The organism is Kitasatospora sp. NPDC056184 (assembly GCF_042268405.1).
In the GTDB taxonomy this organism is placed as follows: domain Bacteria; phylum Actinomycetota; class Actinomycetes; order Streptomycetales; family Streptomycetaceae; genus Kitasatospora.
This window is the reverse complement of record NZ_JBHJUI010000006.1, coordinates 209,657-263,909: the sequence shown is the minus strand read 5'-3', so window position 1 is coordinate 263,909 and position 54,253 is coordinate 209,657. Positions and strand designations below refer to the sequence as shown.

Annotated in this window: 53 protein-coding genes, 1 tRNA gene and 1 pseudogene (2 of these 55 cut by a window edge); 32 read left to right on the top strand and 23 right to left on the bottom strand. The window is 73.3% G+C overall.

Going from position 1 to position 54,253, the window contains the following annotated elements:
* A protein-coding gene (locus ACFC0B_RS15225; RefSeq protein ID WP_376086265.1) for a cyclase family protein crosses the window boundary here: on the bottom strand, positions 1-371 show its 5' portion. The gene continues 370 nt to the left of window position 1, outside the view; 371 of the gene's 741 nt are visible here — the first part of the coding sequence; it begins with the start codon at positions 369-371; its stop codon lies off the left edge, out of view.
* A 67-nt stretch (positions 372-438) separates the two neighbouring features.
* Between ACFC0B_RS15225 and ACFC0B_RS15220 the strand changes: the two genes are divergently transcribed.
* The 6 genes from ACFC0B_RS15220 to ACFC0B_RS15195 all read left to right on the top strand — a co-directional run bounded on the left by ACFC0B_RS15220 (position 439) and on the right by ACFC0B_RS15195 (position 6,427).
* The gene (locus tag ACFC0B_RS15220; protein WP_376086264.1) at positions 439-1,140 is read left to right on the top strand and encodes a UbiX family flavin prenyltransferase; all 702 of its coding nucleotides are present in this window, start codon (positions 439-441) and stop codon (positions 1,138-1,140) included.
* A 129-nt stretch (positions 1,141-1,269) separates the two neighbouring features.
* On the top strand, positions 1,270-1,731 hold the full coding sequence (locus tag ACFC0B_RS15215; RefSeq protein ID WP_376086263.1) for an Lrp/AsnC family transcriptional regulator: 462 nt from the start codon (positions 1,270-1,272) through the stop codon (positions 1,729-1,731).
* Positions 1,732-1,787: 56 nt separating this feature from the next.
* The gene (locus ACFC0B_RS15210) at positions 1,788-2,750 is read left to right on the top strand and encodes a threonine/serine dehydratase (protein WP_376086262.1); all 963 of its coding nucleotides are present in this window, start codon (positions 1,788-1,790) and stop codon (positions 2,748-2,750) included.
* A gap of 92 nt (positions 2,751-2,842) precedes the next feature.
* Positions 2,843-4,006 (top strand): aminofutalosine synthase MqnE, encoded by a 1,164-nt coding sequence (mqnE, locus tag ACFC0B_RS15205; RefSeq protein ID WP_376086261.1) that lies wholly within the window; start codon positions 2,843-2,845, stop codon positions 4,004-4,006.
* A 111-nt stretch (positions 4,007-4,117) separates the two neighbouring features.
* Positions 4,118-5,320 (top strand): L,D-transpeptidase family protein, encoded by a 1,203-nt coding sequence (locus ACFC0B_RS15200; RefSeq protein ID WP_376086260.1) that lies wholly within the window; start codon positions 4,118-4,120, stop codon positions 5,318-5,320.
* A gap of 162 nt (positions 5,321-5,482) precedes the next feature.
* Positions 5,483-6,427 carry a beta-ketoacyl-ACP synthase III gene (locus ACFC0B_RS15195; RefSeq protein ID WP_376086259.1) on the top strand — a complete coding sequence of 315 codons (945 nt, stop codon included), beginning with the start codon at positions 5,483-5,485 and terminating at the stop codon, positions 6,425-6,427.
* A 246-nt stretch (positions 6,428-6,673) separates the two neighbouring features.
* Here ACFC0B_RS15195 and ACFC0B_RS15190 read toward each other — a convergent pair whose 3' ends face one another.
* Complete coding sequence (locus ACFC0B_RS15190; protein ID WP_266311629.1) at positions 6,674-7,321, bottom strand: TetR family transcriptional regulator; 648 nt, start codon at positions 7,319-7,321, stop codon at positions 6,674-6,676.
* Between the two features lie 457 nt (positions 7,322-7,778).
* Between ACFC0B_RS15190 and ACFC0B_RS15185 the strand changes: the two genes are divergently transcribed.
* Positions 7,779-10,133, top strand: a complete 2,355-nt coding sequence (locus ACFC0B_RS15185; protein WP_376086388.1) for a serine/threonine-protein kinase — start codon at positions 7,779-7,781, stop codon at positions 10,131-10,133.
* Positions 10,134-10,166: 33 nt separating this feature from the next.
* Here ACFC0B_RS15185 and galE read toward each other — a convergent pair whose 3' ends face one another.
* On the bottom strand, positions 10,167-11,174 hold the full coding sequence (gene galE / locus ACFC0B_RS15180; protein ID WP_376086258.1) for a UDP-glucose 4-epimerase GalE: 1,008 nt from the start codon (positions 11,172-11,174) through the stop codon (positions 10,167-10,169).
* 209 nt (positions 11,175-11,383) lie between these two features.
* Here galE and ACFC0B_RS15175 point away from each other — a divergent pair, with 209 nt between their 5' ends.
* Positions 11,384-12,466 carry a S1C family serine protease gene (locus ACFC0B_RS15175; protein ID WP_376086387.1) on the top strand — a complete coding sequence of 361 codons (1,083 nt, stop codon included), beginning with the start codon at positions 11,384-11,386 and terminating at the stop codon, positions 12,464-12,466.
* A gap of 87 nt (positions 12,467-12,553) precedes the next feature.
* Here ACFC0B_RS15175 and ACFC0B_RS15170 read toward each other — a convergent pair whose 3' ends face one another.
* Positions 12,554-13,753, bottom strand: a complete 1,200-nt coding sequence (locus ACFC0B_RS15170) for a sensor histidine kinase (protein WP_376086257.1) — start codon at positions 13,751-13,753, stop codon at positions 12,554-12,556.
* 332 nt (positions 13,754-14,085) lie between these two features.
* On the opposite strand from ACFC0B_RS15170, the gene ACFC0B_RS15165 reads away from it, so the two are divergent.
* The 11 genes from ACFC0B_RS15165 (at position 14,086) to htpX (ending at position 24,950) form a co-directional block, all read left to right on the top strand.
* Complete coding sequence (locus tag ACFC0B_RS15165) at positions 14,086-14,502, top strand: NADH-quinone oxidoreductase subunit A (RefSeq protein ID WP_376086256.1); 417 nt, start codon at positions 14,086-14,088, stop codon at positions 14,500-14,502.
* On the top strand, positions 14,493-15,164 hold the full coding sequence (locus ACFC0B_RS15160; RefSeq protein WP_376086255.1) for an NADH-quinone oxidoreductase subunit B: 672 nt from the start codon (positions 14,493-14,495) through the stop codon (positions 15,162-15,164). Before ACFC0B_RS15165 ends, ACFC0B_RS15160 begins: the two co-directional genes overlap by 10 nt.
* Positions 15,161-16,081, top strand: a complete 921-nt coding sequence (locus ACFC0B_RS15155) for an NADH-quinone oxidoreductase subunit C (RefSeq protein WP_376086254.1) — start codon at positions 15,161-15,163, stop codon at positions 16,079-16,081. Before ACFC0B_RS15160 ends, ACFC0B_RS15155 begins: the two co-directional genes overlap by 4 nt.
* Positions 16,078-17,037 (top strand): NADH-quinone oxidoreductase subunit NuoH, encoded by a 960-nt coding sequence (gene nuoH / locus ACFC0B_RS15150; protein WP_376086253.1) that lies wholly within the window; start codon positions 16,078-16,080, stop codon positions 17,035-17,037. Before ACFC0B_RS15155 ends, nuoH begins: the two co-directional genes overlap by 4 nt.
* On the top strand, positions 17,034-17,606 hold the full coding sequence (locus tag ACFC0B_RS15145) for a NuoI/complex I 23 kDa subunit family protein (protein WP_376086252.1): 573 nt from the start codon (positions 17,034-17,036) through the stop codon (positions 17,604-17,606). Before nuoH ends, ACFC0B_RS15145 begins: the two co-directional genes overlap by 4 nt.
* Positions 17,603-18,334, top strand: coding sequence for an NADH-quinone oxidoreductase subunit J (locus tag ACFC0B_RS15140; protein WP_376086251.1), 732 nt, complete (start codon positions 17,603-17,605; stop codon positions 18,332-18,334). The genes ACFC0B_RS15145 and ACFC0B_RS15140 overlap by 4 nt, the downstream gene beginning before the upstream one ends.
* A complete protein-coding gene (gene nuoK, locus ACFC0B_RS15135; protein ID WP_376086250.1) occupies positions 18,334-18,711 on the top strand; it encodes an NADH-quinone oxidoreductase subunit NuoK in 378 nt (125 codons plus the stop codon). The genes ACFC0B_RS15140 and nuoK overlap by 1 nt, the downstream gene beginning before the upstream one ends.
* A complete protein-coding gene (locus tag ACFC0B_RS15130) occupies positions 18,708-20,729 on the top strand; it encodes an NADH-quinone oxidoreductase subunit L (RefSeq protein WP_376086249.1) in 2,022 nt (673 codons plus the stop codon). Before nuoK ends, ACFC0B_RS15130 begins: the two co-directional genes overlap by 4 nt.
* Before the next feature lie 50 nt (positions 20,730-20,779).
* A complete protein-coding gene (locus ACFC0B_RS15125; RefSeq protein ID WP_376086248.1) occupies positions 20,780-22,336 on the top strand; it encodes a NuoM family protein in 1,557 nt (518 codons plus the stop codon).
* 2 nt (positions 22,337-22,338) lie between these two features.
* Complete coding sequence (locus ACFC0B_RS15120) at positions 22,339-23,925, top strand: NADH-quinone oxidoreductase subunit N (protein WP_376086247.1); 1,587 nt, start codon at positions 22,339-22,341, stop codon at positions 23,923-23,925.
* Between the two features lie 161 nt (positions 23,926-24,086).
* A complete protein-coding gene (htpX, locus tag ACFC0B_RS15115; protein ID WP_376086246.1) occupies positions 24,087-24,950 on the top strand; it encodes a zinc metalloprotease HtpX in 864 nt (287 codons plus the stop codon).
* Positions 24,951-24,968: 18 nt separating this feature from the next.
* On the opposite strand, the gene ACFC0B_RS15110 is transcribed toward htpX, so the two are convergent.
* Positions 24,969-26,423, bottom strand: a complete 1,455-nt coding sequence (locus ACFC0B_RS15110) for a PLP-dependent aminotransferase family protein (RefSeq protein ID WP_376086245.1) — start codon at positions 26,421-26,423, stop codon at positions 24,969-24,971.
* On the opposite strand from ACFC0B_RS15110, the gene ACFC0B_RS15105 reads away from it, so the two are divergent.
* The gene (locus ACFC0B_RS15105; RefSeq protein WP_376086244.1) at positions 26,422-27,351 is read left to right on the top strand and encodes a DMT family transporter; all 930 of its coding nucleotides are present in this window, start codon (positions 26,422-26,424) and stop codon (positions 27,349-27,351) included. The two genes, ACFC0B_RS15110 and ACFC0B_RS15105, sit on opposite strands and share 2 nt — an antisense overlap.
* Before the next feature lie 54 nt (positions 27,352-27,405).
* Here the strand turns inward: ACFC0B_RS15105 and ACFC0B_RS15100 are convergent, their stop codons facing one another.
* Positions 27,406-27,912 carry a hypothetical protein gene (locus tag ACFC0B_RS15100; protein ID WP_376086243.1) on the bottom strand — a complete coding sequence of 169 codons (507 nt, stop codon included), beginning with the start codon at positions 27,910-27,912 and terminating at the stop codon, positions 27,406-27,408.
* 222 nt (positions 27,913-28,134) lie between these two features.
* Here ACFC0B_RS15100 and ctaD point away from each other — a divergent pair, with 222 nt between their 5' ends.
* The 5 genes from ctaD to ACFC0B_RS15075 all read left to right on the top strand — a co-directional run bounded on the left by ctaD (position 28,135) and on the right by ACFC0B_RS15075 (position 32,342).
* Positions 28,135-29,850, top strand: coding sequence for a cytochrome c oxidase subunit I (ctaD, locus tag ACFC0B_RS15095; RefSeq protein ID WP_376086242.1), 1,716 nt, complete (start codon positions 28,135-28,137; stop codon positions 29,848-29,850).
* Positions 29,851-29,886: 36 nt separating this feature from the next.
* Positions 29,887-30,327, top strand: a complete 441-nt coding sequence (locus ACFC0B_RS15090; protein WP_376086241.1) for a BlaI/MecI/CopY family transcriptional regulator — start codon at positions 29,887-29,889, stop codon at positions 30,325-30,327.
* A 9-nt stretch (positions 30,328-30,336) separates the two neighbouring features.
* Positions 30,337-31,287 (top strand): M48 family metalloprotease, encoded by a 951-nt coding sequence (locus ACFC0B_RS15085; RefSeq protein ID WP_376086240.1) that lies wholly within the window; start codon positions 30,337-30,339, stop codon positions 31,285-31,287.
* Positions 31,288-31,432: 145 nt separating this feature from the next.
* Entirely contained in the window at positions 31,433-31,720 is a 288-nt protein-coding gene (locus ACFC0B_RS15080) for a hypothetical protein (protein ID WP_376086239.1), read from the top strand.
* 220 nt (positions 31,721-31,940) lie between these two features.
* Positions 31,941-32,342, top strand: coding sequence for a YccF domain-containing protein (locus ACFC0B_RS15075; protein ID WP_376086238.1), 402 nt, complete (start codon positions 31,941-31,943; stop codon positions 32,340-32,342).
* A 49-nt stretch (positions 32,343-32,391) separates the two neighbouring features.
* Here ACFC0B_RS15075 and ACFC0B_RS15070 read toward each other — a convergent pair whose 3' ends face one another.
* Positions 32,392-33,060 carry an FMN-dependent NADH-azoreductase gene (locus ACFC0B_RS15070; protein ID WP_376086237.1) on the bottom strand — a complete coding sequence of 223 codons (669 nt, stop codon included), beginning with the start codon at positions 33,058-33,060 and terminating at the stop codon, positions 32,392-32,394.
* A gap of 75 nt (positions 33,061-33,135) precedes the next feature.
* Between ACFC0B_RS15070 and ACFC0B_RS15065 the strand changes: the two genes are divergently transcribed.
* A complete protein-coding gene (locus ACFC0B_RS15065; protein WP_376086236.1) occupies positions 33,136-33,987 on the top strand; it encodes a sigma-70 family RNA polymerase sigma factor in 852 nt (283 codons plus the stop codon).
* 76 nt (positions 33,988-34,063) lie between these two features.
* Positions 34,064-34,237 (top strand): annotated as a pseudogene (locus ACFC0B_RS15060) (LysR family transcriptional regulator); the annotation flags it as partial.
* Here ACFC0B_RS15060 and ACFC0B_RS15055 read toward each other — a convergent pair.
* Positions 34,218-36,107 (bottom strand): FtsX-like permease family protein, encoded by a 1,890-nt coding sequence (locus tag ACFC0B_RS15055; RefSeq protein WP_376086235.1) that lies wholly within the window; start codon positions 36,105-36,107, stop codon positions 34,218-34,220. The pseudogene ACFC0B_RS15060 and the gene ACFC0B_RS15055 sit on opposite strands and share 20 nt — an antisense overlap.
* 132 nt (positions 36,108-36,239) lie before the next feature.
* Between ACFC0B_RS15055 and ACFC0B_RS15050 the strand changes: the two genes are divergently transcribed.
* Together ACFC0B_RS15050 and ACFC0B_RS15045 are read left to right on the top strand one after the other, a co-directional pair.
* Positions 36,240-37,523 (top strand): sensor domain-containing protein, encoded by a 1,284-nt coding sequence (locus tag ACFC0B_RS15050; protein ID WP_376086234.1) that lies wholly within the window; start codon positions 36,240-36,242, stop codon positions 37,521-37,523.
* Positions 37,520-38,188, top strand: a complete 669-nt coding sequence (locus tag ACFC0B_RS15045; protein ID WP_376086233.1) for a response regulator — start codon at positions 37,520-37,522, stop codon at positions 38,186-38,188. The genes ACFC0B_RS15050 and ACFC0B_RS15045 overlap by 4 nt, the downstream gene beginning before the upstream one ends.
* Here ACFC0B_RS15045 and mug read toward each other — a convergent pair.
* The 7 genes from mug to ACFC0B_RS15010 form a co-directional block, all read right to left on the bottom strand.
* On the bottom strand, positions 38,185-38,775 hold the full coding sequence (gene mug, locus ACFC0B_RS15040) for a G/U mismatch-specific DNA glycosylase (RefSeq protein WP_376086232.1): 591 nt from the start codon (positions 38,773-38,775) through the stop codon (positions 38,185-38,187). The two genes, ACFC0B_RS15045 and mug, sit on opposite strands and share 4 nt — an antisense overlap.
* Positions 38,772-39,845 carry a phosphatase PAP2 family protein gene (locus ACFC0B_RS15035; protein WP_376086231.1) on the bottom strand — a complete coding sequence of 358 codons (1,074 nt, stop codon included), beginning with the start codon at positions 39,843-39,845 and terminating at the stop codon, positions 38,772-38,774. The genes mug and ACFC0B_RS15035 overlap by 4 nt, the downstream gene beginning before the upstream one ends.
* 145 nt (positions 39,846-39,990) lie before the next feature.
* Positions 39,991-41,109: a M24 family metallopeptidase gene (locus ACFC0B_RS15030; protein ID WP_376086230.1), complete on the bottom strand. Its 1,119-nt coding sequence runs from the start codon at positions 41,107-41,109 to the stop codon at positions 39,991-39,993.
* A gap of 76 nt (positions 41,110-41,185) precedes the next feature.
* Positions 41,186-42,538, bottom strand: coding sequence for a dipeptidase (locus ACFC0B_RS15025; protein WP_376086229.1), 1,353 nt, complete (start codon positions 42,536-42,538; stop codon positions 41,186-41,188).
* 99 nt (positions 42,539-42,637) lie between these two features.
* Entirely contained in the window at positions 42,638-43,075 is a 438-nt protein-coding gene (locus ACFC0B_RS15020) for a hypothetical protein (protein ID WP_376086228.1), read from the bottom strand.
* Positions 43,072-44,652, bottom strand: coding sequence for an APC family permease (locus ACFC0B_RS15015; protein ID WP_376086227.1), 1,581 nt, complete (start codon positions 44,650-44,652; stop codon positions 43,072-43,074). The genes ACFC0B_RS15020 and ACFC0B_RS15015 overlap by 4 nt, the downstream gene beginning before the upstream one ends.
* A 132-nt stretch (positions 44,653-44,784) precedes the next feature.
* A complete protein-coding gene (locus tag ACFC0B_RS15010) occupies positions 44,785-46,122 on the bottom strand; it encodes an MFS transporter (protein ID WP_376086226.1) in 1,338 nt (445 codons plus the stop codon).
* Positions 46,123-46,257: 135 nt separating this feature from the next.
* Between ACFC0B_RS15010 and ACFC0B_RS15005 the strand changes: the two genes are divergently transcribed.
* Positions 46,258-46,959 (top strand): ArsR/SmtB family transcription factor, encoded by a 702-nt coding sequence (locus tag ACFC0B_RS15005; protein WP_376086225.1) that lies wholly within the window; start codon positions 46,258-46,260, stop codon positions 46,957-46,959.
* 41 nt (positions 46,960-47,000) lie between these two features.
* Complete coding sequence (locus ACFC0B_RS15000) at positions 47,001-47,501, top strand: hypothetical protein (RefSeq protein WP_376086224.1); 501 nt, start codon at positions 47,001-47,003, stop codon at positions 47,499-47,501.
* A 73-nt stretch (positions 47,502-47,574) separates the two neighbouring features.
* On the opposite strand, the gene ACFC0B_RS14995 is transcribed toward ACFC0B_RS15000, so the two are convergent.
* Positions 47,575-48,063 (bottom strand): YajQ family cyclic di-GMP-binding protein, encoded by a 489-nt coding sequence (locus ACFC0B_RS14995; RefSeq protein ID WP_376086223.1) that lies wholly within the window; start codon positions 48,061-48,063, stop codon positions 47,575-47,577.
* A 216-nt stretch (positions 48,064-48,279) separates the two neighbouring features.
* Between ACFC0B_RS14995 and ACFC0B_RS14990 the strand changes: the two genes are divergently transcribed.
* Positions 48,280-48,360: transfer RNA gene (locus tag ACFC0B_RS14990), tRNA-Tyr, on the top strand.
* A 443-nt stretch (positions 48,361-48,803) separates the two neighbouring features.
* Here the strand turns inward: ACFC0B_RS14990 and ACFC0B_RS14985 are convergent.
* The 7 genes from ACFC0B_RS14985 to ACFC0B_RS14955 all read right to left on the bottom strand — a co-directional run.
* Positions 48,804-49,145, bottom strand: coding sequence for a hypothetical protein (locus ACFC0B_RS14985; RefSeq protein ID WP_376086222.1), 342 nt, complete (start codon positions 49,143-49,145; stop codon positions 48,804-48,806).
* Between the two features lie 38 nt (positions 49,146-49,183).
* Positions 49,184-49,591: a transposase gene (locus ACFC0B_RS14980; RefSeq protein WP_376086221.1), complete on the bottom strand. Its 408-nt coding sequence runs from the start codon at positions 49,589-49,591 to the stop codon at positions 49,184-49,186.
* A gap of 105 nt (positions 49,592-49,696) precedes the next feature.
* Complete coding sequence (locus ACFC0B_RS14975; protein WP_376086220.1) at positions 49,697-51,202, bottom strand: DNA sulfur modification protein DndB; 1,506 nt, start codon at positions 51,200-51,202, stop codon at positions 49,697-49,699.
* On the bottom strand, positions 51,199-51,654 hold the full coding sequence (locus ACFC0B_RS14970) for a hypothetical protein (RefSeq protein ID WP_376086219.1): 456 nt from the start codon (positions 51,652-51,654) through the stop codon (positions 51,199-51,201). Before ACFC0B_RS14970 ends, ACFC0B_RS14975 begins: the two co-directional genes overlap by 4 nt.
* 533 nt (positions 51,655-52,187) lie before the next feature.
* Positions 52,188-53,564, bottom strand: coding sequence for a tyrosine-type recombinase/integrase (locus ACFC0B_RS14965; protein ID WP_376086218.1), 1,377 nt, complete (start codon positions 53,562-53,564; stop codon positions 52,188-52,190).
* Positions 53,564-53,752, bottom strand: a complete 189-nt coding sequence (locus tag ACFC0B_RS14960) for a helix-turn-helix domain-containing protein (RefSeq protein ID WP_350561785.1) — start codon at positions 53,750-53,752, stop codon at positions 53,564-53,566. The genes ACFC0B_RS14965 and ACFC0B_RS14960 overlap by 1 nt, the downstream gene beginning before the upstream one ends.
* A gap of 255 nt (positions 53,753-54,007) precedes the next feature.
* Positions 54,008-54,253, bottom strand: the final stretch of a protein-coding gene (locus ACFC0B_RS14955) for a DUF3987 domain-containing protein (protein WP_376086217.1). 1,737 nt of this gene lie beyond the right edge of the window; only the last 246 of its 1,983 coding nucleotides appear in the window; its start codon lies off the right edge, out of view; the stop codon is at positions 54,008-54,010.

Below are 54,253 nucleotides of genomic sequence, written 5' to 3'. Positions count from 1 at the left end.
TAGGCGTCGGTGCCCCAGTGCCGGGTCCAGCCGGTGGCGAGCAGCAGGACGGTGCCCTCGCCGGCCCGCTCCAGCGCGGGGGCGAGCTGCTCGGCGGTGATGGCGGCGCGCGGCTCCAGTCCGCGCAGGTCGGCGATGACCGCCGAGCCGGTGAACCGCTCCAGCGGCAGGCCGTCCAGCGTCGGCCAGGTGACGTCGACGTGGTACGGCGCGTCCACGTGGGTGCCGGACTGCGAACCGAGGTGCAGGGCGAGCACGTTCACCCCGGCGGTGGCGGTGGTGAGGGCGGGCTCCAGGAGGACGGCCGGATCGCCGGGGTAGACCGGCATCGCGGTGGTCACCTGGTGGGTGAGGTCGACGAGGGTGGCCATGCCGCCCATCCTCGCAGGGCGGGCCGGGGCGGAGTGAGGGGCGGAGTGGGGATAGAAAGTAACCACTATGGAAAAGCCTGAACAGCCCGTCCGCCGTCCCTGGGTCGTGGGGGTCTCCGGCGCGTCCGGCACCCCGTACGCCGTCGCGGTGATCCGCGCCCTCCTCGCCGCCGGCGAGTCGGTCGACCTGGTGGTCAGCCGCGCGGCCCGGCTGACGATCCTCGACGAGACCGGCATCGCCTTCCGGGACGCGCACTGGCGCACCGACCTGGCCGCCTGGCTGCGGTTCGGGCAGGACGGGCCGGCGGGCGCGACGGCGGACGGGGCGGCGGACGGGCTGGACGACGTCCGGTACTGGCCGGCCGGGGACTTCGCGGCGGGCCCGTCCAGCGGCTCGTACCCCGCCAAGGGGATGCTGGTCGTCCCGGCGACCACCGGCGCGGTGGCCGGGATCGCGCTCGGCCTCAGCAAGGACCTGCTCCAGCGGGTGGCCAGCGTCACCCTCAAGGAGCGGCGTCCGCTGGTCGTCTGCGTCCGCGAGACACCACTCAACGGGGTGACGTTGAAGCACTTGGTGGAGCTGGACGCGCAGGGCGCGGTCGTGCTCCCCGCCTCGCCCGGGTTCTACGCCGGCGGCTCCACCGTCGGCGAGCTGGTCGGTTTCGTCGCCGGACGGGTGCTGGACGCGGTCGGCGTGCCGCACACGCTGTACCGCCGCTGGGAGGGCGAGTTGGGCGCGGCGGCGCGCGCGGCCGAACGGTCGGGCTGAGGGGGAGTGAGATACCGCAGGACGGGAGAGTATGTTCTCTGCGATATCCGGGTTGGTCCGAGCACGGCGCCTTTGAATCCGGATAATGATCTGTGGGTCTGGCGAGGTTCGGAAGGACGCGGACGGTATATGGACACGGTGGACAGACAGCTCATCCAGGCGCTGCGGGAGAACGGCCGCGCCTCCTACGCCGAGCTGGGCCGGCTGGTCGGCCTCTCCGGCCCGAGCGTCACGGACCGCATCAACCGGCTGGAGCAGGCCGGTGTCATCACCGGCTACCGGGCGACGGTCAACCCGGCCTCGCTCGGTTTCGGGGTCACGGCCCTGATCGGCCTCCAGCTGACCGACGCGGCGGACCACGAGGACGTCGCGTTCCGGCTCAAGGACCTCGGCGAGGTCGAGGACTGCTGGTTCATCGCCGGTGACGACTCGTACATGCTCAAGGTCCGGGTGCCGGACGTCGAGGGCCTGGAGTCGGTGGTGAAGCGGATCTCGGGCACGAAGGGTGTGGCCCGCACCCGGACGACCGTCGTACTCTCCACGAAGTGGGAGAGCCGGGTCAGCGAGCTGCCGCTCGCCGAGGCCGAGTAACGCGGTAACGCGGTAACGCGGTAACGCGAACGAGCGACGCACGGGGGAGTGGCGGTATGGCACTGGTCGGTCTGGAGGAACTGCGCGCGGCCCGGGAGCGGATCGCGGGCGTCGCGGTGCGCACCCCGCTGGTCCCCGCCCCCTGGGCGGCGGACGGCGAGCGCCGGCTCTGGCTCAAGCCGGAGAACCTCCAGCCGACCGGCGCGTTCAAGGCCCGCGGGGCGTACAACCGGCTCGCCGCGCTGAGCGGCGAGGAGCGCGCCCGCGGCGTGGTCGCCCAGTCCAGCGGCAACCACGCGCAGGCGGTGGCGTACGCCGCGGGGCTGCTCGGGATCAAGGCCGTGATCGTGATGCCGGACACCTCCCCGGCGGTCAAGGTCGACGCCACCCGGTCCTTCGGCGCCGAGGTGCTGCTGGTCGCGCCGGAGGAGCGGGACACCGTGCCCGCCGAGCTGGCCGAGCGGCACGGCTACGTCTGGGTGCCGCCGTACGACGACCCGTTCATCATCGCGGGCCAGGGCACGGTCGGCCTGGAGATCGCCGAGGACGCCCCGGCGGAGCTGGACACCGTGCTCGTCCCGGTCAGCGGCGGCGGGCTGATCGGCGGCACGGCGGCCGCGCTCAAGCTGACCCGCCCGGGCATCCGGGTGATCGGCGTCGAACCCGAGCTGGCCGCCGACGCCCGGGCCAGCCTGCGGGCCGGCGAGCGGATCACCTGGCCGGTCGCCGACACCTACCGGACGATCGCCGACGGCCTGCGCACCCCCTCGGTGGGCGTGCTGCCGTACGAGCACCTCCTCGCCTACGTGGACGACATCGTCACCGTCACCGAGGACGAGATCCGCGCCACGGTGGCCCTGCTGGCCCGGCGCGGGCGGATCGTGGCCGAGCCGTCCGGCGCGGTCGCCCCGGCCGCGTACTTCCACCGGGCCGCCGAGATCGGCGGGCGGGCCGTGGCGGCCGTGGTGAGCGGCGGAAACATCGAGCCGGCGCTGCTGGCGGAGCTGCTCGCCGGCTGACCCGCCCGGGGGCGGCTGCCCGCGAACCGCCCCACGCGGGGGCGTACGCTCGTTCCGGCAAGGATTCGAAGTCGGAGGAGGCGGGGCACCGCATGGACGCAGGGCTCAAGCGCGAGCTGGAGGCGAAGGTCTACGCGGGGGAGCGGCTGACCCGGGAGGATGGGATCGCGCTCTACGAGAGCGACGACCTGGCCTGGCTGGGGGGCCTCGCCCACCACGTGCGGACGCGGAAGAACGGCGACGTCGTCCACTTCAACGTCAACCGCCACCTCAACATGACCAACGTGTGCAACGCGTCCTGCGCGTACTGCTCGTTCCAGCGCAAGCCGGGCGAGAAGGACGCCTACACGATGCGCATCGAGGAGGCCGTCCGGCTCGCCAAGGCGATGGAGGTCGACTCCCTCACCGAGCTGCACATCGTCAACGGCCTGCACCCCACCCTGCCGTGGCGCTACTACCCGCGCTCGCTGCGGGAGCTGAAGGCGGCGCTGCCGAACGTCTCGCTGAAGGCCTTCACCGCCACCGAGATCCACTGGTTCGAGCGGATCAGCGGCCTGCCCGCCGACGAGATCCTCGACGAGCTGATCGACGCCGGCCTGGAGTCGCTGACCGGCGGCGGCGCGGAGATCTTCGACTGGGAGGTCCGCCAGCACATCGTCGACCACGACACCCACTGGGAGGACTGGTCGCGGATCCACCGGCTCGCCCACAGCAAGGGACTCAAGACGCCGGCCACCATGCTGTACGGCCACATCGAGGAGCCCCGCCACCGGGTGGACCACGTGCTGCGGCTGCGTGAGCTGCAGGACGAGACCGGCGGCTTCCAGGTCTTCATCCCGCTGCGCTACCAGCACGACTTCCACGACTCCAAGGACGGCGTGGTGCGCAACAAGCTGATGGCGCGCACCGAGATGGCCACCGGCGCCGAGGCGCTGAAGACCTTCGCGGTCTCCCGGCTGCTGTTCGACAACGTGCCGCACGTCAAGGTCTTCTGGGTGATGCACGGCGTCACCACCGCCCAGCTGGCGCTCAGCCACGGTGCGGACGACATGGACGGCTCGGTGGTCGAGTACAAGATCACCCACGACGCGGACAACTTCGGCACCCCGAACAAGCTGGGCCGCGAGGACCTGCTCGGCCTGATCCGGGACGCCGGCTTCCGCCCGGTGGAGCGCAACACCCGCTACGAGATCATCCGCGAGTACGACGGCCCCGACCTGACCCGCCGGGAGACCCCGCAGGCGATGCGCCTCTGACCGGACCTCCGACCACGGGCCGCCGCCCGGGCCCGGGCGGCGGCTTCTTCACGGGGCCCGCACAGGACCCCGGCTTTCGCAACCCGTCCTCCGTTTGGCAGGATCGGCCACATGTCCGGTCACCGTCGCACCTCCCCGTACCCGTCGTACGAGCCGGTGTACGAGGTGCCGCAGCAGTCGTACGAGGCGCAGCAGCCGCCCCACGGCGCTCCGCCGCAGCCGTACGGCGGCCACCAGGAGGACGACGGCCCGCTGTACGAGGGGCAGGACCCCGGGTACGGCTACCGGAGCCTGGCCGAGCACGACGTCTACGACCAGCCGTTCCAGACGTACCCCGTCGAACCGGAGTTCCGGCCGGAGCCGTCGCCGGCGCCGCTCCCGGGGCAGCGGCGCGCCGCCGCGCCGGCCGGTGGCCGCGCGGCCGCCCGGGGCCACCGGCGCAAGCCCAAGAAGAAGCGCACCGGCCGGGTCGCCGTGGCCGGCACCGCCCTGCTGCTGGCGGCCGCCGCCGGCTGGTACACCGTCGGGGAGGACGCCGCCAAGCCCGGTGTGACCACCGCCGACGGCCCCGGTCCGGAGGGCGCCGGCGCCCCGGACCGCCCCGCCGCGCAGCCGGCGGCCGACCAGGCCTCGCCGACCGCCGCCCCGGCCGCCCGGGCCGCCGACGACCGGCAGACCGAGACCCCCGCCGCGGGCCGCAGCGAGGCCCGCGCCGACGGTTCGGTCGAGGCGATCCCGGGCCTCGGCCCCGGCTTCGCCGGCCGGATACCCGCCGACACCAACCAGGTGGTGGTGGCCACCGGCGAGGGCAAGGACGCCAACCGGACCAGCGTCACGCTGTGGACCCGCACCCCCGAGGGCCACTGGCTGCACGGCGAGACCTGGCAGGGCCACAACGCGTTCAAGGGCTGGACCACCGACCACAACGAGGGCGACCTGCGCAGTCCGATCGGCGTCTTCTCGCTGACCGACGCCGGCGGCCGCAAGGCCGACCCGGGCAGCCGGCTGCCCTACGACAAGGACGCGAACTTCGTGGTCTCCGGGACGGGCTTCGCCGGCGAGCAGCTGGCCGGCTCCTTCGACTACGTCGTCGCGATCGACTACAACCGGGTGCCGGGCAACTCGCCGCTGGACCCGCGCCGCCCGAACGGCTCGACCAAGGGCGGCGGGATCTGGATCCACGTCGACCACGGCGGTCCGACGCACGGCTGCGTGTCCGTCCCGGAGGACAAGATGGCCCAGCTGATCCGTACCCTGGACCCCGGCGCCCGCCCGGTGATCGTGATGGGCGACGCGGCCTCGCTGGCGGTCTGACCGCCCCGCCGGGCCGGACGATTCCCTCGTGTGCCGCCTCCGGGCGGATTCCACGACCCGTCTGCCGCAACGGTCCTTGTCGGCCTCCTACAGCATCCCGGCACGGATCCTGTAGCCGGTCGCGACCCGCTGACCAGCGGGTAACCGGGTTGAGTGGGCAGTATGAGCGGTTCGCGCATCGTGGCACTCGGCCACTACCAGCCCCCCAAGGTCCTCACCAACGACGACCTGGCGAAGCTGGTCGACACCGACGACGAGTGGATCCGCAGCCGGGTGGGCATCCGGACGCGGCACATCGCGGAGGGCGAGACCGTCGTCGACCTCGCCACCGAGGCGGCCCAGAAGGCGCTGGCCAACAGCGGCCGGTCGGCGTCCGAGGTCGACCTGGTCGTGGTCGCCACCTGCACCGCGGTGGAACGCAGCCCCAACACGGCCGCCGCCGTCGCGGCCCGGCTCGGTGTGCGATCGCCGGCCGCCTACGACATCAACACGGTCTGCTCGGGCTTCTCCTACGCGCTGGCCACCGCCGACCACGCGATCCGGGCCGGAGCGGCCCGGACGGCGCTGGTGATCGGCGCGGAGCGGATGTCGGACACCCTCGACTGGACCGACCGGTCGACCTGCGTGATCTTCGGTGACGGCGCCGGCGCGGCGCTGGTCGAGGCCCAGGAGGAGGGCGCCGAGCCGGGGATCGGCCCGGTGGTCTGGGGCTCGGAGCCGGAGAAGGGCGACGCCGTGGTGATCACCGGCTGGGACCCGGTGATCAGCCAGCAGGGCCAGTCGGTGTTCCGCTGGGCGACCACCCAGATCGCCCCGCTGGCCCGGCAGGCCTGCGAGCGGGCCGGGATCGACCCGTCCGAGCTGAAGGGCTTCGTGCCGCACCAGGCGAATCTGCGGATCATCGACGCGATCGCGTCCCGGCTCGGGGTCACCGACGCGGTGGTGGCCCGGGACGTCGTGGACTCCGGCAACACCTCGGCGGCCTCCGTCCCGCTGGCCTTCTCCAAGCTGGTCGAGCGCGGCGAGCTGTCGCCCGGCGACCCGGTGCTGCTGTTCGGCTTCGGCGGCGGCCTGGCGTACGCCGGACAGGTCGTCCGCTGCCCCTGAGGCCCCCTGAGGCCCCGCTGGGAGCCCGCTGGGAGCCCCGGAGGCCTCCCGGGGCCCCGGCCCCGTCCGACTCCCGCTGACACGCCTGTGGGCGGTCACCCGTCGAGGGTGACCGCCCACAGGCGTGTCGTGGCGCGCTGCGGACCGTCGGCGGACCTCCCCCGAGGACACGGCCGCCGTCCGTCGTACCCCGGACAGGAGGCCGGGGCGCGCGCGAAGCGGAAGGTGGGGTCGAAGCGGATCGGTCTACTTGGGCGCCTTCTTGCCGGTGACGCCCAGGTACACCAGGGGAGCGAGGTTGGGCTTGAGGTCCTTGACCTTGACGCCCCAGGAGGTGAAGGCCTTCTGGTGCTCGGCCGCCGAAGCGAGCAGCGAGACCAGGGACCCGGCGACGGCGGCCGGATCCAGCGACTTGTCGGCCTGGCCCTTCGCCTGGAGTTCCTTGACGGCCTCCGTGAGCGGCTTGGCGACCGCGTTGAGGACGGTCATGCGGATCTTGAAGAACCGCTTGTCCCCTTCTGCGGCACCGAGCGTGACCACGCGGAGAATGGCGTCGTTCTTGCGCCAGAAGGCGAGGAATCCGTCGACCAGTTCTTCCGAAGTGGCCGTGCCGGACTTCCCTGCCCAGGACTTTCCGGCCACCAGCTCTTTGAGCGTGTCGGCGTCCTTGGCCATTTCCTCGGCGATTTCGAGGACGGCGCCCTCGACATCCGGGAAGTACTGGTAGAAGGTCGCGGGGGAGGTACCCGCCATACGGGCGACGTCGATGACCTTGACGTCCCGATAGGGCGACGTGCTGAGCATCTCGCGGAGGCAGTCGAGCAGCTTCTGCCGCGTCTCCTGTCCGCGTCGCCCGGCGACGCGACCGTCGACGGTGCGAACTTGTCCTGTCATGCCGTCAGCTTACCGTGGCCCGATCTTGGCGCGATTCGGTGATGTGACAATTACTCCGCACGGGGGTTGGTATAGCCGCTCCGGGCCCTTCGGAGGGATATTCATCGGCCTCTGCGGGCCCCCTTGACGCCCCCCCGTGCACCGGTGACGCCACAGGGTGACGAAGCCTTCGCTGAGGGGTTATCGAGTAACGGAGCGTGACCATCGGATCGGCGGTGTGACCTGCCCCTCTCGGCACTCCCGGGCGTGTCGGGTGCAAGTCGGAGCCGGAGCGGACGTCAGATTCCAGCCGTTCCGCTGCCGCTGACCGGCCAGTGGACCCGCCCGCCGGGCGGACACCGCTCTGGGCGGGGGAGGTTGGAGATGGGCCGGGCGGCATTGGAGAATCGGGTCCGGCACCACGCGGTGGGTGCGCGGCACCACGCGGGCGGTGCTCAAGACGGGGAGGTGGCAGCGGGTGGACCAGCTGACGGCGCACGATCCGAGGCGGATCGGGCCCTTCGAAGTGCTGGGGCGGCTCGGGGCGGGCGGCATGGGCCTGGTCTACCTGGCGCGGTCCGCGTCCGGACGGCGGGTGGCGATCAAGACCGTCCGGGGGGAGCTGGCCGAGGACGAGCTGTTCCGGGTCCGTTTCGCGCGGGAGATCGCGGCCGCCAAGACGGTCGGCGGCTTCTACACGGCGGCCGTGGTCGACGCCGACGCCGACGCCCGGGTGCCCTGGCTGGCCACCGCGTACGTCCCGGCGCCGTCCCTGGAGGACCTGGTCACCGAGTGCGGGCCGCTGCCGGCCGGGGCGGTGCGCTGGCTGGTGGCCGGCATCGCCGAGGCCCTGCAGTCCATCCACGCCGCCGGGCTGGTCCACCGCGACCTCAAGCCCTCCAACGTCCTGGTCGTCGAGGACGGACCCCGGGTGATCGACTTCGGCATCGCCGCCGGGGTCTCCAGCACCCGGCTCACCATGACCAACGTCGCGGTCGGCACCCCGGCGTACATGTCGCCGGAGCAGGCCCGGGACAGCCGGGGCGTCACCGGCGCCAGCGACGTCTTCTCGCTCGGGTCGCTGCTGGTCTTCTGCGCCACCGGCCACCCGCCGTACCGGGGCGCCAACCCGGTGGAGACGGTCTTCCAGCTGCTGCGCGACCAGCCCGACCTCTCCGGCCTGCCGCCGGAGCTGGCCGACCTGGTGCGCGCCTGCATGCGGCCGTCGCCGGAGCACCGGCCGACCCCGGAGCAGATCCAGGTCGAACTGGCCCCGCACCTGTTCTCCCGGGACGACGCCTCCGGCGAGGCCGGGGACTGGCTGCCGCCCGACGCGCTCGCCCTCATCGAGCGCAAGCGGGGCCGCCGCCAGCCGCCACCGGCCGCCCCGCCGCAGCACGTGCCGCCGCAGTCCGTGCCGCACCACCCGCCGCACCCGCCCGCCCCGCGGCCGCACCCCGGCCAGGACGACCCGCGCACCCGGGCGGTCGCCGGGCACGCCGCGGCGCCCGCCGGGCCGGTGCACCACGCGCCGCCCGGACCGGACACTGAGGCCGCCACCGAGAAGCTGGCCGCCCCCAGCCGGCACCGCCGGCCGGTCGCCGAGGAGGGCGACGAGGTGCGGCTGCCCGGCGCCTCGGTCCGGATAGGGCCGGGGCCGCGCGCCGAGCAGGCCGGCCCGGGCGCGCCGCCCGCCGAGACCGACTGGGTCCGGCGGATCACCCCGCCCCCGGCCCCCGCCGCCCGCTGGCGCCCCTGGCGGTTCCGGATGTCCAACGAGGTCTGGGGCACCCCGGTGGTCGCCGACGGGACCCTGTTCGTCTCCAGCTTCGAGGTGCACGCCTTGGACATCGCGTCCGGGCAGCGCCGCTACAAGACCCGGGACGTCGCCTGGGCGCTCGCCGTCGACGCCGGCCGGGTGCACGCGGCCGACGGCCCGCACCTGTACACGGTGGACGTCGCGGACGGCACCGAGCGCTGGCGGCACTCGCTGGACGGCTGGGTGTACTCGCTGGACGCGGCCGACGGGGTGCTCTGCTGCGGCGTCCGGGGCGGCGGCGTCCAACTGCGCTCGGCCGCCGGCGGCGCCGAGCTCTGGCGCGCCGACGACGCCCAGCAGGAGTTCGAGAACCCGCAGTCCGGCCCCGCCCTGGTGGGCGGCGCGGCGTACTACTACGGCGGCCGGCGGCTGCGCTGCGTGGACCCGCGCGGCTCCGGCCTGCGCTGGTCGGTCCCGGTCGGCGAGGACGTGCCCTCCCGCCCGGTCGAGCGCTCCGGCGTGCTGTACGTGACGGCCGGCACCCGGGTCTACGCGCTGGACGCGGCGAGCGGCGCCGAGCGCTGGCGGTTCGAGGCCCCGGTGGTGCTGTTCACCCCTCCGGCGCTGGACGCCGACGCGGTCTACGTCGTCGACTACCTGGGCACCGTCTACGCGCTGGACGCGGCCACCGGCCGGGACCGCTGGCGCGCGGCCACCGGGACCCGGCAGGGCGCCGAGCCGGTGGTGGTCGGGGACGGCATGGTGCTGGTCGGCAGCGGCGAGGTGCTGTACGCGTTCGAGGCGGGCAGCGGCCGGGAGCGCTGGCGGTACACCGCGCGCGGCGAGATCGTCGGCTCCCCGGCGGTCGCCGACGGGCTGGTCCACCTCGGCAGCCGGGACCACTCGCTGCACACGGTGGACCTGGCCAGCGGCCGGCTGCGCTGGGAGCTGGGCACCAAGGGCGAGCTGACCGGCTCGCCGGTGGCGGTCGGCGGGAAGGTCTTCGTCGGCAGCAAGGACCGCTGCGTCTACGCGCTGGACGCCTTCTACGGCACGGCGGTGCCCTCGCACTGAGGCGCGGCGGGCCGGGGGCCGGGGCGGGGCCCGTCAGGCCGGGTGGCGGGCCCCGGGGCGGCGGGCGCCGGGGTGGCGGGCGCACCAGCCCTCCCAGGCCGAGGCCACCATCTCCTCGACCCCGTGCCGGGCGGTCCAGTCCAGCTCGCGGTGGATCAGCTCGGCCGAGGCGACCACCCGGGCCGGGTCGCCGGGGCGGCGCGGGGCGATCTCGGGGGTGGTGTCGTACCCCGTGACCTCGCCGATCACGTCCAGCATCTCCCGGACGCTGACGCCCTCGCCGCGCCCGATGTTCAGGGTCAGCCGGGTCCGCCCGGCCGGATCGGCGGCCAGTCGGCGGGTCGCCGCGACGTGCGCCGAGGCGATGTCGGAGACGTGGATGAAGTCGCGGACGCAGGTGCCGTCCGGGGTCGGGTAGTCGGCGCCGAAGACCAGCGGCGCCCGGCCGGCGGTGAGCCGCTCGAAGACCATCGGGACCAGGTTGTGGACGCCCGCGTCGGCGAGCTCCGGCGAGGCGGCCCCGGCCACGTTGAAGTAGCGCAGCGAGACGGTGGACAGGCCGTGGGCCCGGCCGGCCGAGGCGACCAGCCACTCGCCCGCCAGCTTGGTCTCCCCGTACGGGTTCATCGGCGCGCAGGGGGCCGACTCGGTGACCAGGTCGGTGTCCGGCATGCCGTAGACGGCGGCGGAGGAGGAGAGCAGGAAGCGCCGGACCCCGGCGTCGACGGCCGCCTCCAGGACGTTCTGCAGGCCGGTGAGGTTCTCCCGGTAGTAGTGGAACGGGCGCTCGACCGACTCGCCGACCTGCTTCTTGGCGGCGAAGTGCAGCACGCCGCGCACCCCGTGCCCGCGCAGCGCCGCGTCGACGGCCGCCCGGTCCAGGGTGGAGCCGACGATCAGCGGGACGTCCTCCGGCAGCCGGGCCCCGGGCGCGGCCGTGCTGAGGTCGTCCAGCACCACGACCCGCTCGCCCGCCGCCACCAGCTGCCGCACCACGTGCCTGCCGATGTATCCGGCACCACCGGTGACCAACCAAGTCATGGCCGAGATCCTAGGCCCTGCGCGTCGAACCCGAGGATTCGGACATATCGGTGAAATGCTGACAAAGATCTCTGCGTCGCGTCCGAGCGGCCCGTCGTGGCCGCGCGCTGAGGAATCCGGAGGCCGTCACGGTGAACCGCAAGAAGGAGCCCACCCGACCGATCCCGGCCGGACCGCGTCCGACCGGGCCCGGGACGTCCGGCGGGCGGCTGCTCGCGCCGGGAGCCGTCGCGGTGCTGACCGCGCTCGTGCTGGCCGGGTGCAGCGGCGGCTCGTCCTCGGACTCGTCGTCGACGGAGAGCGGCTCCCAGGCCGCCTCCGCCGCGGCCGCCTCCAGCCCCACCGCCCAGCCGGGCAGCGGCAACCAGCTCCAGTCCGACTACCTGCGGGTGATCAAGGACGTGCTGCCCTCGGTGGTGCAGATCACCACCGCGAGCGGCCTCGGCTCCGGGATCGTCTACGACGACAAGGGCGACATCGTCACCAACGCCCACGTGGTCGGCACCGCCACCACCTTCACCGTCACCCTGGCCGGCAGCACCAAGCCGCTGGACGCCGCGCTGGTCGCCAGCTACCCGGACTCCGACCTCGCGGTGATCAAGCTGAGCAGCACGCCGGACGGCCTCAAGCCGGCCTCCTTCGGCGACTCCACCAAGGTCGAGCTGGGCCAGATCACCCTCGCCATGGGCAGCCCGCTCGGACTCTCCAGCAGCGTCACCCAGGGCATCGTCTCGGCCACCGGCCGGACCGTCACCGAGCCGTCCACCCAGGGCTCGCCGGGCGCCGTCATCAGCAACATGGTGCAGACCTCGGCCGCGATCAACCCCGGCAACAGCGGCGGTGCGCTGGTCAACCTGGACAGCCAGGTGATCGGCATCAACACGCTGGCCGCCACCGAGCCGCAGACCAACGGCGCCGCCGCCCCGGGCATCGGCTTCGCCATCCCGGCGTCCACCGTGACCAGCATCGCCGACCAGCTGATCAAGGACGGCAAGGTCACCAACTCCGGCCGGGCCGCCCTCGGCATCACCGCCCGGACCTTCTTCGACCAGAACTTCCGCCCGGCCGGCGCCGTGGTGGTCGCCGTCGCGGCGGGCGGCCCGGCCGACGCGGCGGGCCTCCAGGTGGGGGACGTGATCACCCGGATCGACGACACTGCGGTGGACTCGCTGAACTCGCTCACCACCGCGCTGGCCTCGCTCGCGCCGGGCAGCAAGGTGACCGTCACCTACACCCGGGACGGCCAGAGCAAGACCGCCGACGTCACCCTCGGCACCCTCGAAACGCCCTGACCCCACCAGCCCCCGGACGGCGGGCGGCCCGCACAACCGCGCAAGGGTTCCGCGGGGCCGTCCGCCGTCCGGGATCGGGGGGCGCCGTCAGCGGCGGGCGACGCGGGTCCGCCAGGGGAGCTCGACGGTCACCGTGGTCGGCCCGCCCTCCGGGCTCTCCACCAGGAACACCCCGTCCACCGCGCGGATCCGCTCGGCCAGGCCGCCCAGGCCGCTGCCCGGGTAGGGGGCCGCGCCGCCCTTGCCGTTGTCCTGGACCAGCAGCATCAGCTGGTCGTCGGCCCGCCAGACGTCCACCGCGGCGGAGCGGGCGCCCGAGTGCTTGGAGATGTTGGTCAGCAGCTCGCTGACCGTGAAGTAGGCGATGCCCTCCACCGCCGAGTCCGGCCGGTCGGTGCTGCCGTCCCGGGCCTTCAGGTCGACGTTCACCTTGACCCCCTCCGGCACCGTGCAGCGCGCCGCCACCGAGGAGAGCGCCGCGTCCAGTCCGCGGTCGGTGAGCACCGCCGGGTGGATGCCCCGGGCCAGGTCGCGCAGCTCCTGCAGGGCCAGCTTCACCTCGCCGTGGGCGTTGTCGACCATCTTCGCGGCGGCCGCCACGTCGTCCGGCGTCTCGGTCTCCCGCAGCCGCTCCTTGGCCATGCCGAGGTCCATCGCCAGCGCCACCAGCCGGGCCTGGGCCCCGTCGTGCAGGTCGCGCTCGATCCGGCGCAGGTCGGCGGCGGCGGTGTCGACCACGGTGCCGCGGTCGTCCTCCAGCTCGCGGACCCGCTCGGACAGGGCGCCCGGGTAGAGCAGGGTCTCCACCAGCATCCGGTCCACCTCCGACTGGGCGCGGATCGCCCACGGCAGGAGCGGCCAGCCGACCAGTACGAAGACCGTGGTCAGCGCGAAGCTCAGCACGCCCCAGGGCAGCATCAGCACGTTGTAGAGGGCCGCGCGCCAGGAGAGCGCGTCGGTCAGGTGGGCGATCGCGTAGCCGGTGATGCCCGGCCGGCGGCGCTGCACGGGCTCCGGCTCGTGCACCTCGGAGCCGTACAGCGTCCGGGCCCGGCGGCGGGCGAAGCCGCTCATCGACCGGCAGCCGGCCAGGCCGGCGGCCAGCAGCGGCAGGCCGACCACGGTGATCGAGAGGGCCAGGCCGACCGAGAGCGTCGCGACCGTGAAGACGAAGCCGGCGATGCCGAGCGGCAGGTTCAGCATCAGCCGCCCGGCCTGTCGCCACATCCGGGCGCCGTACAGCGAGGTGTGCTCGGCGCCCTCGGCCGTGCGGTCCGTTCGCTTCATCTCGGTCTACCGTCCTTTTTCCGGTCCAGCTGTGTCCCCTAGCTTGGCCGGTCGGGGGCGGGTGGGGCCATGGGGGTGATACGTCTCCCCGGGCGGGGGTTATCCCCACCCCGGGCGCCGTCGGCGGTTGTTGCCCGCCGGTGTCCGCGGGGTGACGCCGCGGGGCGCCGGGTGTCCACCGGTTGTCCATCGGGTGTCTTGCGGAGCGGGCAGGATGCGGGGCACCGGTGCCGTGCACTTAGACTCACGCACTGGCGATGGTTATGAACGTGTAAAGGAACGTCGTAGAGCCGCCCCGAGGGCGGGTTCCGCGGCCGATGTGGAGGCGAGGCATGGTGGGGCAGCGGGCGGCTTCGGTCGCGGCCGACCCGGCGGCCGGCAGCGGCTACTTCGACGCGTACGCCGCGATCGGCCTGCTCGCCGTCGTCGGCGTGCTCTTCGTGACGGTGGCGTTCACCGCGAACCGCCTGCTGCGGCCGGTGGTGTACTCGCCGGAGAAGCTCCTCGCCTACGAGTGCGGCGTGGACCCGGTGGGGGAGGACTGGGCGCACACCCAGATCCGCTACTACGTCTACGCCTTCCTGTACGTGATCTTCGCGGTCGACGCGATCTACCTGTTCCCGTGGGCGACCGTCTTCGCCTCCGCCGGGTACGGGGCCGGAACGCTGGTCGAGATGTTCGTCTTCATCGGCTTCCTCGCGGTCGGACTGCTCTACGCCTGGAAGAAGGGCGTTCTGGAATGGACGTGACGCACACCCACTCGCACGGGCACGGCGCCTCCGGCGGCCCGGTTCCGCTGGGCGTGCCGGACCCGTCGCGCCCCGGTGCCGCCGTCGAGCGGCGCGGCATCGGCCCGCTGGCCCGGCTGGCGCCGGACCCGGTGAAGGTCGTCCTCAACTGGGGACGGCGCTACAGCCTGTGGTGCTTCAACTTCGGCCTGGCCTGCTGCGCGATTGAGTTCATCGCGGCGTCGATGGCCAAGCACGACTTCATCCGGATGGGTGTCATCCCGTTCGCGCCGGGCCCCCGACAGGCCGATCTGATGATCGTCTCGGGGACGGTGACCGACAAGATGGCGCCCGCCGTCAAGCGGCTCTACGAGCAGATGCCCGAGCCGAAGTACGTCATCTCCTTCGGCGCCTGCTCCAACTCCGGCGGGCCCTACTGGGACTCCTACTCCGTGACCAAGGGCGTCGACCAGATCATCCCGGTCGACGTCTACGTGCCCGGGTGCCCGCCCCGTCCGGAGGCGCTGCTCCAGGGCATCCTCAAGCTCCAGGAGAAGATCGCCGCCGAGTCGCTGCCCGGCCGCTACACCGCGCCCGCGGCGGCGCTGCGGCGTCCGCCGGTGCCGGGGCCCGGTGCCGCCGGTGCGGCCGGCTCCGGTTCCGTCGAGGGAGGGGTCTCGTGACCACGGCCGAGCAGTACGCGGCGTCGGTCGGGGAGTGGGCGACCGGCGCCGAGGCGTACGGGCTGATCACCGTCGAGGTGCCGGCGGAGCACTGGATCGAGGCGCTCACCGCCGCCCGGGACACCCTGGGCCTCACCTTCTTCGACTGGCTCAGCGCCGTCGACGAGCTCGCCGAGGGCTTCTCGGTGGTCGCCCACCTCGCCGCCGTCGACGCCCCGGGCGTGCGCCACCTGGCGCTGCGCACCCGGGTGCCGCGCGACGCGGCCGCGCTGCCGACCGCCGTCCCGGTGTACGCCGGGGCAGGCTGGCACGAGCGCGAGACGCACGAGATGTTCGGCATCGACTTCACCGGGCACCCCCACCTGATCACCCTGCTCCTGCCGGACGGCTTCGAGGGGCACCCGCTGCGCAAGGAGTTCGTGCTCGCGGCCCGGGTCGCCAAGGCCTGGCCGGGCGCCAAGGAGCCGGGCGAGTCCGACCACGGCGACGGGCCGGCGCGGCGCAAGATGCAGCCGGCCGGGGTGCCGGACCCGAACGAGTGGGGACCGCTCAAGGGCACCCTGCCGCCGGTCGCCGAGCGGCCCGCGCGCGGGGCCAGGGCGGCCGGGGCCGCGGGTGCGGCCCGGACGCCGCGTGCGGCGGGTGCCGCCGGTGCCGCCGCCGGCGAGGGCGCCGCCGCGGTGCGGGCCGACCGGCCGCGGCGGACCAGGTCGGTCTCCGAGGGGTCGGCGAGCCAGGCGCCCGGCGAGGCCGCCGCGCCGCCCGCCCGGACGCGGTCCTCCGACGCGCCGTGGCACAACCCGGTGCCGGCCCACGACGAGCCCGGGAAGCCGGCCGCCGGGGAAGAGCCCGCCGCCGAGGAGAAGACGGAAGAGCCGCCGGCCGAGTCGGCCGGCCAGGACGGAGACGGCGCGTGAACCTGTTCGACACGGTGCTGCGCTGCGTCGCCACGCTGGTCGTCTTCCTCACCCTCCCCCTGGTCATCGGCCAGACCGAGCACAAGGTGATGGCGCACATGCAGGGCCGCCTCGGCCCGATGTACGCCGGCGGCTTCCACGGCTGGGCGCAGCTGATCGCGGACGGTGTGAAGTTCGCGCAGAAGGAGGACATCGTCCCGGCCGACGCGGACCGGCGGATCTTCCAGCTGGCGCCCGCCGTCTCGCTGCTGCCGTACCTGCTGGTGCTGCTGGTGATCCCGGTCGGACCGGGCGGCTTCGTCGGGCAGGCGGTGGACGCCGGCCTGTTCTTCGTGCTGGCCGTGATGGGCGTCGGCGTGATCGGCAAGCTGATGGCCGGCTGGGCCTCGGCCAACAAGTTCTCGCTGCTCGGCGGTCTGCGGACGGCCGCGCAGCTGATGTCCTACGAGCTGCCGATGGTGCTCGCCGCCGCCTCCGTGGCGATGGCCGCCGGGACGCTCTCGCTGACCGGGATCATGGACGCCTGGGAGTGGTACTGGATCCCGTGGCAGCTGATCGGCGGGTTCGTGTTCTTCACGGCCGGCCTGGCCGAGCTGCAGCGCCCGCCGTTCGACATGCCGGTCGCCGACTCCGAGATCATCTTCGGCGCGTACACCGAGTACACCGGGCTGCGCTTCGCGCTGTTCCTGCTCTCCGAGTACGCGGGCATCCTGGTGGTCTCCGCGCTGACCGCGGTGCTCTTCCTCGGCGGCTGGCACGGCCCGCTGCCGGACCAGCTCGGCTGGCTGTGGACCCTGCTGAAGACCTTCGCGCTGGCCTTCGTGGTGATCTGGCTGCGGGTCACCTACCCCCGGCTGCGCGAGGACCAGCTGATGCGCTTCGCGTGGACGGTGCTGATCCCGCTCGCGCTCGTCCAGCTGGCCCTCACCGGCATCATCAAGGTGGCGATCTCATGAGTTTCCCCGGTGCGGGCCTGGCCAAGGGCCTGGCCGTCACCCTGCGGACGATGACGAGGAAGAGCATCACCGCGCAGTACCCCGACGTGCAGCCGGTCCTCCCGCCGCGGTCGCGCGGCGTGATCGCGCTGCTGGAGGAGAACTGCACGGTCTGCATGCTCTGCGCCCGCGAGTGCCCGGACTGGTGCATCTACATCGACTCCCACAAGGAGACGCTGCCGGCCGCCGACCCGAACGCGCGCGCCCGCACCCGCAACGTGCTGGACCGCTTCGCCATCGACTTCTCGCTCTGCATGTACTGCGGGATCTGCATCGAGGTGTGCCCGTTCGACGCGCTGTTCTGGTCGCCCGAGTTCGAGTACGCGGAGACCGACATCCTGGAGCTGACCCACGAGCGGGACCGGCTGCGGGAGTGGATGTGGACGGTGCCGGTGCCGCCGGCGCTGGATCCGGCGGCCGAGGAGCCCAAGGAGATCGCCACCGCGCGCAAGGCCGCCGACAAGCTGGTCGCCGCGGCGGCCAGGGCGGCGGAGGAAGCGGAGACGGCGCAGGACGGTGGTGACGCGTGAGGGGCACCGCCACCCTGCTCGCCGCGACCGGGTCGCTGGACCCGGCCGCGCGCTCGTTCCTCTCCCCGACCGGGGTGGAGATCGTCTTCCTGCTGGTCGGCATCGCCGTGCTCGGCTCGGCCCTGGTCGCCGTCACCACCAAGCAGCTGGTGCACGCCGCGCTCTGGCTGGTGGCCGCGCTCGGCGGGCTGGCGGTGGAGTTCCTGCTGCTCACCGCCGAGTTCATCGCCTGGGTGCAGGTGCTGATCTACCTCGGCTCGGTGGTCGTGCTGGTGCTCTTCGGGCTGATGCTCACCAAGGCGCCGATCGGGCGCTCGCCGGACGCCGACTCCAAGAACCGCTGGGTCGCCCTGGTGGTCGCGCTGGCCACGGCCGGCACGCTGGTGACGCTGGTCGTGGACGCCTTCCGGACGTCCTGGATCGACCTCGGCGCGGGCGGCGGCTCGGCGGCGGTGACCGGCGCGAGCCTGTTCCGGACCTGGGTGCTGCCCTTCGAGGCGCTCTCGGTGCTGCTGCTGGCCGCGCTGGTCGGCGCGATCGTGCTGTCGCGCGGCAACGGCCGGCGGGTGCCGGCGCCCCGGGCCGGGCGGCTCCGGGCCGGCCGGCCGGTGGGCTCCAACGGGACGGTCGCGCAGACCGCGCCCAAGGCCGAGCCGGCGGTCGGGACGGCGGCCGGGCCCGAGGCCTCGTCCGCGCCCGCGCCGGCCACCACCGAGCAGGAGGGCTGATGCACCTCGCCTACCCCGTCGTCCTCGCCGCGCTGCTGTTCGGCGTCGGCGTCTACGGCGTGCTCGCCCGCCGCAACGTCATCCTGGTGCTGATGTCCGTCGAGCTGATGCTCAACGCCGTCAACCTCAACCTCGTCGCCTTCGACGCCTGGCTGCGCGACTCGCTGCACGCCGGGCAGGCGCTGACCCTGTTCACCATCACCGTCGCCGCCGCCGAGATCGGCCTCGGGCTCGCCATCGTCCTGCTGCTGTTCCGGGCCCGGGGCACCGCGGACATCGACCGGGCCACCGCGCTCGGCGATCCGGCCGAGTCCACCGCCGATACCGAGGAGGCGCCGGTCGGAGCCGAGGCGCTGAAGGGCCGGGCCACCGCATGAACCTCGCCCTGCCCGCCCTCGTCCCCGCGCTGCCCGCGCTCGGCGCGGCGGCCACCCTGGCCACCGGCCGGCGCGCACCCGGCCTCGCCCGGCCGCTGGCGATCGTGCCGGTCGCCGTCTCGGCGGTGCTGGCGCTGGTCGTCGCGCTCCAGCTCGGCACCGGCGGGACGCTGGACGCCGCCACCCGGCTCACCCCGACCGGCGGCCCGGACATCTCGCTCGCGATCCACCTGGACGGCTTCAGCTCGCTGATCTCGGTGCTGGTCGGCCTGGTCGCCACCTGCGTGCAGGTGTACTCGACCGCGTACCTCAAGGACGATCCGCGCTACCCCTCGTACGCGGCGCTGGTCTCGCTGTTCACGGCGGCGATGTTCCTGGTCGTCTACTCCGGCGACCTGGTCGTGCTGCTGGTCGGCTGGGAGGTCATGGGCATCTGCTCGTACTTCCTGATCGGCCACCACTGGGAGACCGAGGACGCCCGCTCGGCCTCGCTCAAGGCCTTCCTGGTCACCAAGCTCGGCGACGTGCCGTTCCTGTTCGGCGTCTTCCTGCTCGGCGCCGACGCCGGGAGCTTCCGGATCGAGGACGTGCTGCGGGCCGCCACCGAGGGGCGGCTCGGCCAACCGACGCTGGTCGCGCTGCTGCTGCTGGCCGGGGTGGCCGGCAAGAGCGCGCAGTTCCCGCTGCACACCTGGCTCCCGGACGCGATGGCCGGCCCGACGCCGGTCTCCGCGCTGATCCACGCCGCCACCATGGTCGCGGCCGGCATCTACCTGGTGGCCCGGCTGCTGCCGGTCTTCCTGCTCTCCGGCGCGGCGCTGGTCGTGCTGGCGGTGATGGCCGCCGTGACGATGATCGGCTCGGCGCTCTGCGCGCTCGCCCAGGACGACCTCAAGCGGGTCCTGGCCTACTCGACCGTCGGCCAGCTCGGCTACATGGCCGGCGCGCTGGCCAGCGGCGACCGCGAGGCGTCGGTCTTCCACCTGGTCAGCCACGGCGCGTTCAAGGCGCTGCTGTTCCTCGCGGCCGGTGTGGTGATCCACGCCGCGCACACCAACTCGATCTCCGCGATGTCCCGGATCCGCGGGCTGCGCAAGCGCGTCCCGGACGCCTACTGGACGATGGGCATCGCGCTGGTCGCCCTGGTCGGCCTGCCGCCGTTCGCCGGCTTCTTCAGCAAGGAGGCGGTGCTGACCGCCGCCGAGCACGCCGCCAACGGCGAGGCGCTGACCAACGGCCTCGGCCCGGCCTCGGCGGTGCCGCAGGCGGCCGGCTGGATCGTGCTGATCTCGGCCGGACTCACCGCGCTGCTCACGGCGGCGTACGCGGCCCGGCTGTTCCTGGTCGCCTTCCACAGCCCGGCGGGCGCGGCCGCGGCGGCGCCCGCGGTGCTGCCCGCCGCCGACCGCGGCACGGTCGCTGCCGACCACGAGGCCGGCGCGCCGTACTCGCCCGAGCTCGACGAGGCCGACCCGGCCGTCGCCGAGCCGCCCGCGATGCGCTGGCCGCTGTGGGTGCTGGCCGTGCCGACCATGGGCTTCGGCGTCGCCGGCCTGCGCTCGGACTGGCTGCCCGCGCTGCTGGACGGCGGCTCGCTGCGGCCCTCCGCGGTCACCGCCGTCATCGGCACCGGCCTCGCCGTGGTCGGCGCGCTGCTGGCCTACGGGGCCTGGCGCTCGGCCACCGCCCGGGTCCCCGGGCAGGACGAAGCCCCGGCCGCCGAGGTGGTCGTCGCCGACCCCGGGCGCGCCCTGCTCGGCCCGCTGTTCGGCCCGGCCCGGCACGGCTTCGGCGTCGACCGGCTGTACAGCGCGCTGTTCGTCCGCCCGGTCGAGGCCGCCGCCAGGCTCGTCCGCTTCCTCGACCGCGAGGTCGTGGAGACGTACGTGCGCGGCGCCGGCGCCGGGGCGGGCCTGCTCGGCCGCGCCGTGCGGCTCGCCCAGACCGGCAACGCGCAGACCTACCTCAGCGCGCTGCTCGCCGGCGTCGTCCTGCTGGCCGTCCTGGTGGCGGTGTAGCCGATGCCGTACCTCCCCTCCCCGTCCGCTGTCGTCGCTAGGAGCCCCCGATGAACGCGGTCCTCATCGCCCTCCTGGTGCTGCCGCTGCTCGGCGCCGCGCTCACCCTGGCCCCGGTGTTCGGCGCGGACCCGGCCGCCGCCGACCGCCGCGCGCTGCGCTTCAGCACCGTGCTGACCGGCGCCGTCCTGGTGCTCACCGTCGTCCTGGCCGCCGGCTTCGACCACGACGAGCCCGCCCGGATGCAGGCCACCACCGACGTGTCCTGGATCCCGGCCATCGGCGTGCGCCTCCACCTCGGCGTGGACGGCGTCTCGCTGCCGCTGATCGTCCTGACCTCGCTGCTCACCTTCCTCTGCGCGCTGTACTCGGAGCGGCGGCTGCCGTCCGGTGACACGGTTCCCTCGGCCCGGGCCTTCGTCGGGCTGTTCCTCCTCCTCGAAGTCGGCATGCTCGCCACCTTCGCGGTGCTGGACCTCCTGCTCTTCTTCCTGGCCTTCGAGATCGTGCTGATCCCGATGTACTTCCTGATCGCCCGCTGGGGCAGCGGCGCGAAGGTGCCGGCCGCCAACCGGTTCATCCTCTACACGCTGCTCGGCTCGGCCGTGATGCTGCTCGGCTTCCTGCTGGTCGGCGCCAAGGCGGGCACCTTCGACATGCAGGCCCTCGCCGCCGCCCACGGCTCCGGCCTGAGCCACTCCACCCAAGTGATCGCCGCGCTGGCGATCATGGTCGGGCTCGCGGTCAAGGCTCCCGCCTGGCCGCTGCACAGCTGGCTCCCGGACGCGCACACGGCGGCCCCGACCGTCGGCTCCGTGCTGCTCGCCGGCGTGCTGCTGAAGATGGGCACCTACGGTCTGGTCCGCGTCCTCCTCCCGGTCGTCCCCGACGGCACCACGACGCTCGCCCCCTACCTGGGCGCGTTCGCCGCCGTCGGCATCGTCTACGGCTCGCTGGCCTGCCTCGCGCTCGCGCGGCGCGGCGCCAAGGGCGATCTCAAGCGCCTGATCGCCTACTCCTCCGTCGGCCACATGGGCTTCGTCCTGCTGGGCATCGCCTCCCTCACCCCGGTCGGCGTCAACGGCGCGCTGTTCGCCAACATCGCGCACGGCCTGATCACCGGCCTGCTGTTCTTCGTCGTCGGAGCGCTCAAGGACCGCTACGGCACGGCGGACCTCGACACGCTCTCCGGCGCCACCGGCGCCGCCCTCTACGGACGGGCACCCCGGCTGGGCGCGCTGCTCGCCTTCGCCGCCGTCGCCAGCCTCGGCCTGCCCGGGCTGGCCGGCTTCTGGGGCGAGCTGCTCGCGATGTTCGGCGCGTTCGACCCGGCCGACGGCCTCTCGCGCCCCGCGTTCGTCACCTACATGGTCCTGGCCGGGCTCGGCACCCTCCTCACCGCCGCGTACCTGCTGATCGTGGTCAAGCGCGTCTGCATGGGCGACCCGAAGCAGCCCGCCCCGGTGGCCGAGCTCGCCGACCTGCGCCCGTACGAGGCCGCCAGCTGGACGCCGCTGGCCGCCCTCACCCTGCTCGCCGGTCTCTGGCCCGCGCTGCTGCTGGGCCTCTCCGACCCCGCCGTCAAGCACCTCCTCGGGGGTGGCTGATCATGCTCGGCACCGCACTCGGACCTCACTCCACGGGGCAGACCACTGTGACCTCCCTCGCCGTCGCCAACCCGGGCAGCCTGATCCAGTCCGTGGACTGGGTGGCGATCGCGCCCCCGCTGATCGCCGCCGTGGCCGCCCTCGCCGTGCTGGTCGCCGACCTCTTCCTGCCCGCGCGGCACAAGAAGTGGCTCGGCCGGCTCACCGCCGCCGGACTCGCCCTCGCGCTCATCTCGCTCCTCCCGCTCACCGGGGGATCACCCCGGGCCACCTTCTGTGCGCAGAACGTAACAGGAGCCACTGACAACGGCGGCTGCTCGTACGTCGCCGACCACTTCGCCCTGGTCTTCCAGCTGCTCGCGCTCGGCGGCGCGCTGATCGCCGCGCTGCTGTCCGCGCACACGGTGGACGAGGAGGAGCTGCCCCGCGGCGAGTACTGGTTCCTGCTGCTCTCCAGCGCCACCGGCGCCGCCCTGCTGCCCGCCTCCCGCGACCTCGCCACCCTGGTGATCGCCCTGGAGGTGGCCTCGCTGCCCGCCTTCGCCCTCGTCGCGCTGCGCCGGGACGGCCGGGGCGCCGAGGCCGCGCTGAAGTTCTTCCTCTCCTCCGTCACCGCGACCGCCGTGATGCTGCTCGGCATCGGCTTCGTCTACGCGGCGAGCGGCAGCCTGCACCTGGGCGCGGTCGCCACCGGCCTGGAGCAGGCGCCCGCGCAGCTGAAGCCGCTGGCCGAGGCGGGCGCCGTGCTCACCCTGGTCGGCTTCGCCTTCAAGGTCGCCGCCGTCCCGTTCCACTTCTGGGTGCCGGACACCTACACCGGCGCCCCGCTGCCGGTGGCCGGCTACCTCTCGGTGGTCGGCAAGGCGGCCGGCCTGGCCGGCCTGGCGCTGGCCGCCACGATCGCCTTCCGCCCCTACGCGCACACCTGGGGCCTGGCGCTCGCGGTGCTGGCCGCCGTCACCATGACGGTCGGCAACGTGGGCGCGCTGCGCCAGCGCTTCGACACCCGGTACAGCGCGGTCCGGCTGCTCGCCTGGTCCTCGGTGGGCCAGGCCGGCTACCTGCTGGTGCCGCTGGCCGCGGCCGGCTACGCGCCCACCGGGACCGACCCGCTGGGCGCCACCGCCGCGTACGCGCTGATCTACGGCGTGGTCAACCTCGGCGCCTTCGGCGTGGTGGCGGCGGTCGGCCGCAAGGCCGGGACCAGCGTGGACGACTTCCGCGGCCTGTTCGCGCGGAGCCGCTGGACGGCCCTGGCGCTGGCGTTCTTCCTGCTCTGCCTGGCCGGGCTGCCGCCGGGCGTGATCGGCCTGTTCGGCAAGGTGGTGGTGTTCCGCGCCGCCGTCGACGCCGGGCTGGGCTGGCTGGCCGTGGTGATGGCCGTCAACGTGGTCGTCGCCCTGTACTACTACCTGCTCTGGACCGCCCGGCTGTTCGCCCCGGCGGAGGAGGCCGCCGCGGCCCCCGCCCCCGAGCGGCGCCTGCCGGTGCCGCTGACCGCCGCCCTGGGGCTCACCGCCTCGGCCGCGGTGGTGCTCTCGGTGGCCCCCCAGCTGGTCCTCCAGGTGGTCGGCGGCTCGCTGTTCTGAGCCGCCTCCCGGTGTGTGCCGAGGTGACGGCCGGTGCGGCCGGGGCACCCGGCCGGGTGTCGCGCTGGTCACAAGGGAACAAGGCCCCCGGCCCCGCCCGTTGAGCGGGCAGGAGGGACGAGGCAGAAAGGGCTTCCCCACGCACCATTGGAGGGCCACCCGTGCACCGCCGGCACAACGGACTGAGGACGGCCGCCCTGCTCGGCGGCCTCTCGGCGCTGATCCTGGTGATCGGCAGCTTCTTCGGCCGCACGGGCTTCGTGATCGCCCTGCTGGTCGCCCTCGGCACCAACGCCTACGCCTACTGGAACAGCGACAAGCTCGCCCTGCGCGCCATGCGGGCCCGCCCGGTGAGCGAGATCGAGGCCCCGCGGCTGTACCGGATCGTCCGCGAGCTCTCCACCGCGGCCCGCCAGCCGATGCCCCGGCTCTACATCTCGCCGACCCCGGCCCCGAACGCCTTCGCCACCGGCCGCAACCCGCGCAACGCGGCGGTCTGCTGCACCGACGGCATCCTGCAGCTGCTCGACGAGCGCGAGCTGCGCGGCGTCCTCGGCCACGAGCTGAGCCACGTCTACAACCGGGACATCCTCATCTCCTCGGTGGCCGGGGCGCTCGCCTCGGTGGTGATGTTCCTGGTCAACTTCGCCTGGCTGATCCCCTTCGGCCGCAGCGAGGACGACGACGGCCCGGGCCTGTTCGGGATGCTCGCGATCATGATCCTCGGCCCGGTCGCGGCCTCGCTGATCCAGCTGGCGGTCAGCCGCTCCCGCGAGTACCAGGCCGACGCCGACGGCGCCCGGATCACCGGCGACCCGCTCGCCCTGGCGAGCGCGCTGCGCAAACTGGACGCCGGCACCCGGCAGCTGCCGCTGCCGCCGGAGCCGCAGATCCAGACCGCCAGCCACATGATGATCGCCAGCCCGTTCCGCCCGGGCGAGGCCGGCGCGAAGCTCTTCTCCACCCACCCGCCGATGGCCGAGCGGATCGCCCGGCTGGAGCGGATGGCCGGCCACCGGCCGTAGCGCCCGCGCGGCCCGCCGTCAGCCCGCGACCTCCTCGAAGGCCTGCCGTAGGCGGTGGACGCCCTCCGCCACCTGGGCGGAGCTCTCGGCGGCCGCGTAGCTCAGCCGCAGGTGCGGGGCCGGCGGCTCGGCGGCGTGGTACGGACGGCCCGGGGTCACCTGCACGCCGGCCCGCAGGGCGGCCTCGGTGAGGGCGCCGTCGTCGACGCCGTCCGGGAGCCGCAGCCACAGGTGGTAGCCGCCGGGCCGGTAGGTGGTGAGCAGGCCCGGCAGCTCGCGGTGCAGGGCGGTGACGGCGGCGGTGCGGCGGCCCAGCAGCTCGGCGCCGAGCGTGCGCAGATGGCGGGCCCAGCCGGGGTCCGCGACCAGCTCCAGGGTGGCCTCCTGCAACGGCCGGGGCACGAAGAAGCTGTCCACCACCTGGGTCGCCCGCAGCCGGGCGAGCGCCGGCCCGCGCGCGGTGAGCGCGCCCACCCGCAGATTGGGCGAGGCGGCCTTGGTCAGCGAGCGCAGGTGCACCACCACCCCGTCGCGGTCGTCGGCGGCGAGCGGGCGCGGCAGCGCGGGGGCGTCCGCGTGGACCAGCAGCCGGGAGAAGTCGTCCTCGACGACGAACGCGCCCGCCGCCCGGGCGATCCGCAGCACCTCGGCCCGGCGCTCGGGGGAGAGCACCGCGCCGGTCGGGTTCTGGAACAGCGGCTGGCAGACGAAGACCCGCGCCCGGGTGGCCGCGAAGGCGTCCGCCAGCAGGTCGGTGCGCACCCCGTCGGCGTCGACCGGCACCGGGACGGGCCGCAGCCCGGCCGCCCGGACGACCGCGAGGATCCCCGAGTACGTCGGCGACTCCACCAGGACCGGTGCGCCGGGCGCGGCGAGCGAGCGCATCGCCACGGTGAGCCCGCCCTGCCCGCCGGAGGTGATGAGGACGTCCCCGGTGGCGATCGGCCCGCCCTGGCCGCCGATGTCGCGGGCGAACCAGCCGCGCAGCTCGGTGAGGCCGTCGGTGGGCGGGCGCTCCCAGGCGCCCGGCCGCCGTCCGGCCCGGCCCAGGGCGGTGGCGAGCAGGCGCTCCGGCAGCAGTGAGGCGTGCGGATAGCCGCTGTTGAGATCGACGACGTCGGGCGGCGGCACGCGCAGGGTGGCGAACACCGGGGCGGCCAGCAGGTCGCGCGGGCCGGTGTCGGTGCTGAGCGCGATCTCCTGCCAGGAGAGGTCGCCCGGGCGTGCGGCGGCGGGCGTGGCGGCGCCCGGTCCGCCCGCGAAGGCCGCCGCCCGGAACACTCCGGCGCCCGGACGGGAGACCACCAGCCCCTCGGCGGCCAGCACGGCGACGGCGCGGGAGACCGTCCCCGGGCTGACCTGGTGGCGCTCCATCAGGGCCCGGCTCGACGGCAGCTTCCGTCCCTCCGGGTAGCGCTCGACCTCCCGGCGCAGCCTGTCGGCGAGTTCGGCCACACTGCTACGCTCGTTCATGAGAGCACAAGATAGCGCTACCCCTTCCCTGGCGGTAGCGGAACGACCCGCCGCGGCGGTCGCCCCCGCGTGGGCCCCGGGCACCGCACTGGCCGCCCTGGGCGTCCTCTCCTTCTCCTTCAGCTTCCCCGCGACCGCCTGGGCGCTGACCGGCTTCGGCCCCTGGACGGCCACCGGCCTGCGCGGCCTGCTGGCCGGGGTGCTCGCCGCACTCTGCCTCGCGGCCGCCCGCGTCCCGCTGCCCGAGCGCCGCCACTGGCCCGGCCTGCTGGTGGTCTCGGCCGGCTGCGTGCTCGGCTTCCCGCTGCTCACCACGCTGGCCCTGCGCACCTCCTCGACCGCGCACTCGGCCGTCGTCATCGGCCTGCTTCCGCCGGCCACCGCCGCGGTCGCCGCCGTGCGCTCGCGCGGGCGCCGCCCGTCGAGGCTGTTCTGGGGCGCGGCGCTGGCCGGGGCGGTCGCGGTGCTCGGGTTCACCCTGGTGCAGAGCCACGGGCGGCCCGGCCTCGCCGACCTCTACCTGTTCGCGGCGCTGCTGGTCTGCGCCGCCGGGTACGCGGAGGGCGGCCGGATCTCCCGGGAGCTGCCCGGCTGGCAGGTGATCGGCTGGGCGGTGGTCGCCGCGCTGCCGGTCACCGCGCTGACCACGGCGCTGGCGCTGCCCGCCGAGCCGGTGCGGCTCGGCGCCGAGGCGGTGGCGGGGCTGCTCTACACGGCCGCGGTCTCGCAGTTCGGCGGGTTCGTGGTCTGGTACCGGGGGATGGCGCTGATCGGGGTGCCGCGGGCGAGCCAGCTCCAGCTGGCCCAGCCGCTGATCACGCTCGTCTGGTCGGTGCTGCTGCTCGGCGAGGAACTGCCGGCCGCCGCGCCGGTGACGGCGGTGGTGGTGCTGCTCAGCATCGCGTTCACCCAGCGGGCCCGGGCCTGACGCCGCCGCCCGGTCCCGCCGGGTGGGCGCGGGACCGGGCGGCGGCGGTGGGGATCAGTGACCGGTCTCCGCGGGCCGGTGGACGCAGAGGGCCCAGATGATGAACACGTCCAGCGCGATTACCACGATCGACCAGCCCGGGTAGTACGGCATCGACAGGAAGGCGTCGACGGCGCTCACCGCGGTGAGGACGATACCGGCGTACCGGGCCCAGCCGGCGCCCTTGAGGAGGAAGGCGCCGACCAGCGCGACCAGGGCGCCGACGACGATGTGGATCCAGCCCCAGCCGGTGAGGTCGAAGCGGAAGACGTAGCGGTTGGTGCTCAGGAAGACCTCGTCCTCGTGGACCGCCATGATGCCCCGCAGCACCTCCATGATGCCGTTGATCAGCATCAGGACACCCGCGAACACCACGAATCCGGGCGCCCACTCACGGAAGCCGTGGTGCGAGGGCGGCGGTGGCGGCTGGCCGGTGCCGGAGCGCCAGGGCGGGGGCTGGTCCGCCGGGGGCGGCTGGCCGGGCGGCGGTTGGCCGGGCGGCGGGGACGACGTGCTGCTCATGGGTTCCTCCAGGACCGGACGCCGGGGCCGGTCAGGCACTCCCGGACAGGTGTTCGGAGAGACGTGCGGACTTCGACCGTCCAACCGCGGCCGGTGCCGGGCAACCGGGCCGCACCTGTTCGGGTGACCCGCCCCGCGCGCCCTCGCGTGCCCCCGGCCGGCGCGGCCGGGCGGCCGGTACTGGTGGTCCGACCCCTGCCCCGGATCCGGAAGGCGCAGCGCGTGACTCTCCTGCCGCAGGACACCGCGGAGCAGCCCCGGCCCCCGTCGGGCGGTACCGGGCGGGACCACCGCGCCGCGGCCCGCCGCCGGCGCGGCCGGGCCCTGGTCGGCTGGCTCACCACCACCGACCACAAGCGGATCGGCACCCTCTACATCACCACCTCCTTCCTGTTCTTCCTGCTGGGAGGGCTGATGGCGATGCTGATGCGGATCGAGCTGGCCCGTCCCGGGCTGCAGCTGCTCTCCAACGAGGAGTTCAACCAGCTCTTCACCCTGCACGGCACGATCATGCTGCTGATGTTCGCGACCCCGCTGTTCGCCGGCTTCGCCAACTGGATCATGCCGCTGCAGCTCGGCGCCCCCGACGTCGCCTTCCCCCGACTGAACGCGCTCGCCTACTGGCTGTACCTGTTCGGCTCGCTGATCGTCGTCTACGGCTTCCTCACCCCGGACGGCGCGGCCGACTTCGGCTGGTTCGCCTACGCGCCGCTGAACGGCCCGGACCGCTCCCCGGGCCTCGGCGCCGACCTCTGGATCATGGGCCTGGCCCTCTCCGGCTTCGGCACCATCATGGGCTCGGTCAACTTCATCACCACGATCGTCTGCTTCCGCGCGCCCGGGATGACGATGTTCCGGATGCCGATCTTCGTCTGGAACATCCTGCTGACCGCCGTCCTGGTGCTCTTCGCCTTCCCGGTGCTGGCGGCCGCGCTGCTCTGCCTGGAGTCGGACCGCCGCTTCGGCTCGCACGTGTTCGACGCGGCCAACGGCGGGGCGCTGCTCTGGCAGCACCTGTTCTGGTTCTTCGGGCACCCGGAGGTCTACATCATCGCGCTGCCGTTCTTCGGCATCGTCACCGAGATCATCCCGGTCTTCAGCCGCAAGCCGGTCTTCGGCTACTCCGGGCTGATCGGCGCCACCGTCGCCATCACCGGCCTGTCGATCACCGTCTGGGCGCACCACATGTTCGTCACCGGGCAGGTGCTGCTGCCGTTCTTCTCGATCATGACGATGCTGATCGCGGTGCCCACCGGGGTGAAGTTCTTCAACTGGATCGGCACCATGTGGCGGGGCTCGCTCAGCTTCGAGACGCCGATGCTGTGGGCCGTCGGCTTCCTGGTCACCTTCCTGTTCGGCGGCCTCACCGGGGTGCTGCTGGCCGCGCCGCCGATCGACTTCCACGTCTCCGACTCGTACTTCGTCGTCGCGCACTTCCACTACGTGGTGTTCGGGACGGTGGTCTTCGCGATGTTCGCCGGCTTCCACTTCTGGTGGCCCAAGTTCACCGGCCGGATGCTCGACGAGCGGCTCGGCCGGATCCACTTCTGGACCCTCTTCGCCGGCTTCCACACCACCTTCCTGGTCCAGCACTGGCTCGGCGCCGAGGGCATGCCCCGCCGCTACGCCGACTACCTGGCCTCCGACGGCTTCACCGCGCTCAACACCGTCTCCAGCATCGGCTCGTTCCTGCTCGGGATCTCCACCCTGCCGTTCCTCTACAACGTCTGGCACACCGCCCGGTACGGGGAGCGGGTCACCGTCGACGACCCGTGGGGCTACGGGCGCTCGCTGGAGTGGGCCACCTCCTGCCCGCCGCCCCGGCACAACTTCGTCACGCTGCCCCGGGTCCGCTCCGAGTCGCCCGCCTTCGACCTCCACCACCCCGGGATCGCCGAGCTCGACCGGCGGCAGAACGCCCGCGAACCACAAGCCTGATTCCCGGTCCTTTACCTCCTCGTTAGGATGACCGGCATGGCAGAGGACACCGCAGAGGGCGCAGAGGACACCAGCATCCCGGTGGCCGGCGACCCGCGGGCCCGCCGGCGCGGCCAGGGCGAGCTGGAGGCACAGGTGCTGGCGGTGCTCCAGCGGGCGCCCGGTCCGGTCAGCGCGGGCTGGGTCCAGGAGCGCCTCGACGGCGACCTCGCCTACACCACCGTGATGACCATCCTCTCCCGGCTGCACGCCAAGGACGCCGTCACCCGCACCCGCTCCGGCCGCTCCTACCTCTGGCAGGCCTCCTCGGACGCGGCCGGCCTCGCGGCCCTGCGGATGCGCCGGGTCCTCGACGGCGAGCCCGACCGGGACGCCGTGCTCGCGAGCTTCGTCACCGCCCTGCTCCCGCACGACGAGGAGCTGCTGCGCACCCTGCTCGACAGCGCCGGCGCCCCGGCCCCCGACCGCGAAGGCTGACCCCTCGCCGTGGGCGTCTTCGTCTTCCTCCCCCTCGTCCTGCCGCTGACGGCGCTGCCCATCGCCCGCCTCACCGAGCAGCACCTCCACCCGCGCGGCGCCGCCCGGCTGCTCACCGGGATCAGCATCGTGATGGCGCTGTGCAGCGCGGTCTGCCTCGCGCTGATCGGCGTCGTCGGCACCGCGCAGATCCCCGGCAACCCGCTGCCCGACAGCTGGTCCGACCCCGAGGTCCGGGCCGCCCTGCCGTACCACGAGACGGTCGGCACGGCGGCGCTGCTCGTGCTCGCCGCCGTGCTGTTCGCGGTCGGCCGCACGCTCGCCCGCCACCTGCGGATCCGCGCCCGCGCCCGGCGCGCCCTCGGCCGCGCGCTGCCCGGCTCGTCCGACGTCGCCCTGCTGCCCGATCCGGCCCCGTACGCCTACGCGCTGCCCGGCTCGCCGCGCTCGCCCGGCCGGGTCGTCGTCTCCACCGGCATGCTGGCCGGCCTCGCCGAGGACGAGCGCGCCGCCCTGCTCGCCCACGAACGCGCCCACCTGGCCCACCGGCACCACCGCCACCTGCTGGCCACCCAGCTGGCCGGCTGCGTCAACCCGTTCCTGCGGCCGCTGGAGCGCGCCGTCGCCTACAGCGCGGAGCGCTGGGCCGACGAGGAGTCCGCCCAGGCCGTCGGCGACCGCCGGGTCACCGCCCGCGCCGTCGCCCGCGCCGCCCTCGCCTCCCACCGCCCGCCCGACGCCTACGCGGCCTTCCCCGCCTTCGCCGCCCCGGGCCCCGTCCCCCGCCGCGTCGCCGCCCTCCTCGGCCCCGTCCCCACCGCCCGCAACTGGCCCCCGGCCCACACCCCCGCCGGCCTCGCCGCCCTCGTCGCCGCCCTCGGCACCGCCGCCTCCGCCCTCTCGGCCCTCAACGCCGCGGTGGCCCTCCTCCTCGTCCTCAAGGCCGTCACGCCGCTGTAGGTCCACCGCGCCCGGTGCGGAGGGTCGGGTGACATCGGCTCACGAACGGCCCCCATCGGTCGCGCTTCGTGTGCGGCCGTGCGCGAATGGTGATGGCCGGCGCCTTCCGCCGGGTCGATAACCGACGCCTCGAAAGGGCATATCCATGCGCACCATGCACCGCATCCTCGCCGTCTCCGCCGTCGTCCTCCCGCTCGCTGTCTGCGGCGCCACCGCCGCCTCCGCCGACGCCGGCGCCGACGACGTGGTCGTCCCCGTCGCCCACTTCGACAAGGGCGCCTTCACGGTCGGCCCCGACGGAAGCGCCCTGCACGTCACCGAGGTGAAGTTCGGCCCCGAGGGTGCCAGCTACTTCGAGGGCACCCTGGTCATCAGCGAGGACGGCGTCTCCGGCTCCTTCGTCGACACCGGCATCGGCCACTCGGCGGGCTGACCGTCCCCAGCCCCCTGCTCCGCGCCGCCCGGGCCACCCGGGCGGCGCGGAGCCGCATGTCCGGGCGCCCGCCGGTTCCGGGCCGGGACCGGTCTCCTCCGTGAGGAGGGGCGGTACCCGGAGGGATCCCTGAGGTGTGGCCCTGACGTGCGTAGACACGGTGGACGGCGGGCATCGGTGGTCGTAGGGGGCCGTCGTCGTCCATGAGAAGGTGCCAGGCATGAAGGTGATCGGATTCCTACTGAATGTGCTCTGGCTGGTCTTCTGCGGGTTCTGGATGGCGATCGGCTATGTGGTCGCCGGCATCATCTGCTGCGTTCTGATCATCACCATTCCCTTCGGCATCGCCTCGTTCCGGCTGGCGGGGTTCGTGATCTGGCCGTTCGGGCGCAAGGCCGTCGAGCGGCCGGATGCCGGGGCGCCGTCGTGCATCGGGAACGTGATCTGGTTGGTCTTCGCCGGGTGGTGGCTGGCGCTGATGCACCTGATCACCAGCATTCCGCTGTTCCTGTCGATCATCGGGATCCCGTTCGGGTGGGCGAACCTCAAGCTCATCCCGGTGTCGCTGACGCCGCTGGGGCGGGAGATCGTGTCGACGGACGAGCCGTGGGGCGGGCGGTAGCGGACGGAACGGAAGGGCCGGCGGGTGTTCCCGCCGGCCCTTCGGTGTTTCAGGCGGTCGCGAGGGTGGTCAGGGCGGTGCGGGCGGTGGTGAGGGAGGTGGTGGCGAGGTCGCGGTAGGGGGTGAGGGCGGGGACGTCGGCGGCGCGGGTGAGTTCGGCGTGGACGAAGCGGAGGTTGGCGTCCGGGATGCCGAGGTGCTCGGTGAACCAGGCGCGCAGGTAGGGGGTCTGGAAGTCGAAGGGCTCGCGCGGGGTGCCGGGGCCGTAGCCGCCGCCGCGGGCGGTGACGACGATGACGCGGGTGGCGGTGAGGCGGCCGGTGTGGGCGCCGGGGAAGGTGATGCGGTCGATCCAGGCCTTGAGGGCGGCGGGGACCGTGAAGTTGTACATGGGGACGCCGAGCAGGAGGGTGTCGGCGGCGTGGAGTTCGCTGATCAGCGGGTGGGTGAGGGACCACTCGTGGTGCTCGGAAGGGGTCGTGGCGAAGGAGCGGACGTCGGGGAGGGGGACGGGGGCGCCGTGGCGTTCGACGCGGACGCCGAGGGAGGCGTAGCCGGCGCCGATGAGGGGCACCGGGTCGGCGGCGAGGTCGCGGTAGCGGTGGTCGGCGCCCTCGTGGCGGGCCCGCCAGGCGTGGGCGAAGCGGGCGGTCAGGCGGCGGCTGACGGACTGGTCGGCCGGGCTCGCGCTGGAGTCCAGGTGGAGCAGGGTGGGCATGAGGGGGCTCCCGGTCACCTTCGGGGGGTGGGCATCGTCAGTCCCGTGACGGGGCCGCGGACGGAAAGGTGACCGATGGACGGGCGCGAGGAGCTGGCGGTGCGGTTCGAGGCCGAGCGGGGGCGGCTGGGAGCGGTGGCGCGGCGGATGCTGGGGTCGACGGCGGAGGCGGAGGACGCCGTGCAGGAGGCCTGGCTGCGGTTGGAGCGGGTGGACGCGGCGGAGGTGGAGAACCTGCCCGGGTGGCTGACCACGGTCGTGTCGCGGATCTGCCTCGACGCGCTGCGGGCTCGGAGGACCGAGGCGGTGGCGGGGGAGCCGGTGGTGGTCGAGGCGGTGGTGGACGGGCCCGAGAAGGAGGCGGAGCTGGTCGACGAGGTGGGCCGGGCGATGCTGGTGGTGCTGGACCGGCTGGGCCCGGCCGAGCGGGTCGCCTTCGTGCTGCACGACGGGTTCGCGGTGCCGTTCGAGGAGATCGGGCCGATCGTCGGGCGGAACACGGCGGCCGCCAAGAAGCTGGCGAGCCGGGCCCGGCAGCGGGTCAAGGGGGCGGAGGCGGAGCACGGCACGGGGCGGCGGGAGGTGGTGGAGGCGTTTCTGGCCGCCGCGCGCGGGGGCGATCTGGACGCGCTGCTCGCCGTGCTCGCGCCGGACGTGGTGCGCCGGGCCGACCCGGCCGCGCTGCCCGCCGGCCGTGCGGCGGTGCTGCGCGGCGCCGGGGCGGTCGCCCGGGAGACGCGGGTGATCGGTCGGCGGGCGCGGTTCGGCGTGCCGGTGCTGGTGGACGGCGCGGTCGGCGCGGCGATCGCGCCGGACGGGCGGCTGCGGTTGCTGCTGCGGTTCACCGTGCGGGACGGGCGGGTGGCCGTCTTCGAGGTGGTCGCGGACCCGGCCCGGCTGGCGGCGGCGGAGGTCGCCCTGCTGTAGCGGGGAGGCCGGGGGCTCGGGGAGCCGGCGCGGCGGTGGCGCGCACGATGAGGCGTCGCCGGGCCGGGCCGGCGCGGTCACCGACCTCGGGCCGCACCCGCCGAGCCGCTGCGTCGGGTACGTGACGACACCGGAGCCGGCGGGGACGGCGGTCGTCCGGGCGCTGGTCCGCGAGCTGCGGGAACTGCGCGGCCGGGCGCTGCCCGAGGGGCTCTCGGCGGTCCGAGGCCTCAGCGCGCGGCGGCGGTGACCGGCCGGGAGCGCAGTGCCCAGGCGGCCGCCGGGGCGGCGCAGACCGCGGCGAGCAGCAGCGCCCCGGCCGTCACCACGCCGACCGGCCGCCACGGCAGGACGAGCGGGGCGGGTACGCGCAGCACCGCCAGCGCGGCGCGCATGGAGCCGAGCTGGACGGCGGCGACCGCGCAGCCGAGCACCGCGCCGACCGCCGTCACCAGCACCGACTCGGCGGTGACCAGCCGGACCACCTGGGCGCGGGTGGCGCCCGCGAGGCGGAGCAGGGCGAGTTCGCGGCGGCGGTCGGCGGTGGCCATGAGCAGGGTGTTGGCGAGCGCGATGCCGGTGTAGACGAGGGCCAGGCCGAGCACGAGGACGGTCCGCAGCCAGGTGATCCGCGGGGACGCCCCGGCGGCGAGCCACTCCTCGCGGGTCAGCACGGTGGCGCCGTGGGGCAGGGCGGCGGAGCGGACGTCGGCCGCCCGGGCGGCGGGTCCGAGCCGGACGTCGACACGGTCGACGCGGGCGCCCGGGGCGTTGGCGGCGGTCACGTACAGGCCGTTGTCGCCGAGCCCGTCGCGCAGCACGGCGGCGACCCGCAGGGTCGTCCGGCTGCCGTCGGCGCGGACCACCGGGACCGGCTCGCCGACCGCCGTGTGCCCCCACTCGGCGGGCAGCACCAGGGAGCCGTCGTCGAGGCCGGCCGGCGAACCGGCCAGCAGGGGCAGCCGGGCGAGCGCCGCCAGTGCGGCGGGATCGGTGGTCGCGCGGGCCTCGGAGCGGACCGCCACGCCGTCCGCCTCGACGAGGGAGAGGGCGGTCGGCGCGGTGGCGGAGAGGGCGGCCACACCGGGGACGGCGCGCAGCGCGGCGAGCAGCGGGCCCTCGGAGCCGGCGGCCGGGACGACGACCAGGTCGGCACCCGTCCGGGCCCGCGCCTCGGCGGAGCGGGCGGCGCCCACCGTGGCCGGCGCGCCCGCGAGCGAACCCGTCAGCGCGACCGCGACCAGCACCGGTGCGGCCACCGCGCCCGTCCGGCGCAGCGCGGCGGCGGCGTTGGCGGGCAGCAGGCGGCCGGCGTAGCCGGTGGCCCGGCGGGGGAGGAGGCGGCCCAGCAGGCGGATCAGGGGCGGGGCGAGGAGCGGGGAGAGCAGGCCGGACGCGCAGATCAGCCACATCGGCCGGGTGGTGTAGGTCTTGCGGTGCAGGAGGTCGGCGGGGTCGGTGGCGAGCGCGGTGCCGGCCAGCGCGAGGAAGCCGAGCAGCAGGCCGAGGCCGGTGAGGAGCCGGCCGGCGGTCAGCACCCCGGTGTCGAGGTCGGCTGTGCGCAGGGCGTCCAGCGGGCCGACCCGCCCGGCCCGCCGGACGGCCGCGGCGACGCCGCCGAGGGCGACCAGCAGGCCGGTGGCGAACGCGACGGGGAGCGGCCAGACGACGGGGACGAGGCTGAAGCCGGTCGGGGCCATGCCGGCGTCCGAGAGCCGTCCGACGAACGCGGGCGCGCCGAGCCGGCCGAGGAGGCAGCCGGTGGCGGAGGCGGCGGCGCCGAGCAGCAGCGCCTCGGTGAGCACGGTGCGGCGGACCTGCGCACGGGTGGCGCCGGCCAGGCGGAGCAGGCCGAGTTCGCGGCGGCGCTGGGCGACCGCGTAGGAGTAGGTGGAGGCGACGACGAACGCCGAGACGAACGCGCTCACCCCGCCCGCGGTGCCGAGCGCGGCGACCAGCGAGACCAGTTCCTCCCCGTCGGCGCCGCCGCCCAGCGCGGCGGCGAGGCCGAGCAGCATGACGGCGGTCATCGCCACGCCGAGGGCCAGGGCGAGGAAGGCGCCGAGAAGGGAGACCGGGCGGGCCTTCAGGGACTTGAGTGCGATCCGCAGCATTCTCATGACGTCCAGCGAACCGCCGGGGGCCGGGGCGGCGCAGCAGGCCGGGGGCCACTTCGGAGGGTAGGGCGGGCCCTACCGACGGGCCGCGGCCCGGGTCCTAGGGTGGGCGGGCGGACAGGGGGGAGGAGCGCGATGGACGACGGGTGGTGGGGCGCGGTGCTGCGGCCGGGCTTCCTGCGCTCGGCGGCCCCGTGGCGGGCGGCCGGGTACCTGCTGGCGACCGGGCTGACCGGCCTGCTGCTCTGCGCCGGGCTGCTGGTGTCGGTGGCGGCCGGCGGGGTGCTGGCGGTCCTGCTGGTCGGACTGCCGCTGCTGGCCGCGCTCGCCCTGGTCGGGCTGCCGGTCGCGGCCTGGGAACGGCGGCTGGTCCGGTTCCTCGACGGTGCACGGGTTCCGGACCCGCACCGCGTCCCCGACCGCCCCGGCCTCGCGGCCTGGCTGCGGCTGCGCTACCGCGAGCGGGCCACCTGGCGCGAACTGGGCTTCACCGCGCTCGCCGGCTTCGTGCTCTGGCCGGTCGACCTGGCGGTGGCCGGCTCCGCCCTGGCCGTCCCCGGCTACCTGCTGGCCGCCGTCCCGCTGCTCCTGCTGGACGGCGAGCAGGTCAACGTCCTCAAGCTCTGGCAGGTCCACTCGCTGGGGACGGCCGCCCTGTTCGGGCTGGCCGGCCTCGTCCTGCTGCCGCTGCTCGGCTACCCGCTGGCGCTGGTGGCGGCCGCCCGGGCGGGCCTGGTCCGGCTGCTGCTCGGGCCCGGCGGGCAGGATCGGCGGATCGGTGAACTGGTCCGCTCCCGGGCCCGGTTGGTGGACGCCTTCGAGGCGGAGCGGCGCCGGATCGAGCGCGATCTGCACGACGGCGCCCAACAGCGCCTGGTCGCCCTGCGGATGACGCTCGGCCTCGCCCGGCTGGACGCGCCGGCGGACGGCCCGCTGGCCGCCCGGCTCGCCGAGGCGCACCGCGAGGCGGGCGACGTCCTGGCCGAACTGCGGGAGCTGATCAACGGCATCCACCCCCAGGTGCTCACCGACCGGGGCCTGCCGGAGGCCTGCGCGGACGCCGCCGACCGCTCGCCGGTCCCGGTCGCCACCCGCTTCGCGCTGCCCGGCCGCCTCCCGGCGCCGGTCGAGTCGGCCGGCTACTTCGCCGTCACCGAGGCCCTGGCCAACATCGCCAAGCACAGCGGCGCGCGCACGGCGAGCGTCGACGGCCGGTACGCGGACGGGCGGCTGACCATCGAGGTGGCCGACGACGGCCGCGGCGGCGCCGACCCGGGGCGCGGCACCGGACTGACCGGGCTGGCCGACCGGGTCGCGGTCGTGGACGGCACACTGACGGTCAGCAGTCCGCCCGGCGGACCGACCCTGGTGCGGGTGGAGATCCCGTGCGCCCCGGTGGACGGAGGAGCCCCCCGATGAACCCGCGAACCGGTCCGGCGGACCTGAGGATCGTGCTCGCCGAGGACGGCGTGCTGCTCCGCGAGGGGCTGATCGGCCTGCTCGCCCGGTTCGGGCACCGGGTGGTGGCCGCCGTCGGCGACGCCGGGGCGCTGCGCACGGCGGTCGAGGAGCACGAGCCGGACCTCGTCGTCACCGACGTCCGGATGCCGCCCGGCCAGACCGACGAGGGACTGCGCGCGGCCGTCGCCCTGCGCGAGCGGCGCCCCGGTCTGCCGGTCCTGGTGCTCAGCCAGTACGTCCAGCGCTCGTACGCGGCGGAGCTGCTGGACTCGGGGGACGGCTCCGGCGTCGGCTACCTGCTGAAGGACCGGATCGGCCAGATCGAGGAGTTCACGGCGGCCCTCGCCGAGGTGGCGGCCGGCGGGACGGTGGTCGACCCGGAGGTGGTCCGCCAGCTGCTGCGCCGCCGCCGGGACCCGCTGGAGCGGCTGACCCCGCGTGAGCGCGAGGTGCTGGCGCTGATGGCCGAGGGCCGGTCGAACGCGGCGATCTGCCGGGAGCTGGTGGTGTCCGACGCGGCGGTGGGCAAGCACATCGGCAACATCCTGATGAAGCTGGACCTGCCCCCGGCCGGGGAGACGCACCGCCGGGTGCTGGCGGTGCTGGAGTTCCTGCGGTCCTAGGACACGGCCTCGCGGCCCGGGCCCCGGGACACGGCCTCGCGGAGCCCGGCGAACTCCGCCGCCAGCGCGTCCAGGGTGTAGTGGGCGTTGAGCCCGCTGGGGTTGGGCAGCACCCAGACCTCGGTGTCCCCGATGGTCCGCTCCTGCCGCCCGATCGACGCCGTCCGCCGGCCGAAGGCCGTGCGGTAGGCGCCGATGCCGAGCACCGCCAGCACCCGGGGGCGCAGCCGCAGCACCCGTTCGGTGAGCGCGGCGCCGCCCGCGCGCAGCTCGTCGGCGGTCAGCTCGTCGGCCTTGGCGGTGGCGCGCGGGGCGACGTTGGTGATGCCGAGGCCGAGGTCGAGCAGCAGGCGCTGCTCGTCCGGGCGGAACTGGCGGGGCGTGAAGCCGGAGCGGTGCAGGGCGGGCCAGAACCGGTTGCCCGGGCGGGCGAAGTGGTGGCCGGTGGCCCCGGACCAGAGCCCGGGGTTGATGCCGCAGAACAGGACCCGCAGACCGGGGGCGGTGACGTCCTCGATCGTGGTGTCGCGGGCGGCGAGCAGCTGCTCGGCGGTTGGCCTCGGGGCCGTGGTCGGCTTCTCGGTCACCGCTCCAGTGTGCCGGTGGACGCGGCGGCCCCCACGCCCGCCCCCGCGGCCGCCGGCACGGCCGCCGCCGCCCGGCTCGCCGCCAGCGACCTGGTCCGGCGCCGCTCCCGCAGCCACCGCACGCCGTACACCGCCGCGGCCGCGTACGCCCAGCCGACGAAGACGTCCACCAGGAAGTGCTCCGCCCCGTACACCAGGGCGAAGGTCATCGCCAGCGGGTACGCCACCAGCAGCACCCGCACCCACCGCGCGGCCGTCGGCCAGAAGAAGAAGAGCAGCATCGCCGGGTACGCCGAGTGCAGCGAGGGCATCGCGGCGACGTCGTTGGCGAACTGGCTGCCGTTCTCGAACACCGACGCGGCGCGCGGCAGCCCGCTCTCGGTGAGCACGTCCGAGACCACCCGGGTGAGCTCCGGCAGGTGCCCCTCCTGGGAGGACAGCCACGGCGGCACCGCCGGGTAGAGGATGTACGTCGCGAAGCCCGCGAAGGTCAGCACCAGGTAGCAGGTGAGCAGGTGCCGGAACCGGTCGTGCCGGCGGCGCCACAGCACCGCGAGGATCACGAAGACCGCGAAGAAGTGCGACATGTAGACGGTGACCGCCGCGTAGTCCCACCACTGCGGCGAGCCGGGCGTGTAGAGCCCGTGCTGGAGCCGGACGGTCAGCGTCTCGCCGAAGCCGATGATCTCGTCGGCGCGCTGCTGCGGCCACAGGTACGGGCCCCAGGGGGTGTGCGCGCCGTAGCCGCGCAGCAGCGAGTACGTCCAGACGACGGCCATCACCGGGACCCAGTCGCGCAGCACCAGCAGGAAGCCGCGCGCGCCGTGCCCGCTGTGCAGCCCGGCGGCCACCAGGGCGCCCATCAGCCACAGGAAGACCAGGTCATTGGTGTACGGCAGGCCGTAGGTGCGCAGGTACCACAGCAGGGCGGCGAGGTAGAGCGGCCACGCCAGCAGCCGGAGCCGGGCCAGGGCGCCGGTGCGCGCGCCGGTCCGGGAGCCGGTCGCCGGACGCAGCCGCCCGGCGCTCGCGGGAGGGGTGGGCGGCGCCGGGCGGAGCATTCTGGTCATGCCGGTCGAAGCTAGCAAGGCATTCTTGGAGAACTCTCGGTGCGAACGGCGGTCCGTTCAGGAAGGGCTCAGAATTGCCCCGGCCGGCGCAGCGAACGGCCCGGCCCGGAGCGGCTCGGGGTGACTCGGGGCGGCCCGGGGTGACTCAGGACACGATGCCCAACTCGTGCGGGGTGTTGTTGAACCGCCGCCCGCCCTGCTCGGTGACCGTCACGATGTCCTCGATCCGCACCCCGAACCGGCCCGGCAGGTAGACGCCCGGCTCGATCGAGAAGCACATGCCCGGCACCAGCGGCCGCTCCTCGCCCTCGACCAGGTACGGCGGCTCGTGCGTGGTGATGCCGATGCCGTGGCCGGTGCGGTGGATGAAGAACTCGCCGTACCCTGCCCCGGTGATGACCCGCCGGGCGATCCGGTCGATCTCCTGGCAGCTCACCCCGGGCCGGACGGCCTCGAACGCGGTCTGCTGGGCCTGCCGGACGACGTCGTGGACCTCGCGCACCTCGGCCGGGACGTCGGCGCCGACGTGCACGGTCCGGGTGGTGTCGGAGCCGTAGCCGTCCTTGAGCCCGCCGAAGTCCAGCACGACGGTGTCGCCGGGCGCGATGACCCGGTCGCCGGCCTCGTGGTGCGGGTTGGCGCCGTTGGGGCCGGAGCCGACCACGGTGAAGTCGACCTGGCTGTGCCCGTACTGGATGAGCAGGGCGGCGAGGTCGGCGGCGACGTCGGTCTCCCGGCGGCCGGCGAAGGCGACCTCCAGGATGCCCCGGTAGGCGGCGTCGGCGGCGCCGCCGGCCGCGGCGAGGCGCTCCAGCTCGTCCGCGTCCTTGACCGCGCGCAGCATCGGCAGGGTCTCGGTGAGCGAGGTCCAGCCGGAGGCGGGCAGGGCGGTCTGGAGGCCGAGCAGGTGCATCGCCCAGGCGTTGTCGGAGATCCCGTACCGGCCGGAGCCGTCGATCAGCGGGACGGCGGCGGCGTACGGGTCCTGGCCGTCGGTCCAGTCGACCAGCCGGACGGCGGGGGCGCCGACGGCCTTCTCGGCGTCGGGGCGCTCCAGGGCGGGGACGATCAGCGCGGGTTCCCGGCCGGCGGTGAGGACGAGGGCGGTGAGCCGCTCGGTGATCGCGGTGGGCCGGTAGCCGGTCAGGTACACGAGGTCGGGTCCGGGGGCGACGACCAGGCCGGACAGCCCGGCTCCCGCGGCGGCGGCGGTGGCCCGCTCCAGGCGGGCGCGGTAGTCCTCGGCGGTGAAGTCTCGGGGCATGCGGGGGTCTCCTGGCGGGGGGAAGGCCGGCGAGGGCTCGGTGAGCTCCGCGATGACTTGGTGCGCGTCAACCTCATCACGGACGCTGGGAGTCGGCGTACTGCCGGAGGAACAGCGCTTCGACGTGGGCCATGTGCTCGATCTCGCCGGGGTCGACGCTCTCGTCGGGCGCGTGGATGAGGCAGCGCGGCTCCTCGACGCCCATCAGGATGATCTCGGCCTCCGGGAAGGCCGTGGCGAACACGGTGCAGAGCGGGATCGAGCCGCCCTGGCCGAGGAAGGACATCGGCCGGCCGTAGACCTCCTGCATGGCCTTGTCGAGCGCCGCGTACGCGGGCCCGCCGGTGGCGGCGCGGAACGGCGAGCCGACGCTCTCCGGCGCGACCGCGATGCGCACCCCCCACGGGGCCGCGGCCTCCAGGTGGGCGGTGAGCGCGGCCTGGGCGGCGCGCGCGTCGGTGCCGGGCGGGACGCGCAGGGAGACCCGGGCCCGGGCGGTGGCCGGGATCGCGGCGGCGGAGCCGACCACCGGCGGGCAGTCGATGCCGAGCACGGTGACGGCCGGCCGGGCCCAGAGCCGGTCGGCGACGGTGCCGGAGCCGGTCAGCCGGACGCCGTCCAGGACGCCCGCGTCGGCGCGGAACTGCGATTCGTCGTAGCCGACCCCGCTCCAGGTGCCGTCGTTGTCCAGGCCGTCGATCCGGGTGCCGCCGTCGGCGTCGCGCAGCGAGTCGAGGACGCGGATCAGCGCGGCCAGCGCGTCCGGGGCCGGGCCGCCGAACATGCCGGAGTGCATGTCGCCCCGGAGCGTGGAGACGGTGACCACGACGTTGGTGACGCCGCGCAGCGAGGTGGTGGCGGTGGGGACGCCGACCGCCGCGTTGCCGGTGTCGCAGACCAGCAGCGCGTCGGCGTGCAGCTCGCCGGCGTGCGGCGGCACGTAGGCCTCCAGCCCGCCGGTGCCCTGTTCCTCCGAACCCTCGACGACCAGCTTGAGGCCGACCGGCAGGTCGTCGCCGAGCGCCCGCAGCGCGGTGAGGTGCATGACGATGTTGCCCTTGCAGTCGGCGGCGCCGCGCCCGTACCAGCGGCCGTCGCGTTCGGTGAGCTCGAACGGAGGGGAGGTCCAGGCGGCGTCGTCGAGCGGGGGCTGGACGTCGTAGTGGGCGTAGAGCAGGACGGTCGGCGCGCCGGGCGGTGGCGGGCGGTGGCCGACCACGGCGTGGCTGCCGTCCGGGGTCTCCTCCAGGTGGACGTCGCGCAGTCCGGCGTCGGCGAAGGCGGCGGCGACCCACTCGGCGGCCTGGCGGCACTTCTCGGGCGGGTACTGGCGCGGGTCGGCGACGGAGGGGATGGCGACCAGCTCGGCCAGGTCGGCCCTGGCGCGCGGCATCAGGCCGGCGATCCGGCGGGCGAGTTCGTCGGTCATGGGGGCGGCTCCTCTGGGAACGGTGGGCCGGGGGCGTCGGGTGTCGAGGGTCCAGGCCGCGGGGGTGCCGGTCGCGGACGGCGTCAGTTGCGGACGGTGTCAGTTGCGGACGGTGTCCTCGAGCTTGAGGTCGTCGATCTTGTCCTTGATGGCGGCGAGCTTGTCCGGGCAGTACACCGAGAGCACGATCGTCTCCGCGAGGACCACCTCGCGGTCGGAGAGCACCGGGCGCTGGCCGGGGCCGCCCGCGCCGTTGGCCATGCCGTACTTCCACTGCGCCTGCTTCAGCGCGCCGGCCGGGTCCTCGCAGACGGCGCCGCCGTCCTCGCCCAGGGTGTGCACGATCTGGTTCTGCGAGGGCACCGGGTAGCCGGCGGCGGCCAGCGCCTCGGAGAGCTGCTTGGCCTTGCGGTTGGCCTCGTTGGTGTCGTGCAGCTGGGTGTAGGTGAGCAGGCCGGTGATCAGCATGCCGACCAGCAGGACGATCGCGCCGAGGTAGATCCAGCGGTGCCGGGAGGCCATCATGCCGCGGGTCATGACGCACCGCCCCGGTCCGGGCCCTCGGTGCGGTGCAGTTCGGCGGCCTCCTGCGCGGCGAGCTCGGCCTGTGCGTCGGGCGAGCGCCACTCCGGCTTGCGCAGCCGCAGGAACAGGTACGGGATCAGCAGGCCCAGGACGGCCAGGCCGCCGCCGACGATCGCCACGTACGACCAGGCCGAGCCGCTGCCGAACTGCGAGGAGGGCACGAACCCGATCGCCATCGCCGCCGCCGAGGCCACCAGGCCGGTCACGGAGATCGGCACGAGGGCGGGCGCCCGGTAGCCGCGCGGATGGTCGGGCCGGGTGCGGCGCAACCGGATCGCGGCGGCGAACATCAGCAGGTAGACGATCAGGTACACCTGCGTGGTGATCACCGAGAAGATCCAGTAGGCGCTGGAGACGTTCGGGATCAGGGCGTAGGCGAGGGCGATGACCGTGGTGACCACGCCCTGGGTGACCAGCAGGTTCTGCTGGATGCCCTCCTTGTTGAGCCGCTGCAGGAACGGCGGGAGGTAGCCCTCCTGGCGGGAGATCATCAGCAGGCCCTTCGACGGCCCGGCGAGCCAGGTGAGCATGCCGCCGAGCGAGGCGGAGACCAGCGCCACCGCGATCACCGGGGTGAGCCAGCCGATGTGGAAGTACTGGAAGAAGGCGTCGAAGGCCTGCATCACACCGGCCGTCAGGCTCAGCTCGCTGGACGGCACCACCCAGCTGATCGCCAGCGCGGGCAGGATGAAGATCGCGAGCACCATCCCGGAGGCGGTGAACATCGAGCGCGGGAACTCCCGGGCCGGGTCGCGCAGCGAGGAGACGTGCACCGCGTTCATCTCCATGCCCGAGTAGCTGAGGAAGTTGTTGACGATCAGCACCAGGCTGGCCAGGCCGGTCCACTCCGGGAACAGGTGCGCGGCGTTCATCGGGGCGGCGGAGGCGTTGCCCTGCCCGAGGAAGACGAAGCCGAGCACGACCAGCAGCGTGCCGGGGATCAGCGTGCCGATGACCAGGCCCGCCGAGGAGAGGCCGGCCACCGCCTTGGTGCCCCGGGAGGAGACCCAGACGCCGGTCCAGTACAGCACCATGATCACGATCGCGGTGTACGGGCCGTTGTTCGCCAGGGAGGGGTCGACCACGTAGGCGATGGTGGAGGCCACGTAGGCGAGCAGGGACGGGTAGTAGAAGATCGTCATCGCGAACTGGCACCAGACGGCCAGGAAGCCCAGCGGCTTCGACAGGCCCTCCGACACCCAGCGGTAGACGCCGCCCTCCCAGCCGGACGCCAGCTCGGCGGAGACCAGCGCGGTCGGCAGCAGGAAGACGATGGCCGGGAGCAGGTAGAGGAAGACGCAGGCGAGGCCGTAGACCGCCATGGTCGGGGCGGAGCGGAGGCTGGCCACCGAGGCCGTGGTCATGAAGGCGAGCGTCACCCAGGACATCCGGGGTGCGTTCGCCAGCCTGGTGGCCGCCGCTCCGGTGCGTTCCCGGGTGGCCGCCTCCCGGCCTCCGCCTGTGTCTCCGTCTCCGCCGGGGCCGCCAGGACGGCTTTGGCCGGACGACGGAACGTCCATCGAACTCATGCGTCCTCCTGGGATGGCCCGCCGGCGCTGGGCCGTACCCGGCCAGTTCACCCGGTTGGCGATGGAGCCGCATGCGGCGTGCACCCGCACGGGTGAGCGGACGTCAGGGGGACGGGACGGGGCGGTGCCGGTTCAGGTGGTGGGCGCCGCCGCCTGAACCGCCGACTGCTCGGGCCAGTCGGCGCGGCGCAGCGTCCGGCCGGCCGTCGCCGGGACCAGGCCCACCGCGAGCAGCGCGGCCACCGTGCCGAGCACCGTCGCGGGGGAGAGGTGGTCGAGCAGCAGCCCGCTGCCGACCATGCCGGCCGGCATCCCGACCGTGAACACCGTCATCGTGGCGGCGACCACCCGTCCGCGGAGCGCGTCGGAGACCCGGCCGAACACCAGCAGGTCGATCATCACCCGCAGCGTCGGCGTCCCCAGGCCCACCGTGAACAGCGCCACGAAGACGGTGACCGCCCCGCCCGGCAGCAGCGGCGCGAGCAGCACCGGGACGGTCAGCCAGGACACCGCGAGCAGCAGCACCCCGGGTCCGGCCAGCCGGTGCAGCCGGCCCACCAGCAGCGCGCCGGCCAGTGCCCCGACGGCCTCGCCGGCCAGTGCCAGGCCGATGCCGGCGCTGGAGGTGCCCTGGCTGCGGAGCAGGACCATCAGCGGCAGCAGCATCGCGCTGCCCGCGACGTTGATGAGCAGGACGACGGCGACGGTCGGACGGAGCAGGGTGTGGCCGGCCAGGTAGCGGTAGCCGGCCAGGGAGCCGCCATCGGTGCTGGCACCGGTGCTGGCACCGGTGCTGGCACCGGTGCTGGTGTCGGTGCCGCCGTTCGTGTCGACGGTCTCGGACTGCGGTCGGCCGGGGAAGCGGACCAGCAGCGCGGAGGTCAGCGCGAGCAGCGAGGCGACCGCCGTGCCGACGAACGGCGCGGCCCGGCCGAGCCCGAACAGCGCGCCCGCCAGCGGCGGCCCGACCAGGCCCGCCCCGCTCATCCGCGCCTCGTCCTGCGCCAGCGCCTGCCGCAGCTGCTCCGGCGGGACGACCGAGCGCACCGCGATCAGCCGGGTCGGGCCGGTGTAGGCGCTGGTCGCGCCGATCACCACGGCCACCAGGAGGGTGTGCGCGACGGTCAGCCGGTCCAGCGCCAGGGCGAGCGGGACGCTGGCGCAGGCGAGCAGCCGGACGGAGTCGCCGACGATCAGCACCCGGCGGCGGTCGTAGCGGTCGGCGGCCGCGCCGCCGTGGAGGCCGAAGAGGACGGCGGCGCCGATCTGCAGGGCCCCGAACGCCCCGGCGAGCGTCGAGGAGCCGGTGAGCGCGAGCAGCAGCAGCGGGTACGCGGTGTCGGCGATCTGCAGACCGAGTGTGGAGCCGGCCTGACCGGCCCAGAGGGCCTGGAAGCGCCAGTTGCGCCGCAGCGGGACGGGCGGCGCCGCGTCCGGGGCCGTTCGCGAGGTCGCGGTGTCGGTCCTCATCGTGGTCTCCCCCTTGCCGCCACTCACCATGGCGTCATCATTCACGATTTCGTGAATGATGACGCCCACGTGACCAATTTCGCAAGAGTGAATGCCCGATTGCCCGGGTCGGCGGACATCTGCGAGGGTGGGCCCGTGGTCGAGAACGCCAAGAGTGCCGTGAACGCCGAGGAGGGGCCCGTCGCCCCTTCCCTCCTCAAGGAGCGCCGGGTGGAGGACGCCGCCACCCTCAAGGCCCTGGCCGACCCGCTCCGCCTGGCGATCCTCGACGTCCTGCTGGCCGCCCGCGAGTCCGGACCGCTCACCGCCAAGGAGATCGCCGCCGCGCTGGATGAGCCGCAGACCAAGCTCTACCGGCACATCAAGCAGCTGGAGAAGGTCGGACTGATCGCCGTCGCCGGCACTCGGCTGGTCTCCGGCATCGTGGAGAGCCGCTACACCGTCGCCCAGACGTCGCTGCGGGTCGCCCCGGAGATCTTCGCGCCGGGCTCGCCGATCAGAGTCGACGCCTACGACGCCCTGCTCGCCGCGATGGACCGCGTCCGCGGCGACTTCCGCGCCCACGCGGCGGCCGACCGCATCGACTTCACCACCTCGCGGGAAGCCGGGGCGAGCGGCCTGCCGGGCATGTTCACGCACTTCACGTACCGGCTCACCCCTGAACGGATGCGCCGGCTGCGCCGTCAGCTCGACGAGGTATTCCACGAGTTGAGCGCTGAGGGGGACAGCGAGGCCGAGGACGCGGTGGAGGCGACCCTGTTCACCCTGCTCTACGGCGTCCGCCCCGAGCAGGAGGCCGACTCTCGGACTGATACCCGACCGGGCACGGAATCGTAAACGCCGGGCGGACTGTCGGTGCCATGGTTCACGATGACTGAATGTCATACGAACTTCAGGCGCTGATCGGCCCGGCGGAGCTGGTCGCGGTGGCGGCCGCCGAGGTTTCGGCGGCCCGCCCGCGACCGCTCGCCCAGGGCCTGGCACTGATCCCGGCCACCCCCGAGTTCCTGGCGGCCCTCCGGTTCGGCGACGTGGAGCCCACCTCCCCGGGCGCCGCCGGCTTCGGCTGGTTCTCCGACGGCCTCGAACGCCGGCTCGCCGCGTGGTCCAAGGCCGGGCCGATCGCCTGCGTGGAGGCCGACTTCTTCGGCGGCACCGGCACCCAGCGCGCCGCGCTCTGGGCCGACGGCCGACTCGCCCTCGGCCCGCTCACCAGTGCCGAGCTCGAACCCTTCCCGCCGGAGGGCAGCCCCATCTCCCGCGTCCTGCGCCGCCTCGGCGTCCGCCTGGCCGACACCGACCCCGCCGCCCACGACGAGTTCGACGCGGCCGGCCTCGGCGCCCACCGCGCCACCGCCGCCTGGGCCACGCCCCGCTGACGGCCCCGAGAACGACGGCGGCCCCGGTCGGAAGCCCCCTCCGGGGAGCTGCCGGCCGGGGCCGCCGCTCGGCTCAGCGGTAGTTCACGAACTGGATCGCGAAGTCCAGGTCCTTGCCCTTGAGCAGGGCCTGGATGGCCTGCAGGTCGTCACGGCTCTTCGAGCTGACCCGGAGCTCGTCGCCCTGGACCTGGGCCTTCACGCCCTTCGGGCCCTCGTCCCGGATGATCTTCGCGATCTTCTTGGCATCGTCCTGGGAGATGCCCTCCTTCACGTCCGCGAAGATCTTGTACTCCTTGCCGGACAGCTGCGGGTCCTTGGCGTCCAGCGCCTTCAGCGACAGGCCGCGCTTGATGAACTTGCTCTGCAGCACGTCCAGGATGGCCTTGGCGCGCTCCTCGCCGTTGGCCTTCATCTCGATCGTCTCGCCGGAGCGCTTGATGTCGGCGCCGACGTTCTTGAAGTCGAAGCGCGTGGCGATCTCGCGGGAGGTCTGGTTGATCGCGTTGTCGACCTCCTGCCACTCGACCTTCGAGACGATGTCGAAACTGGAGTCGGCCATGGGTGTTGGTCTCCTTGATGCTCTGGCTGCACTGACACGGCCCGCCCCACCGGGCGTCCGCCGCCCCAGCCTATCCAGCCGGCCCCTGCCCCCGCCCAGGACAGCCGCGCCACACCCGTCGATCGCGCCCCACGGAACCGGGTGGCGGACCACCCCCCGGCATCGGGTAAGGTTTACCCAGTCGAACGGGGCAAGACCCCGGACGGCAAAAATCCTGGCTGGTTGCCCGAGCGGCCAAAGGGAGCAGACTGTAAATCTGTCGCGCAAGCTACGCAGGTTCGAACCCTGCACCAGCCACAGGATAGAGAAACAGCCCCTGACATGCGGAAACGCACGTCAGGGGCTGCTTTCTTTTATTCGAACACTCGCGGCGCCGCTGTGGCCGTTTCGCGAGGTTTGTCCCACCTGATTCCACCCGGATCCCGGCGCTGACCAGCGGTTCCGGACCAGGCGCGGACCAGGATCAGCCGGGCCGGCGCTGGAGGCGTTCGGCGATCAGCTGGCTTCTGTGGTCTGTGTCACCGCAGATGCGCATCCACGTGGTCTGGACTAGCTGGATTTCGGCGGCCTGCGAGTTACCTGGCCGCCACTTCTGTTTGCAGCGACGTGGCGGTGCCGGCCGATGAAGGAGCGACCCTCGAAGTGGTCCAGCCCGAGGCGGGTCTTCGATTCGCGGTAGTCGTGTTCGACCTGCCAGCATGACTTCGCTAGCCGGGCTAGACGAGTAGTTCCGAAGTCGGTCAGTGGTCGTAGGCGATAAGCGAGCGGGTGACGGTTCGGCCGGTGGTGCGGTTGTGCCAGATCGCGCAGGTCATCGCCAGCAGCCGCTGGCCGACCCGCGCGCCGACGCCTTCGATGGTGCGGCCTCCGTGCTGTTCGAGGCCGAGCTGGCCCTTGAGGGTGTCGTTGACGGACTCGATCAGCTGGCGGACGGACTTCAGCAGCCCCTCACCGGGGCGAGGGGCGAGGTTGCGGTAGGACGGCCGCAGCAGCTGGACGCCGTACTGGTTGAGGAAGCGGTCGAGTTCGGCGGACACGTAGCCCTTGTCGGCGAGGATCAGCAGGCCGGGCCGCTCGCGCACCGGGAGGGGTGGGGTGGTCGCGCGCGAGTGGCCGCGGTTCAGGCTCCGTAGGGAGGCTGGTGCGGTTCGGCGCCCTCGGCGTGGGCGGGCCAGGATAGTGAGCAGGATGCGTGGCCGCTGGTGCCGATCTGACAGGTGCCGACCTTGCCCAGCGTTCCGGAGCACCGCCGGGGCGGCCCTGGGCGGGCCTTGTCGTCCTCGGGGAAGCCGGCGCCGTTCATGGCCCATGCGTTGGGTTGCAGCGCCAGTACGGTCCGCTGCGCCAGGTGGGCCCAGACATCCTCGACCGGCCAGGGCGAGAACGTCATAAGGCTGCCACTGATGATCGACCCCGAGCCGCTCGGCCATCGGCTTACGCACGTGCGTTGGCTCTCCAGCGATAGCCCCTGCAGATACAGCGCGCCCTTGGCCCGCTGATCACAGCGGGCCAAGGGCGCGAACACCATGGCTGCGAACTTCCCCCACCTCCCCACCACAACGCAAGCTCCCCAGCCCCACACAGTCGGGGAGCCACGGGCATACGATGCGACAAGCCTCACAGCAAGGCAGTGCTAGTCGATGGGCTCGGATTCGCCACTAGTAAGTTCGGTCCAGGTATCGGAGAGGATCTTGTTCTCGACCTGGCTGATGTGCGCTGGCGTGTTGGAGGCTGCCGCCGCGACGACGGTCTCCCCAGTGCTCTTCAGTTTCACTGTCTTCTTGGTGCCGTCCTTCTCATGCAGGCAACCTGTGATCCGAATCCAGTGTCGGCGGTCGCGCCGCCAGTCGATGGCGGCCAGGCGCTGCTTGAAATCATCAATGGACACCGCTGGAACAGGCGCCGACTGTTCCGCAATGATCTCGGTGAATCTCTTCACCAGTTGGTCAGTTGTGTCGTCTCCGGTTACAGTCTCCTTCTGCATGGCGTCCATGATCGGGCCGAGCTTGTCGCGGCGAACCTGGTTGTAGGCCAAGGCGAGGGCCTTCAGCGTGAATGCCCACCCGTGCACGTAGAGCCGTCGATAGGTATCGGCCTTCTTGGAGTCGTTCCAGGCATCGCCGAACTGGCCTTCCAGAATTTGCAGGAATTCGCGGCAATATGGCAGTACGGCCTCGATATGGTGGTGCTTGATGTGCTCACGCTTGCGGTTGCCGTGAGACACGACGTTGAGCAGGATCTGCTCGAGTGTTGACGCATCGACGATATTCTGAACCGCTGTGAGTGTGGCTCCCGTGCTGCGACCATCAGCGACCCGGTTCTCGAAAATAGTGCCCTTTACGGACTGGTTGCGCAGCTTGGCCAGGGCGGACGAAGTGTCGAAGGTTGCCACCAAGTTGGTGTTCTTCTTAGTCCCGCGCCCATTGCGATCCGCGAAGCTCTGGGCGGCCGCGTCGACGCCAACCTTCAGTTCCACCTCAAGCGTCACGAAGAAGGTGTCGAGTGCACCACTTTGGAGGGCGAGACGGTTCTGCGCTGCGTCAAACAAGGCGGCGGTCTGAGTCTGCCCGTCGGCCTGCATGATGGGCCGCTTGGGTAGGTAGATCTCGCCGTATATGGCCGCCGGGTTCGCTTCATCGAACGCGACGAAAATGGGCTGAGGATCCTCCTCGAATTCCTCAACTGACTGCCAACCGGTGACGGTTGGAAGGTATGCAATCCGTTCGCCCCGGACAGCCTCCAAGATGTACCGGCAGAAGTCGCCACGGTTGCTGGCCTTCGCGCCCTTGAAGTCACTCTGCGTCTTGAGGTGGGCTGCTTTCATGCCGTTGGCTTCGTGATCGACAGCGCGTGGCGGATCGGAGGGATTGTACCTCACAAGGTCCGCGAACTGCCGCAGGGTGGGGTGAACTGTGACGCAGATGCGATATCCTTCCGCCGCACCTTTCAGGCACAAGGTGCCACGGATAGCATGCCGCTTCTCGCTCTCATGTTGAAATCGGTAGCGATGTTGCTCGAAGTTTTCTCGCGCCTCCGCATCGGAACTGACACGGAGTATGCGCAAGCCCCCATATCTCGCGTCCTCGGCGATTTCTTCGGTGTTGATCAGCTTCTGTTGGCTGATGAATGGTGTACTCATGGCGTCTCCTGCTTATAGGGCTTAGCGCCCGTTGGGTCGAGCAGTCCGGACTGCCGGGGAATCGCCGGAAACGTTCTGGGTTCTGCTAGGGGTGGAATACCGCCTGCGTAGGCAAGAATGGGCGGCATAGTGACTAGCTCGATCGAAAGGTTCAGCCTCTCGACGGTGTAGGCAATCTCAGATTGAAAGCTGAACGCCGCGATGACGCCGCGAATCACGCATTCGCTACCGGCGGCCTCCTCGGCCCGGCGAGCCATGGCTACATAGACCAGGATCTGTCCAAGGGCCTCGTAGCTCGCATTGATCTTGAACTCCCATAGGCGAGTGACGTTGCTCCGATCGATCGTGCGCATGTCTGCGCGCACGGCTGTGCCGTCGTAGCTGTTCTCCCGGGCGATGAGCAGCTCGCCCGGCCGGTGCTGGGCCAGTTCCGAAGCGTAGTAGTCGCGCACTTTGCACTCACGTTCATGCGGCATTACTCGATCTCGCGTCATTGCGCCCAACTCTCGCCCCTGTCAAGATCTGCCTCCGAGAGGCTATCTGATACCTCGCCAGATGGCAAACACATCTCAGAGATAAGAAGCCTTGGCGCTGAGACGGCAGTGCGCGAGCCGGATACTTGCCAGCGGTTGACGTGATGTGTTGCGCCTACTGCTCCACTCTCCGCAGGCGTCGCAGGCCTCCGTTCCGTCCTAAGGCGCTCAGGCTTATCGGGGGATTGAGGTTGTCGGCGCAGGCCGCGACTGAGGGCATGCAGTGGCCTCGTGCTGGTGAGGCACGCGGTTGTGTCGGCCGGAGGTGCTTCTGCGGCGTGTGTCAGTGTTGGTCGGCTGGCTAGGACCAGTCGGCAGCGGGGTGTACCTGCACGGTTCGGCAGATCCTCGAATGGTTCAAGAGGGAGTCCCGTGCCAAGCAGGGAGCAATGAATGGCGTCTGATCTGCGATGATGCAGATCAGACGCCATTGAGTGCCCACACGAACCCGGTCAGCCGGGCCGGCGCTGGAGGCGTTCGGCGATCAGCCAGTTGGCGTGGTCCTCGTCACCGTGGATGCACTTCGCGTAGACGCGGAGGAGGACGGCGATGCTGTGCCCGGCGCGCCGCGCGCACTCGGCGGGCGCCACCCCGGAGGCCAGCCATAGGGAGATCCCGGCGTGGCGACCGTCGTAGGGACGCTTCGCGAGCGGGGTGGCCTGCTCGTCCGGGCTCAGCACCTCGGCCCGGGCGGCGGCCCAAACCACTCCGTAGCCGCTCTCCTGCACCATGCCGTCGTGGAAGGTTCGGAACAGCCGGCCGTCCGGCGCCGTGCCGTACGCCTCGATGTGCTCCCGGAGCAGCTGCACGAGTTCCGGCGGGATCGGGACCGGTCGGGTGGCCTTCTCGGCGCGGTGCTTCAGGCCCCGGGGGTCGTGCGAGGCGCCGGTGTCGGTCCAGGCCGACCCCACCCGGGGGCTGTTGCCGTTGAGGTTGAGCTTTCCCCACCCCTCCGAGGGGAGCACGCACCGGTCCTTGCGGAGGTGGACGACCTCTCCGGGGCGCATGCCCGCGTAGTAGATGCACCCGAAGAACGCCACCAGCCGCGGCCCGCGTCGTCTCTGCCGCCCGACCGCCTCCAGCATCGCGGCGGCCTGCTCCGGGCTCATCACGTACTCGGGGCCGACCTCCTCCTCGACCTGCGGCGGCTGCCACTGGACCTGCGGCAGCGGATTGGCGGTCAGCAGCCCGTCCTCGACGGCTCGGCCGATGACGTGGTGAAGGATCCGGCGCTTGCGCAGGATCGTGGACGCGGCGGCCTTCGTGCCGTCCAGCTTCACGGACAGGGCGGCCAGCAGCTTCCGGACCACCTTCGGGTCCTCCAGCTCGGAGACGTCCACCGAGTGCCGCGCGACCCATGCGAGCGCCCTGGCGACGTCGGTCGGCGGCTCCTCCGTCCACCGGTTCACGTTGAAGGCCCAGCCGTAAAGCGCCCGCCGGACGACCCGCTTGTCCGGCATCCCGACCTTGCTGCTGACCAGCTCGAACGTCACGCTGGCCAGTGCGTCGGCCCACGTCGTCCGCGTCTTCGCCGGCGCCCCGTCCCACCGGGCCTCCACGTAGTTCCGGCCGTGCTGGTACCAGCTGACGGCGTTCTCCTCCTGCTGGCGCTTCCGCAGCTCGGCCAGCGGCAGACCCGTCTCGACGTCGAACGGCTGGTGCGAGGCGACGGCGACCAGCAACTCGGCCTTCCGGCCGTCGGCCTGGGTCTTCGTCAGGTACGACTCGGAGAACTCCCGGCCGTCCACCGTCCACCGCACCATCCACGGCGTCCGCCGGTCCGGCCGGTGACGGTGCTCCCAGAACTTCACCTTGTACGAGGTGGGCATCAGGCGGCGACCTCCTGCTCGGCCCACCACGCGTCGAGGGCGCTGCGGCGGACGCGGATCTGGTTGTTGGGGAGCTTCATGAGCTTCGGGCCCTTCCCGCGGGCGACCATGCGGTAGAAGGCGGAGCGGGACATCTCCAGCTCTTCGAGCACCTCGGCGAGCTTGAGCTTCGGGTCCTGCGTGGGCATGGCGGCGACTCCATCGGCGAGTGCGAATGGTGGTTGCGGAGTGTTGCGGGCCCTCTCGCGGACGGGCGCGGAGGGCGGAGAGCGTCAGGGATGTCAGGGGAAACCGCTGACCTGCGACTTTGGATCCGGGCAGGGCGTCAGGGGTTGTCAGGGCTGTCAGGGGATCTCGGTTATCCATGACAGCCCTGACGTTCCCTGACGGGCCGTCCAGAAGTGTTTCTGCTGGTCAGGGCTTTGTCCTGACACTCCTGACGGTCACGTGATCGTTTCCGTGTCCGTGGGGGTGCTCACGGCCGGGTGGACGCGGTAGGTGACGGCCTGCGGGCGGCCGCGCTGACCGCCGGCCGGGGGCTGGTCGGTGCGGAGCCAGCCATGCTGTTCGAGCAGCTGCAGGGCGGGCTCGACGTCCGCAACCTTCTTGTACCGGCGGCTGCTGGCGACGGCGTCATGGGCCTTGATGTGGGTGCGGTGGGTGCCGTCCCGCTTCGGCCGCTGGAGCCA

What these genes read in the sequence shown, in the direction of transcription:
- ACFC0B_RS15220 (WP_376086264.1), top strand. Translation starts at nt 439, where the DNA reads ATGGAAAAGCCTGAACAGCCCGTCCGCCGTCCCTGGGTCGTGGGGGTC.
- ACFC0B_RS15215 (WP_376086263.1), top strand. Translation starts at nt 1,270, where the DNA reads ATGGACACGGTGGACAGACAGCTCATCCAGGCGCTGCGGGAGAACGGC.
- ACFC0B_RS15210 (WP_376086262.1), top strand. Translation starts at nt 1,788, where the DNA reads ATGGCACTGGTCGGTCTGGAGGAACTGCGCGCGGCCCGGGAGCGGATC.
- mqnE (WP_376086261.1), top strand. Translation starts at nt 2,843, where the DNA reads ATGGACGCAGGGCTCAAGCGCGAGCTGGAGGCGAAGGTCTACGCGGGG.
- ACFC0B_RS15200 (WP_376086260.1), top strand. Translation starts at nt 4,118, where the DNA reads ATGTCCGGTCACCGTCGCACCTCCCCGTACCCGTCGTACGAGCCGGTG.
- ACFC0B_RS15195 (WP_376086259.1), top strand. Translation starts at nt 5,483, where the DNA reads ATGAGCGGTTCGCGCATCGTGGCACTCGGCCACTACCAGCCCCCCAAG.
- ACFC0B_RS15190 (WP_266311629.1), bottom strand. Translation starts at nt 7,321, where the DNA reads ATGACAGGACAAGTTCGCACCGTCGACGGTCGCGTCGCCGGGCGACGC.
- galE (WP_376086258.1), bottom strand. Translation starts at nt 11,174, where the DNA reads ATGACTTGGTTGGTCACCGGTGGTGCCGGATACATCGGCAGGCACGTG.
- ACFC0B_RS15170 (WP_376086257.1), bottom strand. Translation starts at nt 13,753, where the DNA reads ATGAAGCGAACGGACCGCACGGCCGAGGGCGCCGAGCACACCTCGCTG.
- ACFC0B_RS15165 (WP_376086256.1), top strand. Translation starts at nt 14,086, where the DNA reads ATGGTGGGGCAGCGGGCGGCTTCGGTCGCGGCCGACCCGGCGGCCGGC.
- ACFC0B_RS15160 (WP_376086255.1), top strand. Translation starts at nt 14,493, where the DNA reads ATGGACGTGACGCACACCCACTCGCACGGGCACGGCGCCTCCGGCGGC.
- ACFC0B_RS15145 (WP_376086252.1), top strand. Translation starts at nt 17,034, where the DNA reads ATGAGTTTCCCCGGTGCGGGCCTGGCCAAGGGCCTGGCCGTCACCCTG.
- nuoK (WP_376086250.1), top strand. Translation starts at nt 18,334, where the DNA reads ATGCACCTCGCCTACCCCGTCGTCCTCGCCGCGCTGCTGTTCGGCGTC.
- ACFC0B_RS15130 (WP_376086249.1), top strand. Translation starts at nt 18,708, where the DNA reads ATGAACCTCGCCCTGCCCGCCCTCGTCCCCGCGCTGCCCGCGCTCGGC.
- ACFC0B_RS15125 (WP_376086248.1), top strand. Translation starts at nt 20,780, where the DNA reads ATGAACGCGGTCCTCATCGCCCTCCTGGTGCTGCCGCTGCTCGGCGCC.
- ACFC0B_RS15120 (WP_376086247.1), top strand. Translation starts at nt 22,339, where the DNA reads ATGCTCGGCACCGCACTCGGACCTCACTCCACGGGGCAGACCACTGTG.
- ACFC0B_RS15105 (WP_376086244.1), top strand. Translation starts at nt 26,422, where the DNA reads ATGAGAGCACAAGATAGCGCTACCCCTTCCCTGGCGGTAGCGGAACGA.
- ACFC0B_RS15110 (WP_376086245.1), bottom strand. Translation starts at nt 26,423, where the DNA reads ATGAACGAGCGTAGCAGTGTGGCCGAACTCGCCGACAGGCTGCGCCGG.
- ACFC0B_RS15100 (WP_376086243.1), bottom strand. Translation starts at nt 27,912, where the DNA reads ATGAGCAGCACGTCGTCCCCGCCGCCCGGCCAACCGCCGCCCGGCCAG.
- ACFC0B_RS15090 (WP_376086241.1), top strand. Translation starts at nt 29,887, where the DNA reads ATGGCAGAGGACACCGCAGAGGGCGCAGAGGACACCAGCATCCCGGTG.
- ACFC0B_RS15080 (WP_376086239.1), top strand. Translation starts at nt 31,433, where the DNA reads ATGCGCACCATGCACCGCATCCTCGCCGTCTCCGCCGTCGTCCTCCCG.
- ACFC0B_RS15075 (WP_376086238.1), top strand. Translation starts at nt 31,941, where the DNA reads ATGAAGGTGATCGGATTCCTACTGAATGTGCTCTGGCTGGTCTTCTGC.
- ACFC0B_RS15070 (WP_376086237.1), bottom strand. Translation starts at nt 33,060, where the DNA reads ATGCCCACCCTGCTCCACCTGGACTCCAGCGCGAGCCCGGCCGACCAG.
- ACFC0B_RS15065 (WP_376086236.1), top strand. Translation starts at nt 33,136, where the DNA reads ATGGACGGGCGCGAGGAGCTGGCGGTGCGGTTCGAGGCCGAGCGGGGG.
- ACFC0B_RS15055 (WP_376086235.1), bottom strand. Translation starts at nt 36,107, where the DNA reads ATGAGAATGCTGCGGATCGCACTCAAGTCCCTGAAGGCCCGCCCGGTC.
- ACFC0B_RS15050 (WP_376086234.1), top strand. Translation starts at nt 36,240, where the DNA reads ATGGACGACGGGTGGTGGGGCGCGGTGCTGCGGCCGGGCTTCCTGCGC.
- ACFC0B_RS15045 (WP_376086233.1), top strand. Translation starts at nt 37,520, where the DNA reads ATGAACCCGCGAACCGGTCCGGCGGACCTGAGGATCGTGCTCGCCGAG.
- ACFC0B_RS15035 (WP_376086231.1), bottom strand. Translation starts at nt 39,845, where the DNA reads ATGACCAGAATGCTCCGCCCGGCGCCGCCCACCCCTCCCGCGAGCGCC.
- ACFC0B_RS15030 (WP_376086230.1), bottom strand. Translation starts at nt 41,109, where the DNA reads ATGCCCCGAGACTTCACCGCCGAGGACTACCGCGCCCGCCTGGAGCGG.
- ACFC0B_RS15025 (WP_376086229.1), bottom strand. Translation starts at nt 42,538, where the DNA reads ATGACCGACGAACTCGCCCGCCGGATCGCCGGCCTGATGCCGCGCGCC.
- ACFC0B_RS15020 (WP_376086228.1), bottom strand. Translation starts at nt 43,075, where the DNA reads ATGACCCGCGGCATGATGGCCTCCCGGCACCGCTGGATCTACCTCGGC.
- ACFC0B_RS15015 (WP_376086227.1), bottom strand. Translation starts at nt 44,652, where the DNA reads ATGAGTTCGATGGACGTTCCGTCGTCCGGCCAAAGCCGTCCTGGCGGC.
- ACFC0B_RS15010 (WP_376086226.1), bottom strand. Translation starts at nt 46,122, where the DNA reads ATGAGGACCGACACCGCGACCTCGCGAACGGCCCCGGACGCGGCGCCG.
- ACFC0B_RS15000 (WP_376086224.1), top strand. Translation starts at nt 47,001, where the DNA reads ATGTCATACGAACTTCAGGCGCTGATCGGCCCGGCGGAGCTGGTCGCG.
- ACFC0B_RS14995 (WP_376086223.1), bottom strand. Translation starts at nt 48,063, where the DNA reads ATGGCCGACTCCAGTTTCGACATCGTCTCGAAGGTCGAGTGGCAGGAG.
- ACFC0B_RS14980 (WP_376086221.1), bottom strand. Translation starts at nt 49,591, where the DNA reads ATGGTGTTCGCGCCCTTGGCCCGCTGTGATCAGCGGGCCAAGGGCGCG.
- ACFC0B_RS14975 (WP_376086220.1), bottom strand. Translation starts at nt 51,202, where the DNA reads ATGAGTACACCATTCATCAGCCAACAGAAGCTGATCAACACCGAAGAA.
- ACFC0B_RS14965 (WP_376086218.1), bottom strand. Translation starts at nt 53,564, where the DNA reads ATGCCCACCTCGTACAAGGTGAAGTTCTGGGAGCACCGTCACCGGCCG.
- ACFC0B_RS14960 (WP_350561785.1), bottom strand. Translation starts at nt 53,752, where the DNA reads ATGCCCACGCAGGACCCGAAGCTCAAGCTCGCCGAGGTGCTCGAAGAG.